Below are 57,158 nucleotides of genomic sequence, written 5' to 3' on the forward strand. Positions count from 1 at the left end.
CGGATCATGCGGTTAGCTGAATCGTTCTACGGTCAGACGTCAACCCGTCAAAAGTCGGGTGCTCGAGGACTCTGTGTATAGTCATTCTTTACACAACAAATTTTTCAATTTGAAAGCCCTATGAAACGCATTCGCAGCCATCTGTTTGGGATCGACCAAGGTGAACACATCATGTTCTCGGACTACGAGAACGATGGAAAGATGTGGTCAGGCAATGGCACGCGCCAGCGCAAGAAAACCATCGTGTTCTCAGAGCCTTTCGAAGCGCCACCTTCGGTCCATGTGTCAATGTCACTTATGGATTTGGACAAGGAAACAAACGTGCGCTCGGACGTCTTGGCCAAGAACATCTCGACGACTGGTTTCGATCTTATCTTTCGCACATGGGGAGACACGCGCGTCGCCCGCGTGCGCCTATCCTGGATCGCCATGGGCGGTTTGCGCGATGATGATGAGTGGGACGTGACTTGACCTAGTCAGTTTGAATCCTTGGTGCCTCCAGATGCCGCCAACATGCCGACAGTGATCCAAATCCCGACAGCAACTGCCGAAGTCCAAATCCAAGTGATAAGCTCAGACCAACCATCCCCGTAACAGCCAAACTGCGGGTTCTCGAACCAGCATATCAAAAGTTTAACGGATAGGTATAAAGCTGAAAGAGCGAACATACTTACGACCAACAGCAAAAGCAGCGCGACCCAGTCCAGCAGTTTTCTATTGACTAGGACCACGATGAATGGCGCGATTGCCAAGACAATAGAAAGACCGAGTAAGAAAACGATCACTGACATCGCTCCTCTTGTTTGCTTTTGTGAAAGGGGGCCAATTTAAACTGTGTAAAGCCCTTCATAAATCGGACCCAAGGTCTCAACATCAAACAAAGACGATACGGATGTGCCGTTCCAAATGTTTAACGTCGCTTGTGCAAACATGGGAGCCGTTGGGACGATGCGAATGTTATGGCAGGCCAAAACCGGATCAGTTGCTTGGATCGTATCCGTGATCACCAAGCTTTTCATGACAGAGTTTGTCACGCGCTCGACCGCTGGGCCGCTAAGAACACCGTGTGTGATATAAGAATGTACTTCCTTAGCACCGTTCTCAAGCAGGACTTCCGCTGCTTTGCAAAGTGTTCCTGCTGTATCGCAGATGTCGTCGACAATAATACAAGTCTTGCCTGTGACATCGCCAATAACCGTCATTTCGGCGATCTCGCCGGGCTTTTCACGGCGCTTGTCTACGATGGACAAAGGCGCGTTGATCCGTTTGGCCAATTCACGTGCACGGGCAACTCCGCCCACGTCAGGTGAAACGATCATCACATCATCCATCTGATCCTTGAAATGGGTCATGATATCGAGCGCAAAGATCGGCGAAGCATAAAGGTTATCCACCGGGATATCGAAGAAACCCTGAATTTGGGCTGCATGCAAATCCATAGTCAAAATCCGCTCAACACCGGCTTCGACCAACATGTTAGCCACCAGCTTTGCGGTAATAGGTGTGCGTGCCTTTGTGCGGCGGTCCTGACGGGCATAGCCGAAGTAGGGGATCACGGCCGTGATGCGCTGCGCAGAGGAGCGGCGCAATGCGTCCGACATGATCAGAAGTTCCATCAGATTGTCGTTGGCAGGGTTCGACGTCGGTTGAATGATAAACACATCCTCGCCGCGCACGTTGTCGTACATTTCGACAAAAATCTCACCGTCGTTAAAGCGCTCGACGCGGGCATCGACCAAATCGACACTCATCCCGCGATGCATCGACATGCGGCGCGCGATTGCGCTTGCGAGGGGTTTGTTTGCGTTGCCGGAAATAAGCTTGGGATCGGTAAGATTGGGCATGAGCAGGGTCCTTAGCAGCCAATTCGCGACCACAGAATCGCGAGGTTGACACCGCTTAACACGAGGCTACCGTGCAGCAAAGCGCGCACCGCGCGTCATCCCCTAGGAGAAACCAAATGGCTCATATTGACTACTATTTTTCGACGCTTTCGCCCTACGCCTACCTCGCAGGCACTCGTCTTGAAGAAATCGCGGCCAAGCATGGCAAAACGGTGAATTATAAGCCGCTTGATTTGCCTGCTTTGTTTTTGCGCACAGGTGGTCAGTTGCCTAAGGATCGCCACCCAAACCGCATGTCTTACCGCGCCCAAGAATTGCCGCGTCAGGCAAAGAAAGCGGGACTGCCGCTTAACATGAAACCCGCGTTTTGGCCAATGAACGCCGCGCCGTCCTGCTATGCAATTATCGCGGCGTCGCGTGATGGCAATGGAGACATGGGCAAATTTATCCACGCCATTGGCCGCTCTATTTGGGTTGAGGACAAGGATGTCTCGCAAGACGATGTTGTGCGCGCGTGTCTGACTGAGGCGGGTTTTGATCCAGCTTTGGCTGATAGCGATATGATGGCATCTGCCGATACATATGCCTCAAATCTGGAAGAGGCGATCAATGCGGGCGCATTCGGCGCGCCTTTCTATATCACAGATGATGGGCAGCAATTCTGGGGCCAAGATCGCCTTGATGATCTGGATGCATACCTGTCAGGCGATCTCTAGACCGTGGTGAAACGCGTTCTAGCAGGTCATCCGAGCAATTTGACCAGCTATGGCAATGGACCCCGAAAGGGGCTGTTGCTGCATTGCTCGCTTGCTCATGGCGGCGTCTATTCGCATATGGGGGCTGCTCTTGGCGGTGCGCTGAACCTTGTGAGTTTTGATCAACCGGGCCATGGGCGCGCGGGCGATTGGGACGGGCAGGGCGATCTGCAAGATCGTGTGACAGAAATGGCGCTGGATTTGCTGACAGAACCCATGGATGTGATTGGGCATAGCTTTGGCGCAACCGTTGCCTTGCGGCTCGCGGTAGATCGGCCAGAAATGGTGCGCACGCTCACGGTGATTGCACCTGTTATGATGGCGATTGCAAAAGCAGATAGCCCGAAAATTGCACTAGATTTAAGCCGCGATATGGTAGGGTTTTATCAAGCCTTGCAGGACGAACAGTTTGAAGTCGCCGCACAAATGTTCACGCAAAATTACGGCGATGGACGCCCATGGGACAGTCTGGGAAAAGAGACGCGCCAAGCTATTATAGACCGCATACACCTGATTGGCGCAGGTGGCCGTGCCGTTAACGAAGACCACTATGATTTTATCGGCTCTGGCGCGTTCGAGCGGATCGAAGTGCCAACGCTTATTCTAGATGGCTGCGAAAAGGGCGAAGCGATGAACGTCGTGTGCGAAGGACTTGCGCGCCGCATTCCGAACTCTATTCGCGCGCGTATCGCCAATGGTGGACACATGGTGCCGCTGACGCGACCCGAGGCAGTCGCGCGCGAGATATTGCAGATGATCAGCCAGTCGCAAGCGTGATGAACTGATCTATCTGCGCTTCTGAAATCGACCAATCACACACAAGCCGACATAAAAGTGTTTCATCTGGATCATCGCCGATCAGTTCCCCTTGCATCAGATAATACACAGCGCCGCCGTCGTGCAGTCGTTTGTGTACGGCGCGTGGCATGAGCGCGAAAACCATGTTCGCGTCAGGCTCAGCAAGGAAGGAAACACCCTCGATTTGGCGCAACCCGTTGGCAAGGCGCGCCATATTTGCGTTCGCGTGGCGTGCGCTGGTCAACCAAAGATCGTCGGTGAGATAGGCTTCCATCTGCGCGGCAAGATAGCGGGTCTTCGAGAACAAATGCGCTCCGCGTTTGCGGCGTAACTCAAATTCCCAAGTCTGTTTGGGATCAAAGAAAATGACAGCTTCGACGCCCATCAAACCATTCTTGGTTCCGCCAAAGCTCACGGCGTCAACGCCAAGTTTCCATGACATTTCAGCAGGGGTACAGTCGAGCTTTGCGAGAGCGTTGGCAAATCGCGCACCATCAAGGTGCACTGGCAGATCAAACTCTTTCGCGACAGCAATCAATGCTTTCAGCTCATCGAGCGTGTGAACAGACCCTTTTTCGGCAACCTGCGTGATAGACACGGCACCACGTTGCGGCCCATGCACACCGCGTGTTCCCTCGGCAGCGATGCTGGCGCGCAGATCATCAGGTGTCATCTTGTCGACGGCACAAGGTACGATCGTCAGCTTGGCACCGCCTGTGTAGAACTCAGGCGCGCTGCATTCGTCTTCATGGATATGCGCGACTGCGGAGCAAAACGCAGTCTCGAAAGGTTGGCACATGCAAGCGAGCGCCAATGAATTCGCAGCGGTTCCTGTGGACACCAAATGCACCATCGCGTCGGGCGCTTCAAATATTTCGCGGATCTGTGTACGCACGCGACCCATCCCGTCGTCCGCACCGTAAGGCATCGCGTAGCCCTCATTTGCGCGGTTCAACGCAGTTAGAACTTCGGGGTGCACAGGACCCGCGTTGTCAGAAGCAAAAAACATCAGAGTGGCTCCTCGATAATATGGTCTTCCCAATCGTCTTCATCGACCTCAAACTCGGGAATGGTCATGTCCTTGACCGATACTTTGGCGTCATGCACGCTTTGGGCTGTACCCGATTTGAGCGGATGCCATGGCTCCAAGTCACGCCCCTCATAGACCAAACGATAGCCGCAGGTCTGTGGCAGCCAATAAAGATGTTCTTTGATATTGCTCGGGGTCATTACGATACATTCAGGCACAAACTGGTGACGAATGTCATACTGCGCGCAGCGACAGGTGCTGTCATCCAGTAAACGACAAGCGACGCGGGTCAAAGCGACTTCGCCACTGTCTTCATCCTCAAGCTTATTTAGGCAGCATTTCCCGCAACCGTCACACAGCGCTTCCCATTCTTTCTGAGACATCTGTGCCATCGTTTTGTGACGCCAGAAGTCTTTGCCAAGCCCGCTGCGCTCAATCGGATCGTCGCTCATAAAGCGGCCAGAATGGCGCGTGATTTTACGCTGTCCGCATCCATTTGCGTGATCAATGCGTCAAGTCCGTCGAACTTTTCCTCACCACGCAAATATTCGACCAATGCAATCGAAAGGGTTGATCCATAAAGATCACCCGTGAAGTCGAAAATAAATGTCTCAAGGTTGGGACGGTTTTCACCAAACATCGGGCGCACACCCATGGATGCAACGCCGTGGTATTTTCCTGCGTGCGGGCCGTCTTGCACTTCTACGAGCACCGCATAGACGCCAAAGCGTGGCGGATGCAGGCCATCGATCGACATGTTTGCAGTGGGATAGCCAAGCTCACGGCCGCGCTGTTCACCGCCAATAACCATGCCCTCGATGCGATGCCAATGACCCAACATACTGGCGGCATCACGTGGTTTACCATCGGCCAACGCTTGGCGGATACGGGTGGACGAAACTTGTCCTTGTGTGCCCTCAATCAACTCAGCGACGCTCACCCCAAAGCCTAGCTCGTCGCCAAATTTCTGCAAATCAGCAGACTTGCCAGCACGCCCTTGACCAAAGCAGAAGTCAGCACCTACGACGACATGCTTGAGACCAAGTCCCTCATGGATCACGCGCGTTGCGAATTCTTCGGGTGTTAAAGCGGCCAGCGCGGCGTTGAAGTTCAACTGATACAGCCGCTCAACGCCGATTTTGGCAAGTTCTGTGGCTTTTGCGGCAGGGCCCATCAAACGGAACGGATCAGCTTGGGGCGCGAAATATGCACGCGGATGTGGATCGAAGGTGAGAACGCCACATGGAGCGCCAATCGCTTCACCAGCGTCGCGCGCGATATCAATCACCGCGCGGTGCCCTAAGTGGACACCGTCAAAATTACCAATCGCGGCGCTCGCCCCGCGATCTTCAGGATTTACGAATGTATAGTCACGAATAATGCGCATGGGACTTGGCCTAGCTCGCCTTGTAAGGCGTTGCAAGTCGTGATGCGGATCAGTCGAACTTGCGGCTAGGTGCCAGCACAGTGGCTTCGCCGATCAGGACTTTCTTACCGTTCACCATGCAACGACAATCCAGCTTCACGCGACGTTTTGCGTGCTCGATATCAATCACTTCGACCTCTGCATGTACCATGTCACCGGGGCGTACAGGCGCGAGAAACTTAAGGCTCTGACCCATATAAACCGTGCCATGACCTGGCAATTGCTCACCAATCACAGCGGAAATCAGACCGGCGGTCAGCATGCCATGGGCGATGCGCCCTTCAAAGATCGTGTCGTTGGCATAGTCATCATCAAGGTGCACAGGATTGCGATCTGTGGACACTTCAGCAAACAACTCAATATCGCGGTCGGTTACGACTTTGCGCAGATGGCGTACCATCCCCATTTCGATGTCTTCGATACAGATCGTGCCGCGCGGCATATTATCCAACATGAAAGCCTCCAAAGGTTTGCAAAGTAATAAACGAGCGCCCTGATGGGCAATCTTGAAACTTTATTACTTTGCAAATGCAGCAATTGGCAAGTGAAAACTGCTAGCGTAGATAACCAATCGAATAAGTTGGGGCCGATTGTTCCTTTGTTAGATAGCTTTCCAGTGCTTTTGCGTCAGGATCATTGACGGTTTTCGTCTCTTCTCGCGCCAAACCACCGGTGATGAATAGAGAATCGATATCCTCACCCATCGCGCCAGCAACGTCCGTGAGAACGCCATCGCCAATCGCCAAGATACGATCATCCGCAATCGGCTTGCCAAGTGCACTTAGGCGACGACGGGCCAAATCGTAGATCGGTGGATGTGGCTTACCAAAATAGAGGCTTTCACCACCCATTTCAGTGTAAAGTGCCGCCAAAGCTCCGGCACACCACTCACGTGTCTCGCCGCGATCCACAACGAGATCAGGGTTTGCGCAGAGCAGCTTCAATCCCTTTTGCTTGGCCAGTAAAAACTCAGGACGCATCAGAGCTGGATCCGCCATTGGATCAAACGGACCAAGGCACACAATGCCTTCCGCCTCATCCAAAGGAACTTGTGTGATGTTTACAGGGTCTTCCACCAGATCGAGGGGTTTGAAGAAACTTTGATCGCGCCCTTCGCCGATGAAATACACTTTCTCACCAACGGCACCGCGAAACATTGCGGATCGCGCCGAATCGCCAGAAGTCGCAATCGTGTCCCAAGCATCCTCGGGCACACCAAAGTGAACGAGCTGCTTTTTGACGCCAGCACGTGGACGCGGCGCGTTCGTCACCAGAACAACTTTGCCTCCGCTCGCACGATAAGTTTGCAAAGCTGCGACCGCTTCAGGCATCGCTTTCACACCATTATGCACGCAGCCCCAAAGGTCTACAAACAGCGCATCATATTGATGGGAGATTTCGGCAAGGGTGGAAACGATACGACTCATAAGTGCGCCTCAAAGTGATTTCACTCTCTAGCTACACGAAGGAGCGCAAAAACGGCACCCTTCCTCTCTTCAAAAATATCCCCGCCGGAGGCAAGCCAAATAATAAAGCGCGCGCCTTTTGGGCGCGCACAATTCTGTCAGCTCAAACTTTGAGGTTCGGAATGATTTGCTTTTTCCGGCTGACCACGCCTTCAAGAACAATGGTGTCGCCGCTAGCCTCAGCGCCAAAAGACTTCGACGCAACTGATTTCACCAAGTCATTCGGGACCAAAAGCGTGCTTTGTTCGTTGAGAATATCCACAACAAACAGCAGAACCTGATCCACACCGTCCTCGGAGGCGACAGTTTTCATCGTCTCCATCAAGCTCGCTTTGCGATCCAGAACCGTCGCGGGTGATGTTGTCTCAAGTACAGAGACACGGAACTTAGTGCCATCAACAGCGTATTCCTTGGAATCCATGCGCAACAATTCGGCGTCAGAAAAGCTAGAGACATCGGACTTCGCTGCGAACATCTCAGCCGCATAGGACGGGATGTCGATGCCGAGCGTTGTGGCCAGACTTTCAGCAACAGCGCGGTCATGCGGAGTTGTTGTCGGGCTGCGGAATTCAAGCGTGTCGGACAAGATGCACGTCAGCGCAGCACCCTTCAAGGCGTCGGGCATTTTGGCGACATCGTCGCCCATCAAGTCGTGCATGATGGTGGCTGTGCAGGCCAAAGGTTTGATCGTGATGTCGATTGGGCCTTTGGTGGTCAAGCCGCCGATAAGTGCGTGGTGATCGATGATCGCTTGTAGGTCTGCGTCGTTGATGGATGCAGGCAATTCGGCTGGATTGTTTGTGTCCACGACGACGCAAGGCGCGCCAGCCTCTACGTCTGCGATGATCGCAGGTTTGTCCAAATTCCAACGTTCGAGCATGAACGCTGCTTCGGTATTTGGCTCGCCCAGCAGTTTTGCTTGTGCTGGCGTGCCTTTGATCTCGGAGAGGTACCAAGCCCAGATGAGTGGCGATCCTGTGCTGTCTGTGTCGGGGGATTTATGGCCAAAAACCTGAATTGTCATGTCGTGCGTCCTGTCTCTGAAATGCGTTTGCGCGCCTTATAACAGGCGTAAAATGAAAGTCACCCGTGCCAAATTGGCTCAGATTGTTTGATCGTATTCGCCTACCAATGGCTCTGTGCGGATCACGGCATCAAGCTGCGCAAAAATTGCGCGCAACTCTGCATCGCTTTCAGGGCTTTCGCAGACTACGATCAAGTTCGGCGTGTTCGAGCTGGCGCGCACAAGTCCCCAAGATCCGTTATCCAAGATAACCCGGGCACCATTTACTGTCACAACCTGCGTGATCGCTCGTCCTGCAAGCGTTCCGCCACCATCCGCCAAAGCGACAAGCTTGGCGACAATACGTTCAAGCACAGCGTATTTTTCTTCATCCGCGCAGTAAGGGGACATCGTAGGTGTCGCATAGGTCACGGGCAAAGCTTTGCGCAGATCTGACATCGACATATCAGGATTGCGGTCCATCAGTTTGCAGATTTCCACCGCAACCCGCATGCCGCAGTCGTAACCGCGCCCCAAAGGTTCCGCTAGGAAGTAGTGACCCGATTTCTCAAACCCCGCCAGCGCGCCCAGCTCTTTCACACGGCGCTTCATATGGCTGTGACCTGTCTTCCAATAGTCCGCGGTCACGCCGTTCGCGCGCAATTCAGGATCAGAGGCGAATAACCCTGTGGATTTCACATCCGCCACGAAAATCGCATTCGGGTAAATCTTGCTTAGATCACGCGCCATGATGACGCCGACCTTATCCGCGAAAATCTCTTCACCCTCATCATCCACGACGCCGCAACGATCCCCATCGCCGTCAAAACCCAGCGCGAAATCAGCGCCTGAGGCTTTTACGGATGCGGACATATCATGCAGCATTTCCATCGCTTCGGGGTTCGGATTGTAGTTGGGGAAATTGTAATCGAGCTTATTGTGACTTGGCACAACTTCAACACCGAGCCGCTCGAACAGATCGGGCGCAAACGCAGACGCTGTGCCATTGCCAGTCGCACACACGACTTTGAGTTTACGGCTCATCTTGAAATCGCCAACGAGATCATCAAGGTAAGCTTCGCGCACGCCATGCACAAATTCATAGCCACCGCCCGCAGCGGGCTTACCTTCTCCGTTCAGAACAATCTCGCGCAGTTCGCTCATCTCATCAGGGCCGTGCGTCAAAGGTCGCTCAAACCCCATCTTCACACCGGTCCAACCGTTGGGATTATGGCTTGCCGTGATCATCGCAACCGCTGGCGCGTTCAGATGAAATTGCGCGAAATAGGCCATAGGGGACAGGGCAGGGCCGATGTCTTTCACATGAATGCCAGCCTGCATCAGGCCCAACATCAGCGCGTTTTTCACTGACAAAGAATACTCGCGGTAGTCATTGCCAACAGCAATCACAGGTTCGATCCCGCGCCGTTGCATCTGCGTGCCAAGGCCAAGCCCCAACGCAGTTATCCCCGGAAGATTGATGTCGTCAGGGTATTTCCAGCGCGCGTCATATTCGCGAAAACCTGTCGGCGTTATCATCGCGTCGCGTAGGAATTCCCACGTGTTCTGGGTTACTTTAGGGGCAGGTTTGGTCATTGGACTAGACCTCGAGTGGATACGCTTTCGCGACTTTGTCGAGTTGCATGAGCGTCTCAAGAAGCGCGGGCATTTGATCGAGATAGATCATGTTTGGCCCATCACTTGGCGATTTATCAGGGTCTTCATGCGTTTCGATAAACACGGCGGCAACACCAATCGCAACAGCGGCGCGCGCCATGAGCGGCGCGAATTCACGCTGTCCGCCTGTTGAGCCGCCAAGCCCAGCGGGCTGTTGCACAGAATGGGTAGCGTCCATCACGACGGGATAGCCGGTTTGCCCCATTTGTGGCAGCGAGCGCATGTCAGTCACAAGCGTGTTGTAGCCAAACGATGTGCCACGTTCTGTCAAAAGGATACGTGTGTTTCCAGTCGATTCCACCTTAGCCACGATATTCGCCATATCCCAGGGGGCCAAAAACTGTCCCTTCTTGATGTTTATTGCCGCGCCCGTTTCGGCAGCTGCAAGAACCAAGTCCGTTTGACGACACAAAAGCGCTGGAATTTGCAAAACATCTGCGACGCCCGCTACGATGCTGCATTGCTCAGGCCAATGCACGTCGGTCAACACAGGCACGCCAATTGCGTCTTTGACGCTTTGCAGCATCTTCAAACCGTCTTCCATGCCCGGTCCACGCACGCCAGAAACAGAAGTTCTGTTTGCTTTGTCATAGGACGCTTTGAAAATATATTGCGCACCGACGCTGTCGCAGGCTTCTTTCATCTTGCCCGCAATCATCTGCGCGTGATCGGCACTTTCCAGTTGGCACGGCCCTGCGATGATCGTCAAAGGGGCCGCGTTGCCGACACTCAGGTCAGCGATATCGAGAGTTTTCATATTAGGAAGATACCTGTTCACGAAGGATCGACGCTGTGAGCGAGATCATAAGATAGAGACCTGCAAAAACGAGAAACGCTAGAATAGTGTTCTCGAATTTACGTGGATAAGTGGGGTCTTGGCTTGGTACTGGCTCGACACTGGTCGTGAGATAACGCGCTTGGGATGCGGCTTCACGACGGGTTTGCTCTAGCTGTTCAAGTGCAGAGGCGAGCATCATATCGCGCGTGGCCACGTCCGCCTGCGCAAGTTGGATTTGAGAGGCGAGTTCTGCCAATGAGTTTTCGCCCTGCGATGCGTCGGTCATCTGGGAATTCAAACGGTCAAGCAAAGCTTGATAGCGTCGTACGTCCCCTTCCGCGCCTTCAACTTTGGCACGGTTTGGACGGTTGTTGTCGAGCAGTGCGGCGAGCTCAAGCTCTTTGCCCTGGAGTTGCACTTCGATGTTATTGATCTGACTGCGCAGCGAGGCGATTTTGCCTTCTGGATCCAAGATCGAGCCTTCTTGCTGCAAACGCACCAGTCGTTCTTGGGCGATGCGGCGCTCTGCGTCGGCATTCTGAAAACTGCGATCCGCGTCAGCCACTTGATTTTCACGTTTGCGCAAAGACAGATTATCAACGCGTGCTTCAGCATAGCTGATAAGCGCCTTGGAGAATTTGGCACTAACTTGAGGATCGGCCGCGACGACCTCCATCTTGATCACGCCTTCTGTCGGATCATAACCGATCTCGATCGCTTTTTTGAAAATCTTATACGCGTCCTCATTGGAGGGGTTTTCTTCTAACCGCTGAATGACGTCGATCTCTGGATTCATAAAATGACTCATGAACCCTTCGTCCTCATCAAGCCGCAACATTGCATCTTTCGAGGCCAGATAGGACTGCACCGCAATGGCGTCTTGGTTGGTGGCAAATTGTGTGCCTGATAGCAAACCACCCATCGCGCCACCGCCAGAGCTTTCCGCTTTGAGGATCAAAAATTCGGACTTGGTCGCGTACATGGGCGTGGCAATAAAATAGTAATACCAACCAACGATAAGCGTCGGCAAAAAGACAAAGAACGCAAGGCGCGTGAACAGCAATGCCAGCTTGCGGCGTCGGCGCTTCGCAATATCGCGCTGGATTTGCGTGATCTCGTCTGCGCGCCTCTCGGCAGGGCTCGGACCTGTTGGATGCGCAGGCATATTCGCGCCCGCTGCCATTGTTTGAGGCAGATTAATGGGCTCAAGCGTCGGATCTTGAGGAAGCAAAGGCTGAGTAGCAGAACTACCGCCTTTGCCGGCGGTGTCACCTTCGCTCGGGACAACCAATTCAAGCATATTGGTACGTTGGAACGGGTCGATCCCGCGTGTGCGCAACTGGCGCACAGCATCGTAATCGGATGTGGGCGCAAGCCCATATTTTTGCGCTGCACGTCGCGCCATGCGAAGCTGTCGGCCTGTGAGCCCTTCACGCTTGATCGCGTCAATATCTTGCTCGGACGCTGCTTCCGCTGCGGAGGATACCAGCCCTGCACGCGCCTGCGCTTGGTTTTGAACTTGCGCTTGTGCCTGTGCTTGAGTCGCGCCAACGGGCACCTCTTTTTTCACAGGTTGGATACGGCCCATTGCTTGGGTTTGCGGCTGTTGCGTTTGTTGGGGCTGCGCTCGCTGGGGCTGAGGTTGCGCCTGTTGCTGAGGGGCTGCTGGCCTCTGAGTTTGCGGTTGTGCCTGCGCCTGCGCGGGTGCAACGCGCGCAGGATTAGGCGCGGCGGCGGGGGCCGCAGGCGGTGCAGATTGTTGTCCATCTGCAAGTGAGCCAGTCCGCTTGATGCGGAACTTTTTAGCCTTGGGTTTCGTAGTCATAGAGCTGTTTCGCTTCTTCCAAGGTGTCAAACATCTTCAATTTCCCGCCAACGAGGACGGCTGCTGAGGCTGCAAATTTCTCTAGCGTCTCAGCTTGGTGCGAGACGATAATAATGGTCGTAGTGCGCAAGCGTTCGCGCAGGATTTCACCGGCTTTGCGGTTAAATTCGACATCGGTACTGTTGGGCATGCCTTCGTCGATGAGATACATGTCAAAATCGAGCGCAAGAAGCAGCGCGAAGGTAAAGCGCGCGCGCATACCTGATGAATAGGTTCCGAGCGGTTGGTCAAAGTATTCACCAAGCCCGCAAAGCCAACGGCAAAACGCTTCGACATAGTCCGGATCAAGCCCATAGAGCCGCGCGATATAACGCGAATTTTCCATCGCTGTGTGGCGTGTGACAACGCCACCCATAAAACCCAGCGGAAACGAGATCTTGCAGGACTTGCGAATTTCGCCCTCGTCAGGCTTCTCTAGCCCCGCCATCATGTTCACGAGCGTTGTTTTACCCGTGCCATTCGGCGCAAGAATGCCCACAGAGCGGCCAAGCTCTATGCGAAACGACACACGATCAAGGATAACCTTGCGCTGCGTTCCCGTCCAAAAGGACTTGCTGACGTTCTCGAACTCTAACATTTACCTATCCGGCCTGCTGTACCGCGTTTCTTTTATATAGGATGTCTTAAGCAATCTTTATGTGCCGATTTTGTCCACAGTATGTCACATCACGCATAATTGTTTCAATGCCTGCAGATAATCGCAGGGAATATGAATGGGAATATCGGCTCTTTTGATGCATTCTGCGTTGCTATGACATCATCTTTCCAACATCTCTTAACAGATATTCATGCGTGCGCGCTTTGCAAGGAGCGGTTTGCGCTTACCGCAACGCAACATCGCCCGCGCCCTGTTCTGTGGGTTTCCCCTGATGTGGCTCCGCGCATTTTGATTGCGGGACAAGCGCCAGGTGCGCGTGTTCATGAAAGTGGGCGGCCTTTCAGCGACCCTTCAGGGGATCGTTTGCGCGATTGGCTGCAAATCGATGAAGCAACATTTTATGATAAAAGCAAACTAGCGATCGCGCCGATGGCATTTTGTTTTCCGGGTTATGACGCTAAGGGTAGCGATCTCCCTCCGCCACCGATTTGCGCCAAAACATGGCGTACGCCTGTGATGAACATGCTGGGCGACGTTCCGCTTACTCTGCTCGTTGGTGGGTATGCGATGAAATGGCATTTGGGCGGCGCGCGCAATGTGACGCAAAGGGTGATGGATTGGCAAAGCCACGCGCCAAAGGTTTTCCCCTTGCCGCATCCCTCTTGGCGCAATACCGGATGGCTGAAGAAAAACCCGTGGTTCGAGGCCGACCTACTTCCTGTCTTGCGCGCACGTGTGTCAGAGGTTTTGAAATGAGTGAACAGACCCCGCTAGATATTGCCCATGCCGGGATGGAAGCTGCTCCCAACGATGATGCTGCGCGTTTGCGCTTTTACGAGCGCCTAGCTGACAGCGAGATGTTCTTGCTTTTGAGCAAGGAAGCGATGGGTGAGCAGATTGAGCCCGAGATCTTTGATCTGGGTGAGGCCAGTTTTGTTTTGGTGTTTGATCGGATCGATCGTCTCTCTCAGTTCGTTGGAAAATCAGCGCCTTATGCTGCGCTCTCAGGCCGTTCGATTGCGCAGATGCTGACAGGGCAGGGCATTGGTCTAGGCGTTAATCTCGAAGTCGCACCGTCGCAAATGTTGATTCCACCAGACGCAGTGAATTGGCTTTGTGACACGCTGGCGCATGCCCCTGATGAAGTCGAAGAACGCCCGGAAGAGCTCTATGCGCCCAAAGGTTTGCCCGAAGAATTGCTTACGGCGCTTGATGCGAAACTGGCCAGTGCTGCGGGTTTCGCGAGTAACGCATATCTTGTCGCGGTGCATTATGAAGGCGGTCGGCAAGGTCATTTGCTTGGTTTTGTCGGAGCTGTTGAAGGGGCGGAACACGCACTTGCGCGCGCTGCGGGCGAAGCTTTGACTTTTTCGGGTATCGAAGCGGGTAGTATTGATGTGGGCTTCTTTTCGCAAAGCGATCCAATGGCGGCCGCTATGGCGAAAGTTGGTCTTCGTTTTGAGTTACCAAAGCTCGAAGAGCGGGCGCAGGTTGTTCGCGCAGCACCCGGATCAGACCCGGACAAGCCGCCCAAATTGCGCTAACGCCTGCTGAGGGGTGGCGCGATTTTTCTAGTAAAATCGCATCCCCGCTCAATATCCGACCGAGCGATCCACAAGATGCAACAGCGGCTCACCTATTTCGCTGCGCCTAATGTTTTCCGCAACGCATTGGCTCGCGGTCCAAGTGCGCGTTTCAGATGCGATGTGAGGTGTGACTGTCACATTCGGATGCGCCCAATAGGGATGATCTTGCGGCAACGGTTCTATTCGAAATACATCCAGCGTCGCGTGTCCGATTTGGCCGCTGTTCAACGCTGACAGTAAGGCGTCATCGTCAATCAAAGGACCACGGCCAGGATTAATGATCACGGCACCTTTAGCGAGCCATTGAAGGCTGGTGGCGTTCACAACATTCGTGGTTGCGCGCGTGTCTGGGAGCAAAAGCACCACTATTTCCGCGTCGCTCAACGCGTTTTTCAGACCCGCATCGCCGTGGTGACAAGTGACGCCGTCTATATCTTTTGCATTCCGGCTCCAACCTGACACATCAAATCCAAGCCCCGCCAAAGTCTGCGCGCAGGCGCTTCCAAGCGCGCCAAGACCAAGGATACAAACGCGGCGCTGCTCGGCCAAAGGCGGCGCTTTTGCCTCCCAAAGGCGATCCGGATTGAAAATATGCGTATCCATGCCAAGGTGATGGCGCAAAACATGGCCCGTCACCCATTCGATCATGCCTTGGGTCAAACCATGATCGACCATGCGTGCCAGCGGCACTTTAAGCGTTTTGTTCGGTGCCACCGTTTCAACGCCTGCCCAAAGGTTGAGAACCGCCTTCAATTTCGGAAAGATCGAAAAATCCTGCACTGAAGAATTTGGAGCGTAGACGATGTATTCTACATCCTGCGCCGCAATATCCGTACCAATGGTCGCCTCAACGCCAGCCTCCCTTAAGGCACGCGTAAGGGGGGCTTCATACTGGTCCCAGCGCTCTTCTTTCGCTGCGAATAAAACCTGCACAACCATCAGCGCGGCCGATGCACGTGTGCACTTTGCACAAGGCCAAATCCGATGAGAAGAATAAGCATGGCCGAGCCTCCGTAACTGACCAATGGCAGGGGTACGCCAACGACGGGTGCTAGGCCCATAACCATCGACATATTCACCGCAAAAAAGAGGAAGAAGGTCGCCGCAACGCCAAGTGTTACCAGTGATGCAAAGCGGTTCTTGTTGTTAATTGCGGACACCACACAGAACAAAATGATGAGCAGATACAACAGCAAAAGCGAAAAGGCTCCGATGAAGCCGAACTCTTCCGCGAGGGTCGTAAAGATAAAGTCCGTGTGCTTTTCCGGCAAGAAGTTCAAACGCGATTGCGTCCCTTGCATAAAGCCACGCCCCGTCCAGCCGCCAGAGCCAAGGGCGATCTTACTCTGGGTAATATGATACCCTGCACCCAAGGGGTCGCTCGCGGGGTTGAGGAATGTATCAATTCGTCGGAATTGATAGTCCTTAAGCATCTGCCATTCGGTCTCGCGACTTTGGAAAACGGCTGCTATCAGGCCAATACCACTTGCAATTACGGCAGCGAAATACGCCCAATGCACCCCCGCCATAAACATCAGTAGACCCCCGCCCGATATCAACAAAAGCGCAGTTCCAAGGTCAGGTTGGCGCAGCACTAACATCGTGGGCAGCAATATCATGATCACAGGGATCGCCACCCATTGCGGCTTGGAAGTGCGCGCCAGTGGTAGCCAATCGTAGTAGGCCGCGAGCAGCATCACCAAAGCGATTTTCATCAACTCAGAGGGTTGCAGCCGCATGAAACCAAGATTGATCCAACGCTGCGCACCCATGCCGACGGTGCCGAAAAACTCTACGTAAAGCAACAAGATGATGGACACACCGTAGGCGACGCCAGCCACGTTACGCCAGAACCAGATCGGCACCATCGCGACGATGATCATCAAAGTGAAACCTAGCAAAAAGCGCTTGATCTGCGGCTCTGCCCAAGGCGAGAAGGATCCGCCAGCCACAGAATAAAGCATCAAAAAACCGACGCCTGCGACTGTGGTTAGAAGCACGATCAAAGCCCAGTTTAAGTGCCAGAACTTGCCGATCCCTGTGGGGACCGATTTGACCGTATACTCAAGATAACTCATGCGCGATCGTTTCCGCGATCACCAACTTGCGCGCTGAGTTCGCGCAAGCGTTTTTGCTGAGTCCGAATGCGGCCGCGATCTTTGTTGGGGTAAGCCGTGAGCGGTGGATCTTCACCGTAGAGCGCTTGCAACGTCATATCGCGCGCAATCGGTGCCGCGGCGGCAGAGCCACCACCGCCATGCTCAACGACAACGGACACAGCAATTTCGGGGTTTTCGTAGGGCGCGAAATTCACAAAAAGCGCATGATCACGACGGTTCCATTCAACTTCGCTGTCTTTCAAGACTCGCCCAAACCGTCGGCGCTCACTCTCAAAGTTGCGCACTTGCGATGTGCCTGTCTTACCCGCCATACGAAATTCGTCGGCGATAATGCGGCTGCGATAGGCCGTGCCACGGCGACTGTTTGAAACTTCAAACATCGCTTTGCGGATCTTGCGCAGGTTGTTTTCGTTGATGCCAAGTCTTTCGCCACCAAGACTAGGCTCAGCAATACCATCTATCGTGTTAACCAAACGTGGCGCGAGGCTGCGCCCAGTGGCTAGTCGTGCAGCCATAACAGCCAGTTGCAGCGGGGACGCCAGAACAAAACCCTGTCCGATGGATGCGTTGACGGTATCGCCAATCACCCATTCTTTGCCACGGTTTTGCAATTTCCAATCTTTGGTCGGGGCCAAGCCTTGGACCACCGCCGACATCGGAACGTCGTGACGAATGCCTAGGCCGAGCTTTTTGGCCATAGCAGAAATCTTCTCGATCCCAACCTTGAGCGCAAGGTCGTAATAATAAACGTCACAGCTCTCGCGCAGAGATAACTCAAGGTTCATATGACCGTGGCCAGAGCGTTTCCAGCAGTGGAACTTGCGATCACTGACCTCCAAATGACCGGGACAATGCACTGTGTCTTCAGCAGTGATGATCCCTTCTTCAAGGGCGGCAAGCGCTGTTACCATCTTGAAAGTAGAGCCAGGCGGATATGCATCCTGAACCGTTTTCGACGCCAAGGGTCTGCGATCATTGTCACGCAAGAAAGAATAGTCAGCTACGGAAATACCGCGCACGAATTTGTTGGGATCATAGGTTGGAGAGGACGCAATCGCGAGCAAATCGCCACGCTTGAGGTCCATCACAACCACTGACGCACTTTCCTCGCCCAGGCGTGCTTGCACATAGCTTTGCAGCTTGGAGTCGATGGTCAACTGCACGTTCGCGCCTGATTGCCCTTCGCGGCGATCAAGTTCGCGCATGACGCGCCCGATGGAGTTTACTTCGACCCGTTTCGCACCTGCTTTGCCGCGAAGCTTGTCTTCATATTTGGCCTCAACGCCGACTTTGCCGATCTGAAAGCGTGGGATGCGCAAGAGTTGGTCAGGGTCTTCAATACGCTCTAAATCGCGTTGGCTCACGGGACCAACATAGCCGGCAACATGGGCGAATGGCGCGCCTAACGGATAGCGACGCGATAGGCCGACCTCTGGCGTCACACCTGGTAGCGCCGGAGCGTTGGCCGCGACGCGCGACAGCTCTTCCCAACTAATCCGATCCGCGATGGTGACAGGTAGGAAAGGGGCAGAGCGTTTCATTTCGGTTAAAGCGCGGTTCAACTCGTCGTCGTCTAACTCAACGAGCGTCGAGAGCCGCGCGATCACCGTGTTCACATCCCCCGCGTCTTCGCGCACCATTGTGATGCGATAGCTCGGCTCGTTTTCTGCCAAAATAATGCCGTTGCGGTCAAAAAGTTGACCACGCGCAGGAGGAATGAGGCGGATGTTGATGCGATTTTCGTCTGCAAGCAGGCGAAACTCATCCGCTTGGTCCACCTGCATGTAGCGCATGCGCGCTCCAAGCAACCCGACAAAACCCACCTGAGCGGCAGCCACGACCAAGCCGCGCCGCGTAATTTTTGCAGCACTCTCAGTGGTTTCCGTAGCAGAGCGTCTCATAAACGTTGTCCCAATGAATCGACTTCACCCGGCGAGGGTCTGCGCACACTAAACACGAAATGCGACAGCATCACCACGACTGGGTATAAAGCTATGGTCATCATCAGCTCTTGCAAGACCAAGCTGAGTGCGGGAGCAGGAATAAAGAATATCGCGAGCAATAATCGCTGCGCGAGCACGACGCCGATCATCACGCCTGCAACGCTCATCCATTCCACGAGATATGGCATGTCGCGATTTGCAACTGCCCGCGCGCGCAGTGTTTCGGCACCGACGACGATAAGACCAGCAGTTAATCCCGGCGGTCGTTGGAACAGCAAATCGGCCAGCAAAATGATGCCCCCGACGCAAAGTGCTGGCACATATTCTGGCCGCCGCATCGCCCAAGCGAATGTGAGTGCCATCATTAAATCTGGCGCAACCCATCTGTTTGGGCTGGTCGCTAAAGGAAGCAAATGCAGAAAGATGATGAAAAACGACAGCCCGAGATAGAGGCTACGCATGACCCAAACGCGGGCGGGACGATGTTCAGCCATCGCTTGCCTCGCTGGTTTGCTCGGGCTCGGTGGATGTTTCGGGATTTGAGAGCGCTTCTTCGGGGCGGATCAGTTTGCCCGTATCTTCAATGCGCTCAGCGCCGTAGTTGCGCAGAACCCGCAAAAATTCGAGCCGCTCATAATCTGCTGACAAACGTACACGTAAGCGTCCGCCCGGATCTTTCGCAACTTGGCCAATCACGAGACCTGCGGGAAAAACACCACCATCCCCTGATGATACAACCCGATCACCCGGGCGTACGAGATCAGGGTTTTCGAGGAAATCAATCGGGGGCGAACGCGTGTTGTCGCCGACAACCAGCGCATTTTGCCCAGACGGTTGAATGACTGCCGGAATGCGGCTGGTCGTATCGGTCAGAAGAATAACGCGCGATGCATTCTCACCAACACCCGAGATACGCCCCACGAGACCTAATCCATCCATCGTAGCCCAACCATCAAGCAAGCCATCGCGGCGACCTACGTTCAATAGGACCGACTGTCGAAAAGGCGACCCACTATCGGCCATCACGACACCTGTGACATGGGTGAGACGCGGATCAAGGCGCACAGAATTGAGATCAAGCAAACGCGCGTTTTCTTGCTCGAGTTGCAAGGCGGCTTCTTTCCAGCTTTTCATTTGCTGAAGCTCGCGGCGCAGCTCTTGGTTTTGTTGATAAATCCGTTGATAGCTTTGAAAATCTCGAACGAGATTGATGGTGCCAGTCACAGGAACCATGGCCCAGTCGAAATTCGGGACAACGCGGTCAATCACAGCAAGACGGAAGCGTTCAACGCGCGGGCTGTCGATGCGCCAGACCAAGAAGATCGCGAAAAGGCACAAAAGCACTAAGCCCAAAAGCAAGCGCTTGAGGGGGGCTGTGAAATCTTCGCTTTGTGCGCGGTCTTTGGCCAAGGCAGTCTCCGCTAAGAGAGGCTAGATGCTCTCGGTTGCTACGATGCCGAAATTAGCTATCGTAATCAATCGCGTGGCGTAATTGTTTTTCGTATTCCAACGCTTTACCAGTGCCAAGCGCCACACAGTTAAGGCTTTCGTCAGCAATAGAGACGGCAAGTCCGGTTTGCTCACGCAGCGCCAGATCGAGATCGCCGAGCAATGCGCCACCACCTGTTAGCATCACACCGCGATCCACGATGTCAGCCGCCAAGTCTGGTGGTGTTGCTTCAAGCGCTGTCATCACCGCTTCGCAAATCTGTTGAACAGGCTCTGCGAGCGCTTCTGCTATTTGAGCTTGGGAAATTTCGGTTTCCTTAGGGACACCGTTCAACAAATCGCGACCGCGAATTTGCATCGACGCACCACGACCATCATCAGGCATACGTGCTGTGCCGATAGATGTTTTGATGCGTTCTGCGGTGGACTCACCGACAAGCAAGTTTTGCTGGCGGCGCAAATAGCTGATGATCGCTTCGTCCATGCGGTCACCGCCAACACGCACGGAGCGTGCATAAACAATATCGCCAAGTGACAGAACTGCGACTTCCGTCGTCCCGCCACCAATGTCGACCACCATGTTACCTGTCGGGTCAGTGATTGGCATGCCTGCACCGATTGCAGCGGCGATAGGCTCTGCGATCAGACCAGCGCGGCGTGCACCGGCGGAGAGGACAGACTGGCGAATAGCGCGTTTTTCAACGGGTGTTGCACCGTGCGGAACACATACGATGATTTTTGGCTTTGAGAACGTCGAGCGTTTGTGCACCTTGCGAATGAAATGTTTGATCATTTCTTCAGCGGTGTCAAAGTCAGCAATCACACCTTCCCGCATAGGACGAATAGCTTCGATGGAACCGGGTGTACGTCCTAGCATCAACTTGGCATCTTCGCCCACAGCGAGCACTTTTTTCACGCCATCTTTGATGTGATACGCGACCACGGACGGCTCAGATAGAACGACGCCTTTGCCTTTGACGTAGACAAGCGTGTTCGCTGTGCCCAGATCAATGGCCATGTCAGAAGTGAAAAGGCCGGAGATTTTGTCCCAAAATGCCATGCTCTATGGTCCTGCTCAGAATGGTTTTGAGCCCGCGACTCTTATGAGCGCAAGCGAAATATCCTTATAGGCTCTTTTACGGTAGGGAAAAGGGGTTGAATCCAGACAATCGGCGCGAAACCGCCCTTATTTCTAGGGCGGCTTGCGGTGTTAGGGGTGCGAATTTTCTAGAAAATTCGGTTTGGCCTCCGGCGGAAGTTTATTTGGAAAGATGAAGTTCAAGACACATCTTTGTAACCCACGCCTTTGATGTCGTAGCCGACCTCGGTTTGTTCGCGTCGCACAAGCAACCGATTAAGCGCACTGACATATGCTTTCGCTGAAGCAACGACTGTATCCGTATCCGCAGACTGGCCGGTAACAATTTTGCCATCTTCTTCCAAGCGTACAGAGACCGTTGCTTGCGCATCCGTGCCTTCGGTGACTGCATGCACTTGGTAGAGTTGCAAGCGCGCGTCATGTTCGAAAAGTTCTTTAACCGCATTGAATGTTGCATCGACAGGGCCATCGCCCGTCGCAGTGGTCGAGCGATCTTCGCCATCCACACTCAAGGTCAGTGCCGCTTCTTGCGGGCCATCCGTACCGCAAACAACACGCAAGGATTTCACGCTCAAGCGATCACTCTCAGGATCGCTCGTCGTGCGCATCAAAGCCACCAAATCGTCGTCAAACACTTCTTTCTTGCGATCCGCCAGTTCTTTGAAACGGACAAACACGTCTTTCAACTGGTTGTCGCCCAATTCAAAGCCCAAATTCTCCAGCTTGGAGCGCAAAGCGGCGCGGCCGGAGTGTTTGCCCATAACGATATTCGTCTCGGTCAAACCCACGTCTTCTGGGCGCATGATCTCGAAGGTTTCAGCGTTCTTCAGCATGCCGTCTTGGTGAATGCCACTTTCGTGCGCAAAAGCGTTTTTGCCTACGATTGCTTTGTTATATTGTACGGCAAAGCCAGACACAGCCGCGACGCGACGCGAGATGTTCATCAGCTTTGTCGTATCGATCCCGGTCGAAAAGGGCATGATGTCGCCGCGTACTTTCAGCGCCATCACCACTTCTTCCAAGGCAGTATTGCCTGCGCGCTCGCCCAAACCGTTGATTGTGCATTCGATCTGGCGTGCGCCGCCCTCAACTGCGGCTAAAGAGTTGGCTGTCGCCATGCCAAGGTCATTGTGGCAATGGGTGGCAAAGACTATCTCGTCAGCACCGGGAACTTTGTTGATCAACATACGGATCAACTCGGCGCTCTCGACTGGGGCCGTATAGCCGACAGTGTCCGGAATGTTGATCGTTGTTGCACCCGCTTTGATTGCGATTTCAACGGTGCGACATAGGTAATCTTCTTCTGTACGCGTCGCATCCATGGGTGACCATTGGACGTTATCACACAGGTTGCGCGCGTGGCTGACCGTATCATGAATGCGTTCGGCCATTTCATCCATGGTCAAGTTTGGAATGGCGCGGTGCAAAGGTGACGTACCAATGAACGTGTGAATACGTGGTTGTTTCGCGTGCTTTACAGCCTCCCAGCAGCGATCAATGTCACCGAAATTGGCGCGCGCCAGGCCGCAAATCACAGAATTGCGCGCGTTTTTTGCAATCTCGCTGACCGCGCGAAAATCACCTTCTGATGCGATTGGGAAACCCGCTTCGATGATATCAACGCCCATATCGTCCAGCAAACCCGCGATTTCGAGTTTCTCGCTATGGCTCATTGTGGCACCCGGGCTTTGCTCGCCATCGCGCAAGGTGGTGTCAAAGATGACGACTTTATCTTTTTGGGAAGTACTCATTGTCTGTCTCATTTTCATACGCCCTGCTTGGGCAAGGACTAAACCGGAATTTCATGTGAAGTGGCGCGACCTGAACTCCCCTGAGCGCTCGCGCCGACCGGCACGCTCAGAGGCAGCTAAGAAGGAGGAGGCCAAGCAGAGACCCAGCGCTGGTGCGCTGTGCGTCGATCTGGATATGGCCATTCATCTTCATGGGAATCGTTATACCGCGAAAATGGTTAAGGAAAACCCCTTTTTGGATTGACCTGAAATGCTGGCGAATTATTTTCCCAACATGAGATGGAAAAACGCATTGATTATCGGAGCTTCGGGCGGAATTGGCGCGGCCCTTTGTGCTGCGCTCAAAGCGTCAGATGCTAGGATTACAGAGCTCTCGCGTAGTGGTGATGGGTTGGACATAACTGATGAAGCATCGGTGGAGCGCACGCTTTGCGCTTTGGATCAAACTTATGATCTGTTGATTGTCGCAACCGGAGCTTTGGAGATTGAGGGTGCAGAGCCTGAAAAGTCGCTAAAGCAGATCAGTGGGAAGGCGATGATGGACCAGTTTGCTTTGAACGCAGTCGGACCTGCGCTGATCTTGCGTCACGCTGCGCGGCTGTTGGATCGTAAATCCGCAGCACATATCGGGGTTCTTTCGGCGCGCGTTGGCTCAATTGGAGACAATCGCCTGGGGGGCTGGTATTCCTACCGAGCGGCAAAAGCAGCGGTGAACCAGATCGTTCACACGAGCGCGATAGAACTTGCGCGCACGCACAAATCACTTGCCTGCGTCGCGATGCACCCCGGAACGGTTCAAACACCCTTTACCGAAAAATACGTTGCGCGCCATGCAACTGTGCCGGCGCCCGAGGCGGCTGAAAACCTGCTTGGGGTTCTTGGAAATCTTGATTCATCTCACACAGGTCAATTCTTTGACTGGTCCGGCGAAAGGGTGCCTTGGTGAAACTCATTCTCGTACTGGGGGATCAGCTGAGCGCTGATCTTTCTGCGCTCAGCGCGGCCAACAAAGCTGAAGACATTGTGGTGATGGCCGAGGTCGTGGCAGAGGCGACTTATGTGAAGCACCACCCAAAAAAGATCGCGTTCATCTTTGCTGCGATGCGCAACTTCGCGCGCGCGTTGCAAGCTGATGGCTGGAATGTGCGTTACACGCAGCTTGACGACACGCAAAACGCGGGCAGTATTGTTGGCGAATTGTTGCGCCGTATGGAAGAAACAGGCGCGAAAGAGGTTCTTGCGACGTCGCCGGGTGAATGGCGCTTGATCGAAGCATTGGAAGACGCACCTCTGAAAATCCAAATACTGGAAGACGATCGGTTCATCGCCAGTTTGCAGGAATTTGAAGCTTGGGCAGAGGGACGCAAGGCGCTCAGGATGGAATACTTCTACCGCGACATGCGCCGTAAGACGGGCCTGTTGATGGAGGGTGATAAGCCTGTTGGCGAAAAGTGGAATTTTGATCACGACAACCGCAAGGCCGCGCCCAAGGACGTCAGCTATTCAGGACCTTTGCCGTTCGAACCTGACGCGATTACCAAAGACGTGCTTGCGCTTGTTGAAGCGAGCTTTCCTAATCATTTTGGCACTCTTGATGGTTTCAACTTTGCCACAACGCGAGAGGGCGCTCTGAGCGCGTTAGATCATTTCATTACTCATGCTTTGCCAAGGTTTGGTGACTTTCAGGATGCGATGCTGAGCGAAAATAAGTTCCTCTATCATGCTGTGATTTCACCTTACCTAAATGCGGGTCTGCTTGGTCCGTTGGAAATATGCCAAGCCGCTGAAGCGGCGTATAAAGATGGGCATGCGCCGATCAACGCGGTGGAGGGATTTATTCGTCAGATCATTGGTTGGCGCGAATACGTGCGCGGCATCTATTTTCTTGAGGGGCCGAATTACACGTCGCGCAACGCGCTAGAGCATAAACGCGATTTGCCTGCGCTCTATTGGGGCGGTGAAACAAAGATGCATTGTTTGTCCAAAGCGGTGGAGCAAACCCGCGAGGAGGCCTATGCGCATCACATTCAACGCCTCATGGTGACCGGCAATTTTGCGCTGCTCGCAGGCGTCGATCCCGAGCAAGTGCATGAGTGGTATCTGGAAGTCTACGCCGATGCGTTTGAATGGGTCGAAGCGCCCAATACCATCGGGATGAGCCAGTTCGCGGATGGCGGCATCATCGCCTCTAAGCCCTATGTGTCGAGCGGGGCCTATATCAACCGCATGTCGAATTACTGCAAATCTTGCCAGTACTCTGTGAAGGAAAAAACAGGTGAGAATGCTTGCCCGTTTAATGTGCTCTATTGGGATTTTCTGATCCGCCACGAAGACCGTTTTTCAAATAACGCGCGCATGGGAAATATGTATCGCATATGGAACCGCATGCACGAAGATCATCGCGCGACAGTTCTCGCGGATGCTGCAATTTTTCTTGAAAAATTGGATGCAGGCGAAGTTGTTTAAAGACTAGTTGCCGCTCGTGTCGTCTGGCGTGATCAGCTGACCATTTGCCCAGGTTCCGGACGTTACTTTGCCATCGGTATAGCGCATCTCGCCCACACCTTGACGTTTTCCGTCGACGAATGCGCCAACATAAATATCACCGCTTGCATATGTCGCCGTGCCTTGTCCGGTCATTGCGCCACTTGCCCATGCGCCTTCATACGAAAACCCGTCCGCCATGCGAAACACACCACGCCCATTGCGCTGCCCGTTCGTGAATTGGCCCTCATAGATAGATCCGTCAGGATAAGTCGCAGTGCCCACCCCGAGGATCTCATTTGCGACCCATGCGCCGCTGTAGCTGTACCCGTCGGGACGCGTCAGCGTGCCTTGTCCATCGTGTTTCGCGTCTTTGAATTGGCCTTCGTAGATCGTGCCGTTTGCATAAACCGCGCGGCCCGTGCCTTCGATCACATTGGCAATCCATTGGCCCACATAGCCTGAGCCGTTGGGATAAGTGATCTGCCCCTTGCCTTGTGCCAAGCCATTAAGCATCTGCCCTTCATAAACAGACCCGTCAGGGTAGTTCACGCGGCCAGCGCCCTCGATCAAACCTTGACGCCATTCGCCTGCATAAATGTAGTTATCCGCTGCGGTGAACGTGCCGACCCCATGACGCAGATCGTCTAGGAAATCGCCCTCATAAATATCACCGTTCTGATAGATGACCTTGCCTTTGCCTTCGCGACGTCCCGCGACCAACTCGCCCTCATAGAGATCACCGTTGGGCTGGATGACCTTGCCGATCCCGCTTAGTTGCCCACCGCGCCAAGGCCCATCAAGGATCATTCCGTCGCTGAGTGTGAAAATTCCGCGTCCTTCGCGTTTGCCGTCTTGCACTTGGCCTTGGTATTCAGAGCCATCCGCATAAGCGATTGTTGCGGCACCTTCTTTGACGCCATTCACCCAATCGCCTTTGTAAGTGTAGCCATCGGCGCGCTGGAGATTGCCTTTTCCGTGATGTTTGCCACCTCTGAACGTGCCCTCAAAGCGGCTGCCATCTGCACTGATCGATACACCCGTGCCTTGTGGCACGCCATTCTCCCAGCTGCCCTCGTAGGTGCTGCCGTCATTATATGTGACGCGCCCGATACCATTGGGTTTACCCTTGGCAAACGCGCCTTCATAGACCGCGCCATCCGGGAACAACGCGCGTCCTTCACCGAGGATTTCGCCCATGATCCATTCGCCGGAATATTCATAGCCATTGGGCAAGCGATAAGTCCCTAAGCCGTGCTGCATGCCGTCCTTGAAAGTGCCTTCATAAAAGCCGCCGTCATCATATTGCTTCGTTTGCACATCTGTCGTTTGCGCACCAAGTGGCAAAGCGCTCAAAGCGAGAGACATCATAAAAGCGAGCGAAGCGTTACGCATGAAAGGCATCCAGTTCTAAAGGCCACTGTTTGGGGGCGACCCTAGATCAGCACATGTGCAAAGCCAATGGATTTTCGGGCATACATTGCGCGGCCCTCTTTCCCTTGGCCGCCGCTAGGGCTACATCTGCATCAACATATCTTGCCGGAGCGCTAAACATGACCGCCGCAGCCAATTCAGATCATTTCCGCATCACGCTGGGCCAATTGAACCCGACTGTCGGCGATATTTCAGGCAACGCCGCCAAAGCGCGCATAGCTTGGGAAGCAGGGCGCGACGCCAAAGCAGATCTCGTCGCTCTACCAGAGATGTTTATCCTAGGCTACAACGCGCAAGACTTGGTGATGAAGCCAGCCGTGCAAGCGGCCTGCCTCGCCGCGATCGAAAAGTTGGCGGTGAAATGCGCTGACGGCCCCGCTTTGGCGATTGGTGGACCTGCGGTTGAAGATGGCAAGCTCTACAACGCCTACTTTATCTGTCGCGGTGGCAAGATCGCGAGCAAGGCACTCAAACATAACCTCCCCAATGAGGATGTGTTCGATGAGGTCCGCATCTTTGACAGCGGTCCTTTGGGCGGCCCTTATTCCGTTGGAAACACCCGCATCGGCAGCCCCATTTGCGAAGATGCATGGCACGAGGACGTGTCGGAAACGCTGGAAGAAACAGGCGCTGAATTCCTGCTCGTGCCCAATGGCTCCCCCTATTATCGCGGCAAATTTGATGTACGCATGAACCAGATGGTCAGCCGTGTTGTCGAAACTGGCTTGCCGCTGATCTACCTCAACATGGTGGGCGGTCAGGACGATCAGGTCTTTGACGGTGGCTCTTTCGCGCTCAACCCCGGTGGCAAGCTTGCGATGCAAATGCCTGTCTTTGATGAAGAGATCGCACATGTGGATCTAACCCGCACTTCTGATGGCTGGCGTGTCGAGGATGGTGCGAAAGCACTCATTCCCGGTCAGTTCGAACAGGATTACCGCGTCTGCGTGACCGCGCTTCGCGATTACATGGGCAAGACGGGTTTCAAGAAAGTACTTCTTGGCATGTCCGGCGGCATTGATAGCGCGCTGGTGGCAACCATCGCTGTTGATGCGCTGGGCGGGGAAAATGTGCGCTGCGTGATGTTGCCGTCTGAGTATACGTCCCAAGGTTCGCTCGATGATGCCAAGGATTGCGCAGAACGGATTGGTGCGGAGTATAATTTCGTACCGATCAAAGAAGGGCGTGATGCGATCACCAACACGCTTGCACCTCTGTTCGAAGGTTTCGACGCGGACGTCACCGAAGAGAATATCCAGTCGCGCTTGCGTGGACTTCTCTTGATGGCGATGAGCAACAAGTTCGGATCAATGTTGCTCACAACGGGCAATAAATCCGAAGTCGCCGTTGGTTATGCGACCATCTACGGCGATATGTCGGGCGGCTATAACCCGATCAAAGACATGTACAAAGTGCGCGTCTTTGAAGTCTGCCGCTGGCGCAACCAAAACCATTTCGAGTGGATGATGGGGCCTAAGGGCGAAGTTATTCCGCCCTCGATCATCGACAAGCCGCCCTCAGCCGAGCTGCGTCCTGATCAAAAAGACAGTGACAGCTTGCCCGATTATCCGATCCTTGATGGTATCTTGGAAATGCTCGTGGATGATGACGCCTCTGTCGCGGATTGTGTGGCGGCGGGATATGAGCGTGATGTGGTGAAGAAGATTGAACATCTGCTCTACATATCTGAGTACAAACGCTTCCAATCCGCCCCAGGCACGCGCCTGTCACGGCGCGCGTTCTGGCTGGATCGCCGCTACCCCATCGTGAACCGTTGGCGCGATAACAGCTGATCAGCTCTTCGCGATTTCCTCGTCGGGTGTCTCCAAAGTTGCCCAAGTGTCATCGCGGTCTGGCTGAGGCGGTGTTTCGCATGTGCCCAGATGGATGTTCACCTTTGCGATGAAATTCGCGGAAATTGGCGCTGTGACGAACAAGAAAGCCAAGATGAGCAACTCGTGATAGGACGAGTCCCCCAGCGTGTAGGAGTGTATAATCGAGGCCACCAAAAGCGCGCCAATACCTACGGTTCCAACCTTTGTGGGTGCGTGAAGACGCGTCATAGGGTCGTTGAATTTAAGCAGGCCAATCACTCCGACAGCAACAAATCCCGCGCCAATCAGTAGGAAAATCGCAGTCGCATAGGTTCCAATAATTTCACCACTCATTCGATGATATCCCCCCGCAAAATGAACCGCGCGAGCGCGACTGTGGATACGAAGCCAAGCATTGCGATCAGCAATGAGACCTCAAAATAGATTTGCACGCCTTGCGAAATGCCAAGCACAACAACAAGGCCAATTGCGTTGATCACCATCGTGTCGAGCGCGAGAATGCGATCACCAGATGTGGGACCAAGCACCAAGCGGACCATCGACAGGATTTGCCCTACCACCAACGTGACAAAAACAATCGTCAGCGCAAGGCTCAAGAACTCAGGAGCAGCCATCATGCGAAAATCTCCTTCAAGCGTGCCTCGTAGCGGGTCTTGATCTCTTCTACGACACTGTCGGGATCATCCGTGTGCAGAACGTGCACAAGCAGGCTGTGCCCTTTGTCGGAGAGGTCCGCAGAGACGGTTCCGGGGGTCAAAGTGATCGTACCTGCAAGCATCGTAATCGCCTCTGGCTGGACCAGATCAAGCGGGACGACCACCCAAGCAGGTTTCAATTTGGAATTTGGCACTGACAGTACGATCCAAGCGACTTGGATATTCGCAACAACGATGTCCCACATCACAATCAGGCTGTAACTGGCCATTTTGCGCAGCCGGAAACTGTTTGGTGTATCTGGCCACCAGATCGAGGTCATGCGCGGAATTATAATGCCCAAGATGATGCCAAAGACCGCCATGCCTGCGGAAAATTCATTTTGAAGCAAGATCCAAACGATGGCCAGCAAGAGCGTCAGGAAAGGGTGCGGCAATAGCCATTGATATGCGCGTGCCATTTTAGTGATCCCCCTTCTTTGCGTCGCTTAGCTTGCCGGGTGTCTCTACCACGGTGGAAATATACGCCTCAGGCGCGAACAGGCCTGCCGCCATCTTGAACGTATATCCATGCACTTGTCCGGCGAAAACTGTATGGGCCACCAGCAATGCGATCAAGCCACCGACGGCCGCGTATGCCAATGGTGAAGGCGCGTTCGGCACCTCTGCACCGTTTTCATGGGACACACTATGTGCTTTCCAGAATACGATGCTGCCTGCGCGCGCGAACCCTAGAATGCTGATCAAGCTAGAGCCAAGAACAATCGCCCAAATCCACGCCATCTTGTCGTTGTCAAAGGCAGCATCGAGTACGAGGAGCTTGCCAAGGAAGCCAGAAAGCGGCGGCAAACCCGCCATCGCAATCGCACCCACAAAGAACATGCCAGCCGTCAAAGCGTTTCCGGAAATCACAGGCTGCACTGTCAAATCAAGGTTGGCGCGACCAGTGCGCACCAGATCAGAGATCAGGAATAACGTCGCACCCGCGAGGGTGGAATGCACGATATAATAGAGCGCGGCTGAGATGCTTTCGGGCGTGAACAGCGAGATGGAAATCATCACCATCCCCATGGACCCGATCACCGAAAATGCGACAACGCGATCCAGTTTCTTTGCGGCCAGAACACCTGTCATGCCAATCGCCAATGAAATCAGCGCAGCAGGCAAGAGCCACAGGTCGTGCAGACCCGCTGTCGCTTCAAGCTCTGGATGGAAGATCATCGTGTAGACACGGATGATCGCATATGCGCCAACTTTGGTCATGATCGCGAAAAGGGCGGCGACAGGGGCAGGGGCCTCTGCGTAGCTCGACGGAAGCCAAAAATGCAGCGGCACAAGTGCTGCCTTGATCGCGAACACCATAAGCAAGAGCACCGATGCGATGCGGATACCGACAGTTTCCTCAGGCCCGATCAGCGTCACGCGGTTCGCCAGATCCGCCATATTGAGCGTGCCCGTTTCTGCGTAGATAGAGCCAAGCGCGAACAAAAACAGCGTCGAGCCGATCAAGTTGAACAGCACATATTGCACGCCTGCTTTCAGACGCGCGTTGCCGCCCGCGTGGATCATCAGACCGTAAGAGGCGATCAACAGGACTTCGAAGAAGACGAACAAGTTGAACAAGTCACCCGTCAAAAACGCACCCATGATACCCATCAGTTGGAACTGGAACAGCGCATGGAAATGCCGTCCACGATCATCCCAACCAGAGCCTATGGCATAGAGCAACACAAAGAGCGCAAGCACAGATGTCAGCAAAACCATCATCGTTGATAGCTGATCGCCCACTAGCACGATGCCAAACGGTGCGGCCCAATCACCCATCTGATAAAGCGTGATTGTGCCGTCTGATGCCTGCCACGCAAGGCTCGCAGCGATGATCACCAAGGCCACGACACCGGCCAGCGACAAGACCCGCTGGATGCCAATGTGATAGCGCGCAGCAAGCACGATGAAAGGCGCAACAAGTGCAGGTAGAATAACGGGGGCAACGATCCAATGTATCATGATGTGCCCTCCGCTTCGGCGTCATCGCTTTCGGGTTGGTCATCCACGTGGTCATCATCCGAGCCTAGAAATGCGCCCAAACCGATCATCACGACAACGGCTGTCATGCCGAAAGAGATCACGATGGCCGTCAGCACCAATGCTTGCGGTAGTGGATCCGCGTAAACTTCGACGCCTTTGGTCAGAATCGGTGGTGCGCCAACAGTCAAACGTCCAGAAGCGAACAAGAATACGTTCACCGCATAGGTCAGCAACGAGATGCCCAAAATCACCGGGAAAGTGCGTAAGCGCAGCGTCAGGTAAAGGCCACCTGCGGTAAGAATGCCGATGGCAGATGCAACTAGAAATTCCATTATACGGCCTCCTTCTCAGCGGGCTCTTTGGGATCATCACGCGATGGATCAATGTCGAGCGCGTGCTCGCTATCAGGTCCACCGGACTGGCGCGCAAGACGCGAGAAACTCTCAAGCGATAGCATCACGGCCCCGACAACGGCCAGGAAAACACCGAGGTCGAACAGGGCCGCAGTGGCCAATTCGAACTCTTCAAATGGTGGAATGCGCACATAGGTGAAATCTGATGTGAGGAAAGGTTTGCCAACGAACCAAGACCCGATGCCAGTAAGGCCAGCGATCAGAACACCTGCGCCAATGACGCCATGATAAGGGTAGCGCAAACGCGCAGAGGCCCAGCCAAACCCGCTCGCCATATATTGCATAACCACGCCAATCGACACGATCAGACCGGCGATAAAGCCTCCACCGGGTTCATTATGCCCGCGCAGGAAGATGTAGAAACCAACCAACAAGACAACAGGCATGATCACGCGCGTCAGCACGACCATCATCATCGGGTGCTTGTTACCCGCACGCTTTTGATCCGGCTTGCGGTTCAACAAATGTGCGCGCACAGGGCCGCCCAGCAAGGTTTCAGTCAGTGCGTAAATCAAGAGCGCGGCAATACCTAGAACGATAATTTCGCCATAAGTATCAAAGCCACGGAAATCGACGAGGATCACATTCACCACATTCGTACCACCGCCACCTTTGTAAGAATTGGCGAGATGGAATTCGGAAATCGGAGCCGTAACCGCGTCGCGCAGCATGTAGTGATAGGACAGCGCAAAGGTCGCAAGACCGCCGAAGATCGCCACGCTGGTATCACGGACGCGACGCAGCACAGTGCTTTCGACCGGCGTTCTGTTGGGCAAGAAATTGAGCGCCAGCAAGAGCAGGATGATCGTCACAACTTCGACGGTGAATTGCGTCATCGCAAGGTCAGGCGCGCTAAAGAAAACAAAACCGATAGAGACCATAAGGCCAACAATGCCAATCAGGATCAGGGACAAAAGACGATTGCGGTGCATCATCACCATGCCCGCAGTCGCCGCCACCAACATCAGCCAACCGCCAACCGCAACGGGGGTGGCAGGCTGCATTTCACGTGTAGGCGCAGCAATCGTTCCCGTGCTCCACGCGTGATAGCCAACAGCCACCATCGTGATCGCCGCAATCGCCGCGTAGCGTGAGAAAGCGCCGTTGTGCAGCGGCAAGATGATCGCGCGGGCCAGTTTGGCCACGCTTTCAACGATGGCTTCAAAGATCACCTTCGCTTCTGGGCGTGGCATCGCATCCCAAATACGCAAGGACGGCTTAAAGATTAGGAGCATGATCAGACCGCCGACAACCGCGACGATCGACATATAAAGTGCAGGCACCAAACCGTGCCAAATCTTGAAGTAAGATTTGGGCACTTCAGCCGCATCTCCAAGTACCGAAGCTGTGACGAGCTTGATGAATGGCTCCGCGAGGAAAGGCGCGACGCCGATAACCACTACAAGCACAACCAAGATCGCAGGCGGCAACCAAAGACCCGCAGCAGGATCATGTGGTTTTGCGGGATAGTCGTCGCGCACAGGACCGAAAAACACGTGACCGATCAGGCGGAAGCAATAAGCGGCTGAGAAAAGTGATCCGACTGTCGCCAAAACAGGCACCAACCAAGGAGAGTTGAACAGCACTGTGTGGTTCGCTTCTTCCAGCATCATTTCCTTGGACAGGAAGCCATTCAACAGCGGAATACCGGCCATAGAAAGTGCTGCGAGTGAGGCGATGATAAAGGTGATCGGCATGAGTTTGCGCAACCCACCAAGCCGGCGAATGTCACGTGTGTGCGCTTCGTGATCGATGATTCCTGCAGACATAAAGAGCGCCGCTTTGAACGTGGCGTGGTTTAGAATGTGGAACATCGCCGCCATCGCGCCAAAGGCAGTGCCGGTTCCCAAAAGCATCGTGATCAAGCCCAAGTGACTTACCGTCGAGAAGGCAAGAAGCGCTTTCAAATCATGTTTGAACAGCGCAATGACTGCACCCAAGACCATTGTGATCAAGCCAGCGGTTGTGACAATCACGAACCACTCTGGAGTCCCAGACAGAACAGGCCACATGCGTGCCATTAGAAAGATACCCGCCTTCACCATCGTCGCGGAGTGCAGATAGGCCGACACAGGCGTCGGCGCGGCCATCGCGTGCGGCAGCCAAAAGTGGAACGGAAATTGTGCAGACTTGGTGAAACAACCTAAGAGGATCAAGATCAACGCAGCAACATAAAGCGGATCCGCTTGGATCAACTCACGGTTTTGCAGGATCACACTCAGATCATAACTGCCTGCAATCTGACCAAGGATCAGCATGCCGCCTATCATCGCAAGACCGCCCATGCCCGTCACGGTCAATGCCATGCGCGCGCCCTGGCGACCCTCGGGAAGATGCTTCCAATATCCAATAAGCAGGAAAGACGACAGTGACGTAAGTTCCCAAAAAACAAGCAAAAGCAGGATGTTATCGCTTAGGACAATGCCGACCATCGCGCCTTGGAAAAGCAACAAGTAAGTAAAAAACTGCCCCATATTATCGTCGCGGCTCAGGTAATTACGACCATAAGCGATGATCAAAAGACCAATTCCGAGGATCAGCAGCGCGAAGAAGAAGCCAAGACCATCCAGCATGAGCGAAAAGTTCAGCCCCAAAAGCGGCATCCAATCGACGCGCGCCATCACGACTTCGCCAGCGAGGACGCTAGGCAGATTTGTTAGCAATCCGACAAAAGCAGCCAGCGTGACGGTAAAGGTCACACCCGCCGTCGCAGCACGTCCTGCGGAATTCATCAAGCCAGGGAGCAACGCTCCAAAGAAGGGTAAAGCGACGATATAGAAGAGGGACACGCGAACTCCTAATCGGATATTTCTGGGTTTCTTCTAATGTGCGTCGAATCGCTAAAAGCACAAGGGCCCGAGGCCTCAAAACTGACTAAAACTCACTGGAATTTATGTGCAAAGGTGTGATTGTCGCCCAAAGGATTAACATTCCTCTCTTTTGGGCGACGATTTATCGTATTACTTCGCTAAAACAGCATCAATATCAGCGGCGCTGTGGCGATTTGGGAGTTGCGCGTTTGGCTCGCCCCACGCGACATTGACTATCTTGCCGCGTTTGACCGCTTCGCGTTCGCCAATTTGCTTGGTCCATCGCTGCACATGCTCGTAGCTTTTGACGTCCAAAAAGTCACCTGCTTCATAGGCTTTGCCCTCTGCCAAGCGCCCATACCACGGCCAAATCGCCATATCCGCGATGGAATATTCATCCCCTGCAAAATACTCGTTCTCGGCCAAATGCCGATCCAAAACATCCATCTGGCGCTTCACTTCCATTGCAAAACGATTGATCGGATACTCCATTTTGTATGGCGCATAGTGATAGAAATGGCCAAAACCACCACCAAGATAAGGCGCGCTGCCCATTTGCCAGAACAGCCAGTTAAAACACTCAACGCGCGCTTGACCCTGTGGAATGAACGCGCCGAATTTCTCCGCCAAATGCATCAAGATTGAAGCACTCTCAAAGACGCGGATTGGCTCCCCACCGTCGGAGTAATCGAGCAGTGCAGGAATTTTTGAGTTCGGATTGGCCGCAACAAAGCCAGAGCCAAATTGATCGCCATCGCCAATCTTGATCAACCAAGCGTCATATTCGGCGCCTGTGTGACCCAGCGCGAGCAGTTCCTCGAGCAAAATTGTAACCTTCACACCATTGGGCGTTCCCATGGAATGTAGCTGCAAAGGATGCGCGCCGCGCGGTAGCTCTTTGTCATGCGTCGCACCCGCGATGGGGCGGTTGATCGAGGCAAACGTGCCACCGCTTTCCTGCTCCCATGTCCAGACTTTCGGGGGCGTATATTCGTCTTGATTGCTCATGGCTTAGCTTTCTTTGTTGGCGAACAGCGCGCTGTGTTCATCGCGCAGGGCATTCTTTTGAACTTTGCCCATCGTATTGCGGGGCAAGGCGTCACAGATAAGGATCTTGCGCGGATGTTTAAAGCGGGCAAGTGCTGCGTGACACGCCTCTGTGATTTGATCGATGTCGGGGCCGTCACCCTCGGGCACGACAACAGCGACAGGGCTTTCGCCGAAATCAGGATGCGGTACGCCAATAACAGCGCTTTCTTTCACGCCGGGTTGGTCGTCGATAACGAGCTCAATCTCTTTGGGGTAAATGTTGTAACCGCCAGAAATAATAAGGTCTTTGCCGCGTCCAACGATCTGCACATAGCCATCATCGTCGATCATCCCTAAATCACCGGTGATGAAAAAGCCGTCTTTGCGCAGTTCCTCAGCGGTCTTTTCTGGCATCTGCCAATAGCCCTGAAACACGTTTGGACCGCGTACTTCGAGCACGCCGATCTCACCTTGCGCCAGCTCTGCGCCGCTTTCGGGGTCACAGACTTTCACCTCAACACCGGGTAAAGGCAGACCCACTGTGCCCGCTTTGCGATTGCCTTCGTAGGGGTTTGAGGTGTTCATATTTGTCTCGGTCATACCGTAGCGCTCAAGAATGCGCTGACCTGTGCGGGCCTCGAATTGCTCGTGCGTTTCGCTGAGCATCGGGGCAGAGCCAGAGATGAACAGCCGCATATGCGCGGCAGACTCCTTGCTAAAACCATCATGATCAAGCAGGCGTGTATAGAAAGTCGGCACGCCCATCATGCTCGTCGCGTTTGGCATTTGCGTAAGGATCGTGTCGGGGTTGAACGCGCGCATGAAAATCATGGCACCTCCGCTGAGCAACATAATATTGCTTGCAACAAAAAGCCCATGCGTGTGAAAAATCGGCAAAGCGTGCAGCAACACGTCGTCTTTGCTGAAACCCCAATAGTCTTTGAGGACTTCGGCATTAGAAAGCAGGTTGTTCTGGCTCAACATTGCCCCTTTAGAGCGACCAGTCGTGCCGGAGGTATAGAGGAACGCGGCTAAGTCATCGTCACTACGCTCGACGGTTTCAGTCGTTTCAGGTTGTGTGCTTGCCGCATCCATCAAGCTGCCAGCGCCGCTCGCGTCAAGCGTCATCAACGCAGCGCCAGTGCGCTTTGTGATCTGTGCGATGCTGTCTGCGTTACTTGGGTCGCATATCACCAGTTTGGCACCGCTGTTGTCGATGAAATACTCTAATTCAACCGCCGTATAGGCTGTGTTGAGCGGTAAAAAGATGATGCCTTTCTGGACGCAAGCCGCATAGACGGCCAAAGCTTCTGGCGACTTTTCAACCTGCAAGGCAAGACGATCACCCGCGACTAACCCCGCCTCTGTAAGTGCGCCAGCAATTTTCGAGGCCATACGCAAGAACGCATCATGGGTCAGCGTTTGGCCGTCTGGCACATGAATAAACGGTGTTTGCTTGCCCAGATGAGGGGCGAAAAGGGCATCGTAGAGCGGATTGGTCATAGGGCCTCACTGGCAGTCTTGCGGATCAGATCGCCGTCAAACTGCCCTTTGAGCCCGATACACACAATCCCCAAAGGCGCGTTTTCGGGCGCATCCGATATATCAAACCTCCGCCCAACGATGTGCAACGCTTTCAGCGCGCCAAGTTCGTCCACAAAGAACCCTTTTGCGCGCGCAATATGGACTGGGTCACTTGTCAGTTTGCGCGCAAGGATCTCGCCGTTTAAAGAGCTAGGGCAGGGCAGAGCGATGCTCTCAAACAACCCATCTGCATGACCCATTTGCTGACTTTCGCGCGGGTTCGCGCCTAAGCCAAGCACCATATCAAGCGGTGCTTTGCCATGCTCTGCGACCAAAGATCGTGCACTCGGGGCGAGCGTTCGAAGCCAAGTCTCAAGCTGTGTCACGTGCGCTGCGCTAACGAGATCGGCCTTGTTGATCAGCGTCAAATCCGCATCCACCAGCTGGCGCGTAATCGTGTCGCCGATGTATTCATCCACGGCCGCCTCCTGGATGGTTTCCGCATCCACCATGACAACCGTCCCGTCAGGGACGAACCCGTCAAGCAAGCTGACCGATGCGGCAATCGCTGACGGAATGGCTACTCCGGAACACTCGATCACCACTTGGTCGGGGCGCACTTTGAGCTCTGCAAGGTTCATCAAAGCAGCGCTCAAGTCTGACCCAAAAGAGCAGCAAATGCAGCCCCCCGCGATGGAAATCAGATCATCGCCCTGTGCTTCGATTAGATCCTCGTCAATCGGCAAAGCACCAAATTCATTAACCAAAACAGCCAGTTTACGCCCATTCGCAGTGCGCAACAGGTGGTTCACCAGCGTTGTTTTGCCCGCACCCAAGTAACCGCCGATGATCGTGACGGGAAGCGCCTCAGGCATCGGCAGCGGCAAATACGCGACCGCCCTGTACCGTACCCCAGACTTCGACATCCTTCAGCTTTTCAGGCTCGGCCTCGCGCGGATCGCTTTCCAAAACAGCAAAATCAGCGCGCTTGCCTATCTCAATCGAGCCAATCTGCCCATCCATATGTAGCGTATGCGCGGCACCCATCGTCACGGCCCAAAGTGCTTCATCCACTGTGATTTTCTCATGCTCGCCTTGCGTGCGCCCAGATGCGGTCAATCGGTTCACAGCACACCAAGCAGTGAACAACGGACCAAGGGGCGTAACAGGCGCGTCCGAGTGGATCGTCATCGGCACACCACAATCAAGCGCCGTGCGCGTGGCGTTCATGCGAAGCGCGCGATCAGGGCCAACAGTCAGGCGATAATGCTCGTCGCCCCAGTAAAAATGATGGTTTGCAAAGAGGTTCACGCTCATCTTTAGCGCCGCCATCTTCTTGAACTGCGCGCGATCGGCGAGCTGACAATGTTGCAGCACAAAGCGGTGATCATTCGACGGGACTTTCTTCAACGCCAATTCCAGCTTTTCTATTGCGAGCTGCGTCGCTTGATCACCATTCGTATGCGTGTGCACTTGAATGCCTTCGGCCAGCGCAAGTTCGTATATTTCTTGCATCTGCTCGGGCGAGATATACCAAAGGCCATTGGGTGCACCGTTGTGATACCCGGGCCAACGCATCCGCGCAGAGAACCCTTGAATGGAACCATCAGCCACGACCTTGATCCGCCCAAGCGACAGACGATCCGTCGAGAGTTTCTTGAGACGTGCGACCTCTGGGATCAACTCTTTCGGGGGAAGGCCAAGGAAAAACCGTAAGGGCACCACGCATGCAGGAAAATTCGGCTCGCCCGTTACGCGCAACATGGTTTCGACGCCATCCGGCTCCAGACGAGCGGCAAGATCGGTGACTGTTGTTACGCCAGTGCGCACGCAAAGCCTCGCAAAATCACGCAGGCCTCGCTCATCACTATCCGTCATCGAGCGGTTCAAACCCACATGCTCACCCACAGGCGTCATGGCGTCGGGGCCTTTCAACTCACCCATAGGCATGCCGTCATTGCCCAGCGAAATGCCCGGGTGGTTTACGCCGGATTTCATCAAGCCCGCGAGCTCCAGCGCTTTTGTATTCACGTAAAGGATATGGCCGGAGGCGTTCATCACACCGATCGGCCGCGTCGCCGAAACGCTATCAAGCTGCGCGCGGGTGATGGGTTTGTTATCAAGGTAAATGGGATCAAGCTGCCAACCCGTAAGCGGCGCGTCTGGATCCTCAAGCAAGGCTTCCGCCGCGGAGAGCGAGGCAAGCACATCTTCGATGCTTTTGTTGCCTTTCCACGTCTTACCATTGGGATCCATGCGATCAAAGTAACCACAATAGACGTAGCGCCAAAGCGTGCCTTCCATCGTGTGGGCGTGCCCTTCAACCAGACCGGGGAACAGCACCTTATCGGCAAAGCGCTCGTCGAGTTCATAATCGCCCCAAGTCGCGATCTCTTCGAGGGAACCAACCGCCAAAATGCGCCCTTCCCGAATCGCTACATGACTCGCTTCTGGCTTCTGAGGGTTCATGGTCACAATTTTTTTCGCGGAAAAAACAGTCGTCTTCATAGGAATCCCTCAAAGGTCGCAAAAGTTAATTTCCTCAGCGTAAGCAGGATTTATTTGCGTGCAAACAAATTTTTCAAATCGACGAAGTTCCGTCGCGCTCTTGAAAAAAGTTAAGGAAAATAGTTGCCCTTAGGGAAATACGCCGTTTAGGCTGCTTTTAGACAATAAAAAACCTGCCAACAGGTTCGACACACAAAGGAGTGAAAATGAAATATTTGATCAAAGGTATCGCTGCAAGCGTTGCTTTGGCGGCCGTTATGGCAACCAGCGTTGTCGCGGAAGGCCACAAGACAGGCGGCACGCTCGTCACGGTTCTTGGCAGCAATGTACGTAACCTTAATTCGGCGGTTCAGTCCGGCATCGTTACGGGGTACCCGGGCGCACAGCTTTTCGCGTCGCCCCTACGTTATGATGAAAACTGGGAGCCACAACCCTATCTCGCTGAGAGCTGGAATGTTTCAGAGGATGGCCTGACCGTCACGCTGAACTTGGTAAAGAACGCCAAATTCCACGATGGTACGCCGCTCACATCCGAAGATGTTGCCTTTTCGGTTGACGTCATCAAAGCGAACCACCCTTTCAAATCCATGTTCGCACCAGTTGAAAGCGTTGATACGCCGGATGCGCATACTGCGGTTTTGAACCTAAGCAAGCCGCATCCAGCTTTGATGCTCGCGATGTCAGGTCAGCTGATGTCGATCATCCCAAAGCATATTTATGGCGATGGCGAAATCACGGACGTCAAAGCGCACCCGCGTAACAACGAAAACGTTGTTGGTTCTGGTCCATTCAAGCTCGTTGAATTCAAGAATGGTGAGCACGTGATCCTTGAGCGTTTCGAAGATTTCTTCATCGAAGGTCGTCCCTACCTTGATCGCATTGTTATGCGCATCATCACCGATCCTGCGGCGCGCGCGATTGCATATGAAAACGGTGAAATTGACATGGGCGCGTTTGAATCGCTCCCACGGATCATCAACCGCCTCAAGAAGGTCGAAACACTGACAGTCACGGCTGACGGCTACGGTGCCATTGGCCCGATTGATTGGCTCGCGATGAACACTGCCAAAGGTCCATTGTCAGACGTTCGCGTTCGCAAAGCGATTGCATATGCTGTGGACAAAAACTTCATCCACAAGGCGCTTATGCAAGGCACAGCGGCTGACAGCACATCAGGTATTCACCCAGACAGCCCGTTCTATGCTGCGCAAGAAGGGTATGATCTTGATCTCGAAAAATCCGCAGCACTTTTGGATGAAGCAGGTTTCCCGGTCAAAGACGGTTCGCGCATGTCGCTGACAATTGATTTTGGCTGGCCCGGCGTGAAGCCACAGGTTGAATATGTCAAAGCAGCTTTGAAGAAAGTTAATATCGACGTTGAAGTACGTGCTTCCGCTGATTTCCCCACATGGGCGAAAAAGATGGGCACAGGCGACTTTGATATGTCATGGGACACAGTCTTTAACTGGGGCGATCCGGTTATTGGTGTGCACCGAACATATGACAGCACCAATATCCTAAAAGGCGTTTGGTCCAACACACAAAGCTATTCCAACGCGCGTGTGGATGAGCTGATGGCGATGGCAGCCGTTGAAACGGACGATACAAAACGCAAGGCGCTCTACAACGAGTTCCAAGCGATTATTGCAGATGAGCTGCCCGTTTATCACACCAACACTTTGCCCTATCACACGGTCTTCAACAACAAAGTGAAGAACGCACCCATGGGTATTTGGGGTACGTCCACGCCGATCGATATGGTTTGGCTTGACGAATAACATCTCCTTTCAGAGCGCGGCGACAGTTGCGCTCTGATGCTTATCTAGCCGATTAAATCTTAACATTTCGTTCAAATTCAGGGGCCTAAATGCAGGTTTTGCAAAGTTTCGCGATCCGCGCTGGCTATGCCGTGATCTTGTTGATCGCAGTTTTGGTTCTTAATTTCTCTATGATGCATCTCGCTCCTGGCGATGTGGCCGATACGATCAGCCAAAGCATGGGCGGTGCGGACCAAGAATTGCTGGACCAAATCCGTGCTGACTACGGTCTCGATAAACCCTTTATTGTTCAACTTGGGCGCTACATCGGCGGTGTCTTGCAGTTCGACCTCGGGTTTTCCTTCTTTTACAACCAGCCCGTCACAGACCTGATTTTGCAGCGCTTGCCTGCGACCCTTCTTTTAGTGGTCACAGCTCAACTTCTTGCGCTTTTTATCGGCGTAATTATGGGCGTTGTTTCGGCGCGCAAGCCTAATGGAATTTTAAGCCATTTCGTTACGTTCCTCGCGCTCTTCGGTTATGCGGCCCCTGTTTTTTGGACCGGCATACTACTGCTCATCGCGTTTTCATTGAAGATCCAGTTGTTCCCTGTCGCCGGCATGCAAGACGTCACGATCGAGGGTGGATTTTGGGTGCATTTCCTTGATGTTGCACGGCACATGGTGCTTCCTGTCATCACGCTTGGATCGCTCTTTCTTGCCCTATATTCGAGGCTCGCGCGCGCGACGATGATGGAAACGCTTGGTTCCGATTTTGTGCGCACGGCCAAAGCCAAAGGACTGTCGCCGAACCAAGTCGTCTATAAACATGCTCTGAAAAATTCACTGTCTCCCGTTATCACCCTCGCGGGTCTGCAATTTTCGGCGGTTATTTCCGGCGCTGTTTTGGTTGAAGCGGTGTTTAGTTGGCCGGGCCTTGGTACTTTGGCATTTCAATCCATCATTGCACGCGACACTCCAACAATTCTGGGCATTCTTTTCTTTTCAGCCTTGGTCGTGATCGTTGGCAACCTGTTGACGGACCTTGCGCTGCGCCTCGTTGATCCGCGTGTAGGAGGCAAAGGATGAGCCTGATAGATCCTGAAAACACTCTACCGCCAGCGCGCTCGCCTTTGTCTGAGGCTTGGGAAATGTTTCGTGGCAACACTGCTGCGATGCTCGCGCTTATCGTGCTAGCGCTCATAATGCTCTGCGCTATTTTCGGTCCTTGGGTTTATCCGACTGATCCATTTGACATGGTTTGGGCCCCTTTTTCACCACCCGGAGTCGATGGTTTCCTTTTGGGGACGGACTATTTGGGTCGCGATCTTTTGGCTGCCCTCATTCATGGGTCGCGTGTTTCTATCGTTATTGGTCTCGCAGCGGCGAGTGTTTCCATTTTGATTGGTGTCACGGTCGGAGCTTTGGCTGGGTTCTATAGAGGGTGGGTTGAAGAACTGTTAATGCGCATCACTGAATTCTTTCAGGTTTTACCGACTCTCCTTTTCTCGATGGTTATTGTCGCTTTATTCGGCGCTTCGCTTCCCATGATCACATTCGCCATCGGAGTTGTCAGTTGGACCGCAGTTGCGCGGATTACGCGTTCCGAATTTTTGCGTATTCGAGAGCTTGAGTACGTCATGGCATCGCGCGCGTCTGGTGCGACGAACAGCAAACTGATGTTCCGTGTCATCCTTCCTAACGCTTTGCCGCCCATTATCGTACAAGCGGCGCTCATGGTTGGATCAGCTATTCTTTTCGAAGCGGGCTTATCGTTTCTCGGCCTCACAGATCCCAATGTCGTAAGTTGGGGGCAAGTCATCGGCTCCAACCGCCAATATATTCTTGATGCGAGCTATACAGTCACTATTCCCGGCCTTGCGATTTTCGTTACAGTTTTGTGCATCTCTCTCGTTGGAGATGGCCTAAACGATGCGCTCAACCCCAAACTGAGGTCGCGCTAATGGCTTTGCTCAGCGTTAAGAATCTGCGGGTCGAGATTAAAACCCGCGCAGGGGTCGCGCCCGTAATTGATGATCTTTCGTTTGATCTTGAGGCCGGCGAAAGCCTGAGTTTCGTGGGCGAATCTGGATGTGGTAAATCCATGACCGCGCTCGCGTTGATGGGGCTTTTGCCTGAAGGGGTGGGAAGTATCGCTGCTGGATCCATCACATTTGATGGGGAAGAGTTGACCACAGCGTCTGAGGCGCGCTTGCGCGAAATTCGTGGCAACGACATTTCGATGATTTTCCAAGAGCCGATGACGTCGCTCAATCCGCTCTTCAATATTGGCGAGCAAATCGCAGAAGTCTTGCGTGCGCATCAAAACCTGTCGCGCAAAGCTGCGTGGAGCCAAGCGATTGAACTGCTTGATGCGGTGCGTATCCCCAACGCGAAGGCGCGCGTAAACGATTATCCGTTTCAAATGTCGGGCGGCCAACGTCAACGTGTGATGATTGCGATTGCGCTTGCTTGTCAGCCGAAAATACTGATTGCGGATGAACCGACAACAGCGCTCGATGTGACGGTACAGGCGCAGATTTTTGACCTTTTGCAGGATATGCAGCGTCAAACGGGCAGCTCTATCATTCTCATTACACATGACATGGGGGCCGTTGCTGAAATGGCCGAGCGCATGATCGTAATGTATGCGGGGCGCAAAGCAGAGCTTGGCCCAGTAGAGGATGTAATTGCACATCCGCGTCACCCATATACTGCGGGTCTTATTTCTTGTGTGCCTCATATTCTGTCCACTCTCACAGAAGAACGTGAAGAATTGGTTGAGGTGCCTGGTATTGTTCCTGCGCTTCAAGATTTTGGCAAAGATACCTGCCTTTTCGCGTCTCGCTGCCTGCAAGCACAAGCGCAATGTCTGCGTGCGCGGCCCCCAGAAATAGAGTTCGGACCAGAACATCAATCCGCCTGCTGGCGCGCGGAGGAGTTGTGAGATGAGCAGTGACATCCTTTTAAACGTTGAAGATCTGGTTGTACGCTTTGCGGTGAAACGTGGTCGCGGCTTTGGCAAGAACGCTTATCTGCACGCTGTCGATGACGTCAATTTCACAGTGAAGCGAGGTGAAACACTGGCGATTGTTGGTGAATCCGGTTCGGGAAAAACGACCGCAGCTCTCGCGGTTGCGCGCCTTGTGAACAGCTATAAAGGCAAGGTCGAACTCAACGGCACCGATCTTTTAACCCTTGGGGATGAAGACCTGCGCCAAGCGCGCGCTAAAGTGCAATTTATCTTCCAAGACCCTTACTCTTCTCTTAATCCGCGCTTGCGGGCAGGGGATATCGTTCGCGAACCGATGGAGAGCCTTGGCTCTATGACAGAAGTCGAAAAGGCCGAGCGCATCGATTTTTTGTTCGAAGCCGTGGGTCTGCGCCCTGAACAACAACGCCTTTTTCCACATCAGTTCTCAGGTGGTCAACGGCAACGCATCGGCATTGCGCGCGCACTGGCGACACAGCCTGATGTGATCATCTGTGACGAGCCTGTGTCTGCGCTCGACGTTGCGGTGCAAGCGCAAATCCTTAACCTGCTGCGCAAGCTGCAAAAGGATTTTGGCCTAACGTATTTGTTCATCAGCCATGACCTAGGCGTTGTGCAGCACATGTGCGATTCCATTGCGGTTATGTATATGGGCAAAATCGTCGAATATGGTCCGCGTCTTGATATATTCAATGCGCCGCAACACCCCTATACACGTGCGCTGCTGTCGGCGGTTCCATCTGTGGACAAAGCGCGTCGCGCGCAAACCAAACGCATTCTCATTCCAGGTGATCCGCCCGATCCTGTGAACCTGCCGGATGGCTGTCGCTTTGCAAATCGCTGCCCTGCTGCGCAGGATATTTGTCGACGCGACGAGCCAGAACTGAGCAATGGCGTCGCCTGCCATTTCCCGGGTGCCGAGCTTTAGCGTTTGGGTTTTTCGCTAATCCAGAGATTGATCACACCTTCTACAACGGCTGTTCCATCGCGCCGACGCGCGACCACTTTGATTGGCAAATCGCCCGGTTCCCAAGTGCTCGGATCGCTTACAGCCTCACAAATCAGATCTGTATCTGCCTTGGCAGGATAGCTCAGTTCCATCCCTTTAGGGATCCACCGCAAGTGTTTCGGGATCGTCGCCTCGGCCAGAAAACCCATCGCCATTTCCAACCCATTGGCCACGGCAATCACGTGCACCGTGCCAATGTGGTTTTGCACAGAGCGGCGTTTTTTGAGGAAAATCTCGCAGCGACCAGGCTCCAAGGTCTTCACCAAAGGGCGAATCGTGCTGAAGTAAGGGGCCTTGCGTGACGCATAAATCGAGAAAATCTGACGTCCAAACGGCAGTTTCAGTGTCTTTTCATAGCTGCGCAGGATGTATGGTTTGCTCATCTTTGGCCCTTTAGGTTACGTTTGCACAGATTAGGGCAAGCAAAGCGGCCCTGCATCCATGACGCAGCGAAAGGGTAACGATATGGCCGATAACAAGACAAAAACCACACCTGTTGACCCTTTGGACTTTATCAATTCAGTCGAACATCCAACCCGCAAGGCAGACGCGCTGGTTCTGTTGGACCTTTATAAGCGCATCACTGGCTATGAGCCGAAAATGTGGGGGCCCACGATCATTGGTTTCGGGCGTTACAGCTACACGTATGACAGCGGGCATTCTGGCGATTCACTTGCGTCGGGTTTTTCACCGCGCAAAGCCAGCCTGTCGATTTACATTGTTCCGGGCTATCAAGATTACGATCATATCCTTGCACGTCTTGGTAAATATAAGATCGGCAAATCTTGCTTGTATGTGAACAAACTTGCGGATGTTGATATGGCCGTCCTTGAAGAGCTGATCAAAACTGGTTTGAACGATCTCGACAAAATCTGGCCTGTGCATCCTGAATAGTGGCTCAAAACTGGACAATCGGCAGCTCCTATGAAAAAGCACTTTCAACAGGAGAGCGCCCTCATGACCACCACTCGTTTCGCCCCATCGCCCACAGGCTACATCCACGTTGGCAACCTGCGCACCGCGCTGTTCAACTACATGATCGCGGCCAAGAATGGCGGCACTTTCATTTTGCGTATCGACGACACCGATCCTGTGCGTTCCGAAGAGAAATATGTGGACGCGATCAAGCAGGACTTGGAGTGGCTTGGCCTCACGTGGGACAAGGTAGAGCGTCAGTCGGCCCGCATGGACCGCTACGCTGAAACCGCGGATAAATTGCGCGAGATGGGCCGCTTTTACGAGGCGTTTGAAACCCCGACAGAGCTGGATCTGAAGCGCAAGAAGCAGCTCAACATGGGCAAGCCACCTGTGTATGACCGTTCTGCATTGGCGCTGTCTGATGCTGAAAAAGACGCGATGCGTGCAGAGCGTGGTAATGGCGTGTGGCGTTACAAGCTGGATCACGAGCGGATCGAATGGGCGGATGGTATTGTCGGTGATATCTCCATCGATGCGGCATCTGTGTCTGACCCTGTGCTCATTCGCGGCGACGGTCAGGTGCTCTATACATTGGCATCCATCGTGGATGACACGGACATGGGCGTCACAAACGTTGTGCGTGGTTCTGACCATGTGACCAACACTGCAACCCAAATCCAGATGATCCGTGCGATTGGCGGCACTGTGCCTGATTTCGCACATCACTCGTTGCTGACAGGCCCGCAAGGTGAATCCCTGTCCAAGCGTCTGGGTACATTGGCTCTTCGCGATCTGCGTGAAGCGGGTGTGCAGCCTATGGCGTTGCTCTCGCTTTTGGCGCGTCTCGGCTCTTCGCAGCCTGTTGAGGTGCGCAGTTCCTTGGATGAATTGATCGACGGTTTTGACATTTCACAGTTCGGTTCCGCCCCGACGAAATTCGATGCCGATGATCTCTATCCATTGACTGCGCGTTATAACCACACACTGCCTTTGTCCGCTGTACAAGATCGTATCACCGCTCTCGGCGTTCCTGCGGATCAAGCAGAACGTTTCTGGGACGTGGCACGCGAGAATATCACCGTTCTGAGTGATCTCTCCGAGTGGTCAGACCTCGCGCAAAACGGCGCGGACCCGATTATTGAAGCAGGCGACGAAGATTTCATCGCACAAGCAATGAAGATGCTCCCTGATGGCCCTTATACAGACACGACTTGGGGCGAGTGGACGACTGCCGTGAAAGAGGCGACAGGTCGCAAAGGTAAAGGCCTGTTCATGCCGCTGCGAAAAGCCGTGACCGGACGTGAACGCGGGCCTGATATGGCCTCGCTCATGCCGCTTCTTCAAGTCATCAAAGCCAAAGGTTAAACACATGTCAGAGCAAGCTAAATTCCTGACAGGCTCGCTCTTTAAACATGTGTCGGTGATGTCGCTCACGGCCTCCGTCGGCCTTATGGCGATCTTCTTGGTCGATTTCGTCGATATGATCTTCATCTCGATGTTGGGCAAAGCAGAACTCGCCGCCGCTGTCGGTTATGCAGGCGCAATCTTATTCTTCACGACGTCCTTCGGCATTGGCATGTCCATCGCTGCGGGCGCTTTGGTTGCGCGTGCGCTCGGGGCAGGGGACGAAGAAGAGGCCAAGCGCAAAGCAACACACGCTTTGATCTATGGCTTCGTATTTGGTTCGATTTTTGCGGGCTTGGTGTGGCTCAACTTAGGGACCTTCGTCACACTTCTTGGTGCGAGTGGGGAAACCCATGTCCTCGCGGTTCACTACCTCCAAATCATCGTGCCTTCGCTTCCATTTCTTATGATCGGTATGGTTGGCGGTGCGATCTTGCGCGCACACGGCGATGCAAAACGCGCGATGATGGCGACGATCTATGGGGGGGCTGTCAACGCTGTGCTCGACCCGATCCTTATCTTTGGGCTTGATCTTGAACTCACGGGTGCAGCATTAGCTTCTGTTGCGGCGCGCCTTACGATTGCTGGCGTCTCGCTCTTACCAATCATCAAACATTACGGTGGCTTCGTGAAGCCTGACACGCGCGATCTGATGCTCGATCTGCGCCCCGTTTTCGCGCTGGCATTTCCTGCGATCCTTACGCAACTCGCAACGCCCATCGGCCAAGCTTATGTCACGCGCGCAATGGCAGAATATGGCGAAGCGGCGGTCGCGGGCATGGCTATCGTAGGCCGCCTGACCCCTATCGCATTCGGCGTCATCTTCGCGCTTTCGGGTGCTGTTGGTCCGATCATCGGGCAGAATTTCGGCGCAGGGCAGCATGATCGCGTGCGCGGCGGTTTCAAAGCGGGCATCACATTTGTCGGCATTTTCGTCGTCTTCATGACGATCTTGCTTTACTTCCTACGCGCGCCCATTGCCGACCTGTTCACTGCTGATGGCATCACACGCGAACTCGTCTATCTGTTCTGTGGCCCGCTTGCGCTGGTCTTCTTTTTCAACGGTCTCTTGTTTGTTGCGAACGCGAGCTTTAACAACCTTGGCCACCCTTATTACTCTACTTGGCTTAACTGGGGCCGTCACACGATTGGCACGATCCCCTTGGTGATCCTCGGCGCACTTTGGTTCGGCGCACCGGGTGTGTTGATTGGCCAAGCGATCGGTGGTGTGATCTTTGGATCGCTGTCAGTCGTGCTGGCATGGCGCGTGATGAACAAGGTCGAAAATGAAGCGACACGCGTTCCTGAGCCAGAACCTTTCGCGCGCGAAGCACGCCATTTGCACCAGACCAGCTGGAAGCGTTAACGCTCCTGTATCGTGCATTTCAGCGTTGTGAGTGCTTTGTCGACAAAATGGGTCTCTGCTGCGCTCAAGGCTTGATGCCTTGGATAAATTGGTGCGGATCGATCATCCAGAATGGGGGCATCCCAACCTCTGGTCGTGTCAAAAAAGCGCTGCGCGCCCGCTTGCCCGAACTCCGTCAGATACCCTTGCACGACGACATCCAAATAGCTGAGCAAAATCGGATGCGCGTTGCTCGCCGCTGCATGTTTGTCTGCGGGTATCTCGTAAATCACTGTGTTGTTGTGGCCCTCCAAAGCGACCCGATCATAAGCAAACTCGCGCTCGTCCAACGCGGCCCAATCCGCGTTAGGCACATCCGCGCTCAGCCCTTCAATCTCGCTCTGAGGATCGCGAATGGCGGTCAAAAACGCAACTTCGCGCAAAGCCGTATGGCGCCAAGCACGCGCCCAGCCTTTGACGCGCAAAGGCTGTACACTGGGATAATCATGCGTTGCGCGGTTCACCAGACTGCCGTAGCCGAAAAAACGTGGATGGCTCATTCTTGGCTCCTGAGAATTTGCGCGGGCCGCACTGTTAAAGGGCGCCAAGCAAAGGCCAATCCTGAGAGCATCGTCGCTAGAATACCGCCCAAAACAATCGTCAAAGCGTTGCTCCAGATCACTTCGTAGCTGGTCTCCATGATGAACGTGCTCACGGCCCAACCGCCCAATATGCCCGCGCCCAAAGCGACAGCACCTGCGCAACCACCCAAGATCGCAGCGCGTAGCGCAAAGCTCGTTAGGATAGATCGCCGTGTTGCGCCAAGAGTTCTGAGAATGGCGGCTTCGAAAGTGCGCGCTTGCTCGCCTGCGGCAGATGCGCCGATCAAAACCAAGAAGCCTGTCAAAAGCGTGGCAGCGGCACCGTAGCTGACTGCTGCTGCTAATCCCGCTAAGACGCTCGCAACCCGCTCGATTGCGTCACCTACCCTGATCGCCGTGATGTTGGGAAAGGTGGTGCTGAGATCGCGCAAGATACGGGCCTCTGATTCAGGTGTGGCATAGACAGTTGAGATGAAACTATGCGGTGCACCGGACAACGCGCTAGGGTTCATCGACATGATGAATCCGATGCCAGCGGTTGAAAAATCCACCTCGCGAAAGCTGGACACGGTCGCGGTGAAATCGCGGCCCAAAATGTTGACGGTCACTGTATCGCCGAGCGCGATGTTCATCTCTTCGGCTTCTTCAGCGGCGAAACTTACCAGCGGCGGTCCAGCGTAATCCGGCGCCCACCAAGTGCCATCCAGCAAGCGTGTGTTATCAGGCAGTTCCGTCGAGTAAGTGATCCCGCGATCGCCCTCGAGTACCCAATGATCGCCTGCAATTTCACTCGCAGGTTTGCCATTAATCTGCGTGATGATCCCACGCAGCATGGGTGCACTATCAATGCGGCTTACGGCAGGTTCGTTGTTGAGACGCTCCAAGTAGCTAGGCATTTGATCTTTTTGGATATCGACAAAGAAATAGGAAGGCGCAACACTCGGTAGATCGCGCGCAATTGCGCCGCGCAGGTTGCCATCAATTTGGCCAACTGCTGCCAAAACAGACAACCCCAGCCCAAGCGAAAGCACGACAGATACCGCTTCCTCGCGTGGTCCTGAAATGGATCCGAGCGCCCACCGCAGACTTGCGCGTCCTCTTGCCCAAGGGGCGATTTTGCGCGCAACAAAGCGGATCAAATGCGCGGCAAGTACCAGTAAAACCAGTGCACCCATAATGCCACCAGCCGTCCAGAGCGTTAGGAAGGTCGTCCCAGAGAACCAGCTCGCCAAAGCGAGTAATGCGGCGACAAGCGCTGCTGTTGCTATGATGTAGCGCACCGCGGGCAAGCGCGCACCGCTTTGTCCTGCATCACGAAACAAAGTCGCTGCGCGAATATTTTCTGTGCGTGAAAGTGGCCATGTGGTAAAGATAAGCGCTGTAAATACACCGTAGACCGCCGCCTCGAACAGGGGTTTTGGATAGATCGCGAAGGCCGCAGGAATTGGCAAGCGTTCGGTGATTAAAGGGGCAAGCGCGAGAGGGGCTGCCGCGCCCAAAGCCAGACCAATCGCGATACCAAGCAAGCTCAAAACGCCGATCTGAATAAAGTATGTTTGAAAGATAACCGCGCGCTCCGCGCCCAGCGTGCGCAGGGTTGCGATGACAGATGTCTTGCCTTTGAGATAACTGTTGACAGCGGCAGACACGCCAACACCACCCACAGCGAGACCCGAGAGCCCAACAAGTACCAAAAACGCGCCCAAACGGTCCACAAATTGCGCAACGCCGGGTGCGCCATTGCGGCCATCGCGCCAGCGTAAGCCACTTTGCGCAAAGGCTTCATCGGCCTCTTTGCTCAAAGCATCGAGATTGCTGTTCTCAGGTAATCTTAAACGGTATTTACTGGAGAACAACGTCCCCGACTCGAGCAGTCCTGATCCTTTTAGCGCATCACGCAAAACGATAATGCGCGGCCCCAGTCCAAAGCCACCGCCTGCGCCATCTGGTTCATCTACGAGAACCGCGGTTAGGCGAAACTCCTGCGTTCCAAGTTTGAAAACCCCTCCGATCTCAAGCCCGAGCCGATCCTTTAACACGCGTTCCATCACGGCCCCCGGCAGCACGCTTTGCTCCCCCAGTGCGAGCGCGATGGGCAAAGCTGGCTCTAACCCGACCTCGCCAATCAGCGGATAAAACGTATCCACCGCTTTCACTTGCGTCAGACCGCGCTCATCACCAACAACGGCCATGGAACGGAAATCGGCAACTTCTGAGACCTGCTCTGCGTTTTGCGCCATCCATGCGCGCTCTTGCTCGCTTGCAAAACGATAGGTTAACTCCAACTCAGCATCACCCCCCAAAAGCGCCGCACCTTCGCGCGCGAGCCCTGCTTCAATCGAGGCGCGCACGGTGCCTACGGCGGCAATCGCGGCGACACCAAGTGCGAGACAAGCAAGGAAGATGCGAAACCCTCTCAGCCCACCGCGCAGCTCACGGCGCGCAAATCTTGAGGCGAGTGCGATGCTCATGTTTGGCTCTCGTCAATGCGGCCATCGCGTAGGCGAATTACACTGTCACAACGGCTCGCCAATGCGTTTGAGTGCGTGACCAAGACAAGCGTTGCACCGTCGCGGGCTTGGAGCTCGAACAGTAGCTCCATGATCGCATTGCCGTTCGTCTCATCAAGATTGCCCGTTGGCTCGTCCGCGAGCAAAATCTGAGGCCGCACCACCATCGCACGCGCGAGCGCGACGCGTTGTTGCTCGCCACCCGACATCTGGCTGGGATAATGCGAAATGCGATGTGAGAGGCCGACTGTTTCCAGCTCTACCTCAGCCTTGGCAAAGGCGTCTTTGTCGCCTGCAAGTTCCAAAGGCGTTGCGACGTTTTCCAAAGCGGTCATCGTTGGGATCAAGTGAAACGATTGGAACACAATCCCCATCGAGGCGCGCCTGAAACGGGCCAATGCGTCCTCGTTCATCGCTGTTAAATCTTGTCCCAAGGCGGTGATCGTTCCACCGCTCAAGCGCTCCAACCCGCCCATCAACATGAGCAACGAGGACTTGCCAGAACCCGAAGGTCCGACTAGCGCCAAAGAGCGTCCCTTTTCTACATCAAGAGAAATACCATGCAAAATATCGACGCGTCCGGCATTGCCATCAAGCGAAAGAGTTGCATCTTTAAGGGAGAGAATGGCGGTCATATCGGGCGGCCTGCAATTAGGAGTTATGCTTTGGGATATGGGTTCGCACAGGCTGTGAGCAAGGTGATTGCTTCAATTACGCTCATTTTTGTCTTGATCTTTGGTCAAGCGAGCGCTGCGCGAGCGGAGCCTGTGACGATTGTGGCGTTTGGTGACAGTTTGACCCAAGGGTATGGTTTGCGCGCGCCCGATGGTTTTGTCCCTCAACTTGCGGATTGGCTCAAAGCCAACAGCACCGAAAGCGGCGCTGTGTGCCTGATCAATGCGGGCGTGTCGGGTGACACAACTGCGGGGGGTGCTGCGCGGATTGACTGGACGCTGACCGATGATGTGGACGGGGTGATTGTCGCGCTCGGCGGCAATGATCTGTTGCGCGGCATTGATCCGGCTGTGAGTCGCGCCAATCTGGAGAAGATTTTGCAAGCCACCGTTGCGCGCGACGTGCCTGTTTTATTGGTGGGTCTGGTCGCGACTGCAAATATGGGACCTGATTTCAAGCAGAACTTTGATCAGATGTATCCAGAGCTCAGCGCTCAGTATGGCACGCTTTATGTACGTGATTTCTTTATCGGCTTGTTGCAGCCCGACGGCACGGTCGATGGCGATGCAGTGCGCGCGCGGATGCAATCTGACGGTATCCACCCTAACAAAGAGGGCGTGCGCGACATCGTCGAAGGGCTTGGACCTGATGTGATCGAGCTGATCTCTTTGGCGCGCTCAGGGCGTTAGCAGCTTGGTAAACAACTGATCCAAGAACGCGCGCGCTCCGTCTTCGCGCGCTTGTCTATCGGGCAGCAAAACCTCTGTCTGGGCGGCAAAATCGGCATAGTGCTGTGTGGTTGCCCAGATCGAAAATAGCAGATGCGCGGGGTCACTTCGGGCGATCTTGCCGCTTTCCATCCAACGGGTGATCACTATGATTTGCTTATCAAAAAGCGGTTTCAAACCTGCGGATAAATGCGGCCCCATGCGCGGCGCGCCTTGTAGAATTTCGTTGGCAAACAAGCGGCTTTCGCGTGGCAGCTCGATCGCCATATCCAGCTTGCGATGCACATAGCCAATGAGTTCTTTGATTGGATCCCCGTTCGGATTCATTTCTTTGAGCGGATCAAGCCAGACCGTCATCAATTGGTTAAGCAAAGTTACGTGGATCTCTTGCTTGCCGTTAAAGTAGTAAAGAATATTAGGCTTACTCAAACCCGCTTGTTTTGCGATCTGATCGAGCGTTGCCCCGCGATATCCTTGGCTTGAAAAGACTTCGAGGGCTGCGTCCAAAATCAGCGTGCGGTTACGCTGCTGTATGCGGCTTGGCGCTTTCTTTGTGGTGGAGGGGCTTTCAGTCAATGCAAAGGTCTCCTGCTCGAGTTGCCCATCATTTGAGCATGTAATTGCACGACATCGAGATGCGGCAGCAATACATGCAAGTCAATCCTTGACAGAGTTGACGCACATTGCAATCGTGTCTTTACCAAATGGTAAAATTTAATCGATCCGCCAGATCGACGAAGTCTATGGGGAAAAGTCATGGCCGCACCGGGTGAAAATCTGAAAATCAACGCAGATCGTCTTTGGGACAGCTTGATGGAGATGGCCAAAATTGGCCCCGGGGTTGCCGGGGGTAACAACCGCCAAACTTTGACGGATGAAGATGGCGAAGGCCGCGCGCTGTTTCAGAAATGGTGTGAAGCCGTGGGTTGCACCATGGGTCTTGACAGTATGGGCAATATGTTTGCAGAGCTCGCGGGCACGGACCCTGATGCCCTGCCTGTCTACGTTGGATCCCACCTTGATACACAACCGACGGGTGGCAAATATGACGGGGTTTTGGGCGTGCTCGGTGGCCTCGAAATTCTGCGTACGATGAAAGATCTCGGGATCAAGACCAAACACCCGATCGTTGTGACCAATTGGACCAATGAAGAGGGCACGCGCTACGCCCCTGCGATGCTCGCCTCTGGCGTGTTCGCGGGCGTTCACACGGAAGAATGGGCCTACGCGAAGGAAGATGCAGACGGCAAAACGTTTGGTTCGGAATTGGACCGCATTGGTTGGAAAGGTGACGAACCTGTCGGTGCGCGCAAGGATAAGATGCACGCGTTCTTTGAGCTGCATATCGAACAAGGTCCGATTTTGGAGGCAGAAGGCAAAGACATTGGTGTCGTCACACACGGCCAAGGGCTGAGTTGGACGCAAGTGACTGTGACGGGCAAGGACAGCCACACAGGGTCCACACCGATGCCGATGCGCAAGAACGCAGGGTTAGGCATGGCGCGTATCTTGAACAAAGTGGATGAGATTGCGTGGTCGCACAAACCCCACGCGGTTGGTGCGGCGGGGCATATTGATGTCTATCCCAACTCGCGCAATGTGATCCCTGGGAAGGTGGTCTTTACGGTTGATTTCCGTTCCCCTGATTTGTCGGTGATCGAGGATATGGAAGCACGTTTGCGTGTCGATGCGCAGGCGATTTGTAATGAGATGGGTTTGGGTGTCGAGTTCGAGAAGGTTGGTGGTTTTGATCCTGTAACCTTTGATGAGGGCTGTGTTTCCGCTGTCCGTGCGGCGGCAGAACGGCTTGGCTATTCGCATATGAACCTGATTTCTGGTGCGGGTCATGATGCATGTTGGATCAACAAATGCGCGCCCACGGCGATGGTGATGTGCCCTTGTGTCGATGGTTTGTCGCATAATGAGGCGGAAGAGATTTCCAAAGAATGGGCAAGTGCTGGGACGGATGTGTTGATGCACGCTGTTCTGGAAACAGCACAAATTGTGGAGTGAGGAGGGGGCCAGCCCCCATCGCGCGAGCGCGACCCCCCGAAGTTTATCTGGAAAGATGAAGGCATTTAGAAAGGCGTATTAATATGGGTACGAAAGTTATCAAAGGCGGCATGGTCTGCACAGCGGATCGCACGTGGAAAGCCGACGTTTTGATCGAAGGCGAAGTGATCAAGCAGATTGGTGAAGGCCTGAAGGGGGATGACTATATCGACGCGGAGGGCGCTTATGTGATCCCCGGCGGGATTGATCCGCACACCCATCTTGAGATGCCTTTCATGGGCACGACCGCAGCAGAGACATTCGAGACAGGGACATGGGCTGCGGCAACGGGTGGCACGACGATGATTGTGGATTTCTGTTTGCCCGGGGCGGATGGTGATTTGAAGAACGCAATCAACGAGTGGCATCGCAAGTCAGCGCCACAGATTTGTAGCGACGTTGGCTATCACATGGCTATTACCGGTTGGGACGAGAGTGTATTCAATGGCATGAAGGATGCCGTTGATATGGGCGTCAATTCGTTCAAGCATTTCATGGCCTATAAGGGCGCGTTGATGATTGAGGACGATGAGATGTTCGCCTCCTTCAAACGCTGCCGCGAGTTGGGCGCATTGCCGATGGTCCATGCGGAAAACGGTGATCTGGTTGCCGAGATGCAGCAAAAGTACTTCGACGAGGGGATTACCGGACCAGAGGGTCACGCCTATTCCCGTCCCCCTGAGTTTGAAGGCGAGGCCGCGAACCGCGCGATCACCATTGCCGATTGTGCGGGCACGCCTTTGTACATTGTGCACGTCTCTTGTGAGCAAGCGCATGAAGCGATCCGACGGGCCCGTCAAAAAGGGATGCGCGTTTATGGCGAGCCACTAATCCAGTTCCTGACGCTCGATGAAAGTGTCTATTTTTCAGATGATTGGGACCATGCAGCGCGTCGCGTGATGTCGCCGCCGTTCCGCAACAAGGAACATCAAGATAGCCTTTGGGCAGGTCTGCAATCAGGCTCTTTGCAAGTGGTTGCTACGGATCACGCCGCGTTCACTACTGAACAAAAACGCGCAGGTCGCGATGATTTTCGTATCATCCCGAATGGGTCCAACGGGTTGGAAGAACGCCTCGCTGTGCTTTGGACCGAGGGGGTTGAGACGGGCCGCTTGACGCCGAATGAGTTCGTCGCTGCAACTTCGACCAATGTGGCGAAAATCTTGAATATCTACCCTAAGAAAGGCGCGATTGTTGAAGGCGCGGATGCGGATATCGTGGTTTGGGATCCGAAAATTTCT

Annotated in this window: 54 protein-coding genes (1 of these 54 running past the window's edge); 19 read left to right on the forward strand and 35 right to left on the reverse strand. The window is 54.0% G+C overall.

Going from position 1 to position 57,158, the window contains the following annotated elements; genetic code table 11:
- Positions 1-120 precede the first annotated feature (120 nt).
- Positions 121-471, forward strand: coding sequence for an H-type lectin domain-containing protein (locus PFRI_RS20550; protein WP_072632566.1), 351 nt, complete (start codon positions 121-123; stop codon positions 469-471).
- A 5-nt stretch (positions 472-476) separates the two neighbouring features.
- Here PFRI_RS20550 and PFRI_RS20555 read toward each other — a convergent pair whose 3' ends face one another.
- Positions 477-791, reverse strand: coding sequence for a hypothetical protein (locus PFRI_RS20555; protein WP_072632567.1), 315 nt, complete (start codon positions 789-791; stop codon positions 477-479).
- A 36-nt stretch (positions 792-827) separates the two neighbouring features.
- On the reverse strand, positions 828-1,844 hold the full coding sequence (locus PFRI_RS20560; RefSeq protein ID WP_072632568.1) for a ribose-phosphate pyrophosphokinase: 1,017 nt from the start codon (positions 1,842-1,844) through the stop codon (positions 828-830).
- A gap of 116 nt (positions 1,845-1,960) precedes the next feature.
- Between PFRI_RS20560 and PFRI_RS20565 the strand changes: the two genes are divergently transcribed.
- Positions 1,961-2,560, forward strand: coding sequence for a 2-hydroxychromene-2-carboxylate isomerase (locus PFRI_RS20565; RefSeq protein ID WP_072632569.1), 600 nt, complete (start codon positions 1,961-1,963; stop codon positions 2,558-2,560).
- Positions 2,561-2,566: 6 nt separating this feature from the next.
- Positions 2,567-3,376 carry an alpha/beta fold hydrolase gene (locus tag PFRI_RS20570; RefSeq protein WP_139292160.1) on the forward strand — a complete coding sequence of 270 codons (810 nt, stop codon included), beginning with the start codon at positions 2,567-2,569 and terminating at the stop codon, positions 3,374-3,376.
- Here PFRI_RS20570 and PFRI_RS20575 read toward each other — a convergent pair.
- The 10 genes from PFRI_RS20575 to PFRI_RS20620 form a co-directional block, all read right to left on the reverse strand.
- A complete protein-coding gene (locus PFRI_RS20575) occupies positions 3,357-4,406 on the reverse strand; it encodes a threonine aldolase family protein (protein ID WP_072632570.1) in 1,050 nt (349 codons plus the stop codon). The two genes, PFRI_RS20570 and PFRI_RS20575, sit on opposite strands and share 20 nt — an antisense overlap.
- The gene (locus PFRI_RS20580; RefSeq protein WP_072632571.1) at positions 4,406-4,879 is read right to left on the reverse strand and encodes a YcgN family cysteine cluster protein; all 474 of its coding nucleotides are present in this window, start codon (positions 4,877-4,879) and stop codon (positions 4,406-4,408) included. Before PFRI_RS20580 ends, PFRI_RS20575 begins: the two co-directional genes overlap by 1 nt.
- Entirely contained in the window at positions 4,876-5,814 is a 939-nt protein-coding gene (locus PFRI_RS20585; protein WP_072632572.1) for a bifunctional riboflavin kinase/FAD synthetase, read from the reverse strand. Before PFRI_RS20585 ends, PFRI_RS20580 begins: the two co-directional genes overlap by 4 nt.
- A gap of 49 nt (positions 5,815-5,863) precedes the next feature.
- Complete coding sequence (locus tag PFRI_RS20590; protein ID WP_072632573.1) at positions 5,864-6,307, reverse strand: MaoC family dehydratase; 444 nt, start codon at positions 6,305-6,307, stop codon at positions 5,864-5,866.
- Positions 6,308-6,407: 100 nt separating this feature from the next.
- Positions 6,408-7,280 carry a TIGR01459 family HAD-type hydrolase gene (locus PFRI_RS20595; protein ID WP_072632574.1) on the reverse strand — a complete coding sequence of 291 codons (873 nt, stop codon included), beginning with the start codon at positions 7,278-7,280 and terminating at the stop codon, positions 6,408-6,410.
- 142 nt (positions 7,281-7,422) lie between these two features.
- The gene (locus PFRI_RS20600; RefSeq protein ID WP_072632575.1) at positions 7,423-8,343 is read right to left on the reverse strand and encodes a manganese-dependent inorganic pyrophosphatase; all 921 of its coding nucleotides are present in this window, start codon (positions 8,341-8,343) and stop codon (positions 7,423-7,425) included.
- A gap of 78 nt (positions 8,344-8,421) precedes the next feature.
- Positions 8,422-9,918, reverse strand: a complete 1,497-nt coding sequence (locus PFRI_RS20605) for a phosphomannomutase/phosphoglucomutase (RefSeq protein ID WP_072632576.1) — start codon at positions 9,916-9,918, stop codon at positions 8,422-8,424.
- A 4-nt stretch (positions 9,919-9,922) separates the two neighbouring features.
- Positions 9,923-10,756: a 3-deoxy-8-phosphooctulonate synthase gene (gene kdsA / locus PFRI_RS20610; protein WP_072632577.1), complete on the reverse strand. Its 834-nt coding sequence runs from the start codon at positions 10,754-10,756 to the stop codon at positions 9,923-9,925.
- Between the two features lies 1 nt (position 10,757).
- A complete protein-coding gene (locus PFRI_RS20615; RefSeq protein WP_072632578.1) occupies positions 10,758-12,602 on the reverse strand; it encodes a KpsE/RkpR family capsule polysaccharide export protein in 1,845 nt (614 codons plus the stop codon).
- Positions 12,580-13,239: an ABC transporter ATP-binding protein gene (locus PFRI_RS20620; RefSeq protein ID WP_072632579.1), complete on the reverse strand. Its 660-nt coding sequence runs from the start codon at positions 13,237-13,239 to the stop codon at positions 12,580-12,582. The genes PFRI_RS20615 and PFRI_RS20620 overlap by 23 nt, the downstream gene beginning before the upstream one ends.
- 174 nt (positions 13,240-13,413) lie before the next feature.
- Here PFRI_RS20620 and PFRI_RS20625 point away from each other — a divergent pair, with 174 nt between their 5' ends.
- A complete protein-coding gene (locus PFRI_RS20625) occupies positions 13,414-14,016 on the forward strand; it encodes a uracil-DNA glycosylase family protein (RefSeq protein ID WP_072632624.1) in 603 nt (200 codons plus the stop codon).
- Complete coding sequence (locus PFRI_RS20630) at positions 14,013-14,804, forward strand: SseB family protein (RefSeq protein WP_072632580.1); 792 nt, start codon at positions 14,013-14,015, stop codon at positions 14,802-14,804. The genes PFRI_RS20625 and PFRI_RS20630 overlap by 4 nt, the downstream gene beginning before the upstream one ends.
- 48 nt (positions 14,805-14,852) lie before the next feature.
- On the opposite strand, the gene PFRI_RS20635 is transcribed toward PFRI_RS20630, so the two are convergent.
- From PFRI_RS20635 to PFRI_RS20665, 7 genes are all read right to left on the reverse strand, one after another.
- On the reverse strand, positions 14,853-15,785 hold the full coding sequence (locus PFRI_RS20635) for a 2-hydroxyacid dehydrogenase (protein ID WP_072632581.1): 933 nt from the start codon (positions 15,783-15,785) through the stop codon (positions 14,853-14,855).
- The gene (rodA, locus tag PFRI_RS20640; RefSeq protein WP_072632582.1) at positions 15,785-16,924 is read right to left on the reverse strand and encodes a rod shape-determining protein RodA; all 1,140 of its coding nucleotides are present in this window, start codon (positions 16,922-16,924) and stop codon (positions 15,785-15,787) included. The genes PFRI_RS20635 and rodA overlap by 1 nt, the downstream gene beginning before the upstream one ends.
- Positions 16,921-18,867, reverse strand: coding sequence for a penicillin-binding protein 2 (gene mrdA / locus PFRI_RS20645; protein ID WP_072632583.1), 1,947 nt, complete (start codon positions 18,865-18,867; stop codon positions 16,921-16,923). The genes rodA and mrdA overlap by 4 nt, the downstream gene beginning before the upstream one ends.
- Positions 18,864-19,403, reverse strand: coding sequence for a rod shape-determining protein MreD (locus tag PFRI_RS20650; protein ID WP_072632584.1), 540 nt, complete (start codon positions 19,401-19,403; stop codon positions 18,864-18,866). The genes mrdA and PFRI_RS20650 overlap by 4 nt, the downstream gene beginning before the upstream one ends.
- The gene (mreC, locus tag PFRI_RS20655) at positions 19,396-20,319 is read right to left on the reverse strand and encodes a rod shape-determining protein MreC (protein ID WP_072632585.1); all 924 of its coding nucleotides are present in this window, start codon (positions 20,317-20,319) and stop codon (positions 19,396-19,398) included. The genes PFRI_RS20650 and mreC overlap by 8 nt, the downstream gene beginning before the upstream one ends.
- A gap of 52 nt (positions 20,320-20,371) precedes the next feature.
- A complete protein-coding gene (locus PFRI_RS20660; protein WP_072632586.1) occupies positions 20,372-21,418 on the reverse strand; it encodes a rod shape-determining protein in 1,047 nt (348 codons plus the stop codon).
- 218 nt (positions 21,419-21,636) lie between these two features.
- Positions 21,637-23,208, reverse strand: a complete 1,572-nt coding sequence (locus PFRI_RS20665; protein WP_072632587.1) for a 2-isopropylmalate synthase — start codon at positions 23,206-23,208, stop codon at positions 21,637-21,639.
- Between the two features lie 274 nt (positions 23,209-23,482).
- On the opposite strand from PFRI_RS20665, the gene PFRI_RS20675 reads away from it, so the two are divergent.
- Together PFRI_RS20675 and PFRI_RS20680 are read left to right on the forward strand one after the other, a co-directional pair.
- Entirely contained in the window at positions 23,483-24,154 is a 672-nt protein-coding gene (locus PFRI_RS20675; protein WP_072632625.1) for an SDR family NAD(P)-dependent oxidoreductase, read from the forward strand.
- Complete coding sequence (locus PFRI_RS20680) at positions 24,148-25,674, forward strand: cryptochrome/photolyase family protein (protein WP_072632589.1); 1,527 nt, start codon at positions 24,148-24,150, stop codon at positions 25,672-25,674. The genes PFRI_RS20675 and PFRI_RS20680 overlap by 7 nt, the downstream gene beginning before the upstream one ends.
- A 3-nt stretch (positions 25,675-25,677) precedes the next feature.
- Here PFRI_RS20680 and PFRI_RS20685 read toward each other — a convergent pair whose 3' ends face one another.
- The gene (locus PFRI_RS20685; RefSeq protein WP_072632590.1) at positions 25,678-27,096 is read right to left on the reverse strand and encodes an MORN repeat-containing protein; all 1,419 of its coding nucleotides are present in this window, start codon (positions 27,094-27,096) and stop codon (positions 25,678-25,680) included.
- A gap of 149 nt (positions 27,097-27,245) precedes the next feature.
- On the opposite strand from PFRI_RS20685, the gene PFRI_RS20690 reads away from it, so the two are divergent.
- On the forward strand, positions 27,246-28,919 hold the full coding sequence (locus tag PFRI_RS20690) for an NAD+ synthase (protein WP_072632591.1): 1,674 nt from the start codon (positions 27,246-27,248) through the stop codon (positions 28,917-28,919).
- Here the strand turns inward: PFRI_RS20690 and mnhG are convergent, their stop codons facing one another.
- The 10 genes from mnhG to PFRI_RS20740 all read right to left on the reverse strand — a co-directional run bounded on the left by mnhG (position 28,920) and on the right by PFRI_RS20740 (position 39,926).
- Positions 28,920-29,294, reverse strand: coding sequence for a monovalent cation/H(+) antiporter subunit G (gene mnhG, locus PFRI_RS20695; protein ID WP_072632592.1), 375 nt, complete (start codon positions 29,292-29,294; stop codon positions 28,920-28,922). It lies immediately after the preceding gene.
- Positions 29,291-29,578: a K+/H+ antiporter subunit F gene (locus PFRI_RS20700; protein WP_072632593.1), complete on the reverse strand. Its 288-nt coding sequence runs from the start codon at positions 29,576-29,578 to the stop codon at positions 29,291-29,293. The genes mnhG and PFRI_RS20700 overlap by 4 nt, the downstream gene beginning before the upstream one ends.
- Complete coding sequence (locus PFRI_RS20705) at positions 29,575-30,075, reverse strand: Na+/H+ antiporter subunit E (RefSeq protein WP_072632594.1); 501 nt, start codon at positions 30,073-30,075, stop codon at positions 29,575-29,577. Before PFRI_RS20705 ends, PFRI_RS20700 begins: the two co-directional genes overlap by 4 nt.
- A 1-nt stretch (position 30,076) precedes the next feature.
- Entirely contained in the window at positions 30,077-31,621 is a 1,545-nt protein-coding gene (locus tag PFRI_RS20710) for a monovalent cation/H+ antiporter subunit D (protein WP_072632595.1), read from the reverse strand.
- Positions 31,618-31,974, reverse strand: coding sequence for a Na+/H+ antiporter subunit C (locus PFRI_RS20715; protein ID WP_072632596.1), 357 nt, complete (start codon positions 31,972-31,974; stop codon positions 31,618-31,620). The genes PFRI_RS20710 and PFRI_RS20715 overlap by 4 nt, the downstream gene beginning before the upstream one ends.
- A complete protein-coding gene (locus tag PFRI_RS20720; protein ID WP_072632597.1) occupies positions 31,974-34,844 on the reverse strand; it encodes a monovalent cation/H+ antiporter subunit A in 2,871 nt (956 codons plus the stop codon). The genes PFRI_RS20715 and PFRI_RS20720 overlap by 1 nt, the downstream gene beginning before the upstream one ends.
- 171 nt (positions 34,845-35,015) lie before the next feature.
- Positions 35,016-35,873 carry a glutathione-dependent disulfide-bond oxidoreductase gene (gene yghU, locus PFRI_RS20725; RefSeq protein WP_072632598.1) on the reverse strand — a complete coding sequence of 286 codons (858 nt, stop codon included), beginning with the start codon at positions 35,871-35,873 and terminating at the stop codon, positions 35,016-35,018.
- Between the two features lie 3 nt (positions 35,874-35,876).
- Positions 35,877-37,397, reverse strand: coding sequence for a malonate--CoA ligase (locus PFRI_RS20730; RefSeq protein WP_072632599.1), 1,521 nt, complete (start codon positions 37,395-37,397; stop codon positions 35,877-35,879).
- Positions 37,394-38,305 carry a CobW family GTP-binding protein gene (locus PFRI_RS20735; protein ID WP_170124838.1) on the reverse strand — a complete coding sequence of 304 codons (912 nt, stop codon included), beginning with the start codon at positions 38,303-38,305 and terminating at the stop codon, positions 37,394-37,396. Before PFRI_RS20735 ends, PFRI_RS20730 begins: the two co-directional genes overlap by 4 nt.
- Positions 38,286-39,926: an amidohydrolase gene (locus PFRI_RS20740; RefSeq protein WP_072632601.1), complete on the reverse strand. Its 1,641-nt coding sequence runs from the start codon at positions 39,924-39,926 to the stop codon at positions 38,286-38,288. The genes PFRI_RS20735 and PFRI_RS20740 overlap by 20 nt, the downstream gene beginning before the upstream one ends.
- A gap of 206 nt (positions 39,927-40,132) precedes the next feature.
- On the opposite strand from PFRI_RS20740, the gene PFRI_RS20745 reads away from it, so the two are divergent.
- The 5 genes from PFRI_RS20745 to PFRI_RS20765 all read left to right on the forward strand — a co-directional run bounded on the left by PFRI_RS20745 (position 40,133) and on the right by PFRI_RS20765 (position 45,602).
- On the forward strand, positions 40,133-41,704 hold the full coding sequence (locus PFRI_RS20745) for an ABC transporter substrate-binding protein (protein WP_072632602.1): 1,572 nt from the start codon (positions 40,133-40,135) through the stop codon (positions 41,702-41,704).
- An 89-nt stretch (positions 41,705-41,793) separates the two neighbouring features.
- Positions 41,794-42,771 carry an ABC transporter permease gene (locus PFRI_RS20750; protein ID WP_072632603.1) on the forward strand — a complete coding sequence of 326 codons (978 nt, stop codon included), beginning with the start codon at positions 41,794-41,796 and terminating at the stop codon, positions 42,769-42,771.
- Positions 42,768-43,646 carry an ABC transporter permease gene (locus PFRI_RS20755; protein WP_175549277.1) on the forward strand — a complete coding sequence of 293 codons (879 nt, stop codon included), beginning with the start codon at positions 42,768-42,770 and terminating at the stop codon, positions 43,644-43,646. Before PFRI_RS20750 ends, PFRI_RS20755 begins: the two co-directional genes overlap by 4 nt.
- The gene (locus PFRI_RS20760; protein ID WP_072632604.1) at positions 43,646-44,629 is read left to right on the forward strand and encodes an ABC transporter ATP-binding protein; all 984 of its coding nucleotides are present in this window, start codon (positions 43,646-43,648) and stop codon (positions 44,627-44,629) included. The genes PFRI_RS20755 and PFRI_RS20760 overlap by 1 nt, the downstream gene beginning before the upstream one ends.
- A 1-nt stretch (position 44,630) precedes the next feature.
- The gene (locus tag PFRI_RS20765) at positions 44,631-45,602 is read left to right on the forward strand and encodes an ABC transporter ATP-binding protein (protein ID WP_072632605.1); all 972 of its coding nucleotides are present in this window, start codon (positions 44,631-44,633) and stop codon (positions 45,600-45,602) included.
- Here the strand turns inward: PFRI_RS20765 and PFRI_RS20770 are convergent.
- Complete coding sequence (locus tag PFRI_RS20770; protein ID WP_072632606.1) at positions 45,599-46,066, reverse strand: hotdog fold domain-containing protein; 468 nt, start codon at positions 46,064-46,066, stop codon at positions 45,599-45,601. The genes PFRI_RS20765 and PFRI_RS20770 overlap by 4 nt on opposite strands.
- 82 nt (positions 46,067-46,148) lie before the next feature.
- On the opposite strand from PFRI_RS20770, the gene PFRI_RS20775 reads away from it, so the two are divergent.
- The 3 genes from PFRI_RS20775 (at position 46,149) to PFRI_RS20785 (ending at position 49,371) form a co-directional block, all read left to right on the forward strand.
- Entirely contained in the window at positions 46,149-46,577 is a 429-nt protein-coding gene (locus PFRI_RS20775; RefSeq protein ID WP_072632607.1) for a DUF1801 domain-containing protein, read from the forward strand.
- Between the two features lie 63 nt (positions 46,578-46,640).
- Positions 46,641-47,966 (forward strand): glutamate--tRNA ligase, encoded by a 1,326-nt coding sequence (gene gltX / locus PFRI_RS20780; RefSeq protein WP_072632608.1) that lies wholly within the window; start codon positions 46,641-46,643, stop codon positions 47,964-47,966.
- Positions 47,967-47,970: 4 nt separating this feature from the next.
- Entirely contained in the window at positions 47,971-49,371 is a 1,401-nt protein-coding gene (locus PFRI_RS20785) for an MATE family efflux transporter (RefSeq protein WP_072632609.1), read from the forward strand.
- On the opposite strand, the gene PFRI_RS20790 is transcribed toward PFRI_RS20785, so the two are convergent.
- Genes PFRI_RS20790 through PFRI_RS20800 form a run of 3 tightly spaced genes read right to left on the reverse strand, consistent with a single transcriptional unit; the run spans position 49,368 to position 53,097 of the window.
- On the reverse strand, positions 49,368-49,910 hold the full coding sequence (locus PFRI_RS20790) for a gamma-glutamylcyclotransferase family protein (protein ID WP_072632610.1): 543 nt from the start codon (positions 49,908-49,910) through the stop codon (positions 49,368-49,370). The genes PFRI_RS20785 and PFRI_RS20790 overlap by 4 nt on opposite strands.
- Positions 49,907-52,423, reverse strand: a complete 2,517-nt coding sequence (locus tag PFRI_RS20795; protein ID WP_072632611.1) for an ABC transporter permease — start codon at positions 52,421-52,423, stop codon at positions 49,907-49,909. Before PFRI_RS20795 ends, PFRI_RS20790 begins: the two co-directional genes overlap by 4 nt.
- Positions 52,420-53,097, reverse strand: coding sequence for an ABC transporter ATP-binding protein (locus PFRI_RS20800; protein ID WP_072632612.1), 678 nt, complete (start codon positions 53,095-53,097; stop codon positions 52,420-52,422). Before PFRI_RS20800 ends, PFRI_RS20795 begins: the two co-directional genes overlap by 4 nt.
- Before the next feature lie 30 nt (positions 53,098-53,127).
- On the opposite strand from PFRI_RS20800, the gene PFRI_RS20805 reads away from it, so the two are divergent.
- Positions 53,128-53,826: an arylesterase gene (locus PFRI_RS20805; RefSeq protein ID WP_072632613.1), complete on the forward strand. Its 699-nt coding sequence runs from the start codon at positions 53,128-53,130 to the stop codon at positions 53,824-53,826.
- Here PFRI_RS20805 and PFRI_RS20810 read toward each other — a convergent pair.
- Positions 53,815-54,441, reverse strand: a complete 627-nt coding sequence (locus PFRI_RS20810; protein ID WP_072632614.1) for a TetR family transcriptional regulator C-terminal domain-containing protein — start codon at positions 54,439-54,441, stop codon at positions 53,815-53,817. The two genes, PFRI_RS20805 and PFRI_RS20810, sit on opposite strands and share 12 nt — an antisense overlap.
- A gap of 180 nt (positions 54,442-54,621) precedes the next feature.
- Between PFRI_RS20810 and PFRI_RS20815 the strand changes: the two genes are divergently transcribed.
- The gene (locus PFRI_RS20815) at positions 54,622-55,878 is read left to right on the forward strand and encodes a Zn-dependent hydrolase (RefSeq protein ID WP_072632615.1); all 1,257 of its coding nucleotides are present in this window, start codon (positions 54,622-54,624) and stop codon (positions 55,876-55,878) included.
- Between the two features lie 83 nt (positions 55,879-55,961).
- Positions 55,962-57,158 carry the 5' portion of a dihydropyrimidinase gene (gene hydA, locus PFRI_RS20820; RefSeq protein WP_072632616.1) on the forward strand. The gene runs 267 nt beyond the window's last position, so 1,197 of the gene's 1,464 nt are visible here — the first part of the coding sequence; it begins with the start codon at positions 55,962-55,964; the stop codon falls past the right edge of the window.

This window comes from Planktotalea frisia (genome assembly GCF_001890925.1).
GTDB lineage: Bacteria > Pseudomonadota > Alphaproteobacteria > Rhodobacterales > Rhodobacteraceae > Planktotalea > Planktotalea frisia.

What these genes read in the sequence shown, in the direction of transcription:
- PFRI_RS20705 (WP_072632594.1), bottom strand. Translation starts at nt 30,075, where the DNA reads ATGGCACGCGCATATCAATGGCTATTGCCGCACCCTTTCCTGACGCTC.
- PFRI_RS20555 (WP_072632567.1), bottom strand. Translation starts at nt 791, where the DNA reads ATGTCAGTGATCGTTTTCTTACTCGGTCTTTCTATTGTCTTGGCAATC.
- PFRI_RS20815 (WP_072632615.1), top strand. Translation starts at nt 54,622, where the DNA reads ATGGCCGCACCGGGTGAAAATCTGAAAATCAACGCAGATCGTCTTTGG.
- PFRI_RS20585 (WP_072632572.1), bottom strand. Translation starts at nt 5,814, where the DNA reads ATGCGCATTATTCGTGACTATACATTCGTAAATCCTGAAGATCGCGGG.
- PFRI_RS20550 (WP_072632566.1), top strand. Translation starts at nt 121, where the DNA reads ATGAAACGCATTCGCAGCCATCTGTTTGGGATCGACCAAGGTGAACAC.
- PFRI_RS20615 (WP_072632578.1), bottom strand. Translation starts at nt 12,602, where the DNA reads ATGACTACGAAACCCAAGGCTAAAAAGTTCCGCATCAAGCGGACTGGC.
- PFRI_RS20715 (WP_072632596.1), bottom strand. Translation starts at nt 31,974, where the DNA reads ATGGAATTTCTAGTTGCATCTGCCATCGGCATTCTTACCGCAGGTGGC.
- PFRI_RS20775 (WP_072632607.1), top strand. Translation starts at nt 46,149, where the DNA reads ATGGCCGATAACAAGACAAAAACCACACCTGTTGACCCTTTGGACTTT.
- PFRI_RS20745 (WP_072632602.1), top strand. Translation starts at nt 40,133, where the DNA reads ATGAAATATTTGATCAAAGGTATCGCTGCAAGCGTTGCTTTGGCGGCC.
- yghU (WP_072632598.1), bottom strand. Translation starts at nt 35,873, where the DNA reads ATGAGCAATCAAGACGAATATACGCCCCCGAAAGTCTGGACATGGGAG.
- PFRI_RS20605 (WP_072632576.1), bottom strand. Translation starts at nt 9,918, where the DNA reads ATGACCAAACCTGCCCCTAAAGTAACCCAGAACACGTGGGAATTCCTA.
- mnhG (WP_072632592.1), bottom strand. Translation starts at nt 29,294, where the DNA reads ATGAGTGGTGAAATTATTGGAACCTATGCGACTGCGATTTTCCTACTG.
- PFRI_RS20630 (WP_072632580.1), top strand. Translation starts at nt 14,013, where the DNA reads ATGAGTGAACAGACCCCGCTAGATATTGCCCATGCCGGGATGGAAGCT.
- PFRI_RS20625 (WP_072632624.1), top strand. Translation starts at nt 13,414, where the DNA reads ATGACATCATCTTTCCAACATCTCTTAACAGATATTCATGCGTGCGCG.
- PFRI_RS20770 (WP_072632606.1), bottom strand. Translation starts at nt 46,066, where the DNA reads ATGAGCAAACCATACATCCTGCGCAGCTATGAAAAGACACTGAAACTG.
- mrdA (WP_072632583.1), bottom strand. Translation starts at nt 18,867, where the DNA reads ATGAGACGCTCTGCTACGGAAACCACTGAGAGTGCTGCAAAAATTACG.
- gltX (WP_072632608.1), top strand. Translation starts at nt 46,641, where the DNA reads ATGACCACCACTCGTTTCGCCCCATCGCCCACAGGCTACATCCACGTT.
- PFRI_RS20665 (WP_072632587.1), bottom strand. Translation starts at nt 23,208, where the DNA reads ATGAGTACTTCCCAAAAAGATAAAGTCGTCATCTTTGACACCACCTTG.
- PFRI_RS20790 (WP_072632610.1), bottom strand. Translation starts at nt 49,910, where the DNA reads ATGAGCCATCCACGTTTTTTCGGCTACGGCAGTCTGGTGAACCGCGCA.
- PFRI_RS20620 (WP_072632579.1), bottom strand. Translation starts at nt 13,239, where the DNA reads ATGTTAGAGTTCGAGAACGTCAGCAAGTCCTTTTGGACGGGAACGCAG.
- PFRI_RS20660 (WP_072632586.1), bottom strand. Translation starts at nt 21,418, where the DNA reads ATGGCATTTTGGGACAAAATCTCCGGCCTTTTCACTTCTGACATGGCC.
- PFRI_RS20795 (WP_072632611.1), bottom strand. Translation starts at nt 52,423, where the DNA reads ATGAGCATCGCACTCGCCTCAAGATTTGCGCGCCGTGAGCTGCGCGGT.
- PFRI_RS20565 (WP_072632569.1), top strand. Translation starts at nt 1,961, where the DNA reads ATGGCTCATATTGACTACTATTTTTCGACGCTTTCGCCCTACGCCTAC.
- PFRI_RS20595 (WP_072632574.1), bottom strand. Translation starts at nt 7,280, where the DNA reads ATGAGTCGTATCGTTTCCACCCTTGCCGAAATCTCCCATCAATATGAT.
- PFRI_RS20675 (WP_072632625.1), top strand. Translation starts at nt 23,483, where the DNA reads ATGAGATGGAAAAACGCATTGATTATCGGAGCTTCGGGCGGAATTGGC.
- PFRI_RS20600 (WP_072632575.1), bottom strand. Translation starts at nt 8,343, where the DNA reads ATGACAATTCAGGTTTTTGGCCATAAATCCCCCGACACAGACAGCACA.
- rodA (WP_072632582.1), bottom strand. Translation starts at nt 16,924, where the DNA reads ATGAGTTATCTTGAGTATACGGTCAAATCGGTCCCCACAGGGATCGGC.
- PFRI_RS20750 (WP_072632603.1), top strand. Translation starts at nt 41,794, where the DNA reads ATGCAGGTTTTGCAAAGTTTCGCGATCCGCGCTGGCTATGCCGTGATC.
- PFRI_RS20580 (WP_072632571.1), bottom strand. Translation starts at nt 4,879, where the DNA reads ATGAGCGACGATCCGATTGAGCGCAGCGGGCTTGGCAAAGACTTCTGG.
- PFRI_RS20635 (WP_072632581.1), bottom strand. Translation starts at nt 15,785, where the DNA reads ATGGTTGTGCAGGTTTTATTCGCAGCGAAAGAAGAGCGCTGGGACCAG.
- PFRI_RS20800 (WP_072632612.1), bottom strand. Translation starts at nt 53,097, where the DNA reads ATGACCGCCATTCTCTCCCTTAAAGATGCAACTCTTTCGCTTGATGGC.
- PFRI_RS20755 (WP_175549277.1), top strand. Translation starts at nt 42,768, where the DNA reads ATGAGCCTGATAGATCCTGAAAACACTCTACCGCCAGCGCGCTCGCCT.
- PFRI_RS20575 (WP_072632570.1), bottom strand. Translation starts at nt 4,406, where the DNA reads ATGTTTTTTGCTTCTGACAACGCGGGTCCTGTGCACCCCGAAGTTCTA.
- PFRI_RS20685 (WP_072632590.1), bottom strand. Translation starts at nt 27,096, where the DNA reads ATGCCTTTCATGCGTAACGCTTCGCTCGCTTTTATGATGTCTCTCGCT.
- PFRI_RS20590 (WP_072632573.1), bottom strand. Translation starts at nt 6,307, where the DNA reads ATGTTGGATAATATGCCGCGCGGCACGATCTGTATCGAAGACATCGAA.
- PFRI_RS20710 (WP_072632595.1), bottom strand. Translation starts at nt 31,621, where the DNA reads ATGATACATTGGATCGTTGCCCCCGTTATTCTACCTGCACTTGTTGCG.
- kdsA (WP_072632577.1), bottom strand. Translation starts at nt 10,756, where the DNA reads ATGAAAACTCTCGATATCGCTGACCTGAGTGTCGGCAACGCGGCCCCT.
- PFRI_RS20765 (WP_072632605.1), top strand. Translation starts at nt 44,631, where the DNA reads ATGAGCAGTGACATCCTTTTAAACGTTGAAGATCTGGTTGTACGCTTT.
- PFRI_RS20730 (WP_072632599.1), bottom strand. Translation starts at nt 37,397, where the DNA reads ATGACCAATCCGCTCTACGATGCCCTTTTCGCCCCTCATCTGGGCAAG.
- PFRI_RS20560 (WP_072632568.1), bottom strand. Translation starts at nt 1,844, where the DNA reads ATGCCCAATCTTACCGATCCCAAGCTTATTTCCGGCAACGCAAACAAA.
- PFRI_RS20785 (WP_072632609.1), top strand. Translation starts at nt 47,971, where the DNA reads ATGTCAGAGCAAGCTAAATTCCTGACAGGCTCGCTCTTTAAACATGTG.
- PFRI_RS20690 (WP_072632591.1), top strand. Translation starts at nt 27,246, where the DNA reads ATGACCGCCGCAGCCAATTCAGATCATTTCCGCATCACGCTGGGCCAA.
- PFRI_RS20740 (WP_072632601.1), bottom strand. Translation starts at nt 39,926, where the DNA reads ATGAAGACGACTGTTTTTTCCGCGAAAAAAATTGTGACCATGAACCCT.
- PFRI_RS20650 (WP_072632584.1), bottom strand. Translation starts at nt 19,403, where the DNA reads ATGGCTGAACATCGTCCCGCCCGCGTTTGGGTCATGCGTAGCCTCTAT.
- PFRI_RS20700 (WP_072632593.1), bottom strand. Translation starts at nt 29,578, where the DNA reads ATGATGGCTGCTCCTGAGTTCTTGAGCCTTGCGCTGACGATTGTTTTT.
- PFRI_RS20760 (WP_072632604.1), top strand. Translation starts at nt 43,646, where the DNA reads ATGGCTTTGCTCAGCGTTAAGAATCTGCGGGTCGAGATTAAAACCCGC.